This window comes from Asaia bogorensis NBRC 16594, assembly GCF_001547995.1.
Lineage (GTDB): Bacteria > Pseudomonadota > Alphaproteobacteria > Acetobacterales > Acetobacteraceae > Asaia > Asaia bogorensis.
The window spans coordinates 2,959,626-3,017,296 of sequence record NZ_AP014690.1 but is presented as its reverse complement, the minus strand read 5'-3'; the positions used below and the strand labels follow the sequence as shown (position 1 = coordinate 3,017,296).

General features: G+C 60.1%; 50 protein-coding genes (2 of these 50 cut by a window edge). 24 read left to right on the top strand and 26 right to left on the bottom strand.

Going from position 1 to position 57,671, the window contains the following annotated elements:
* Together Asbog_RS13260 and Asbog_RS13255 are read right to left on the bottom strand one after the other, a co-directional pair.
* Positions 1-1,349 carry the 5' portion of an ATP-binding protein gene (locus tag Asbog_RS13260; protein WP_062165485.1) on the bottom strand. It extends 2,095 nt beyond the left edge of the window, so 1,349 of the gene's 3,444 nt are visible here — the first part of the coding sequence; it begins with the start codon at positions 1,347-1,349; the stop codon falls past the left edge of the window.
* Entirely contained in the window at positions 1,346-2,692 is a 1,347-nt protein-coding gene (locus Asbog_RS13255) for a metallophosphoesterase family protein (RefSeq protein WP_171840708.1), read from the bottom strand. The genes Asbog_RS13260 and Asbog_RS13255 overlap by 4 nt, the downstream gene beginning before the upstream one ends.
* Positions 2,693-2,787: 95 nt before the next feature.
* On the opposite strand from Asbog_RS13255, the gene Asbog_RS13250 reads away from it, so the two are divergent.
* The gene (locus Asbog_RS13250; RefSeq protein WP_062166033.1) at positions 2,788-4,470 is read left to right on the top strand and encodes a Na+/H+ antiporter; all 1,683 of its coding nucleotides are present in this window, start codon (positions 2,788-2,790) and stop codon (positions 4,468-4,470) included.
* A gap of 45 nt (positions 4,471-4,515) precedes the next feature.
* Here Asbog_RS13250 and Asbog_RS13245 read toward each other — a convergent pair whose 3' ends face one another.
* From Asbog_RS13245 to Asbog_RS13235, 3 genes are all read right to left on the bottom strand, one after another.
* Positions 4,516-5,415, bottom strand: a complete 900-nt coding sequence (locus Asbog_RS13245; protein ID WP_062165483.1) for a sugar phosphate isomerase/epimerase family protein — start codon at positions 5,413-5,415, stop codon at positions 4,516-4,518.
* A 362-nt stretch (positions 5,416-5,777) separates the two neighbouring features.
* Complete coding sequence (locus tag Asbog_RS13240) at positions 5,778-6,968, bottom strand: mechanosensitive ion channel family protein (protein ID WP_083510887.1); 1,191 nt, start codon at positions 6,966-6,968, stop codon at positions 5,778-5,780.
* Between the two features lie 220 nt (positions 6,969-7,188).
* The gene (locus Asbog_RS13235; protein ID WP_062165482.1) at positions 7,189-8,139 is read right to left on the bottom strand and encodes a bile acid:sodium symporter family protein; all 951 of its coding nucleotides are present in this window, start codon (positions 8,137-8,139) and stop codon (positions 7,189-7,191) included.
* A gap of 417 nt (positions 8,140-8,556) precedes the next feature.
* Between Asbog_RS13235 and Asbog_RS13225 the strand changes: the two genes are divergently transcribed.
* From Asbog_RS13225 to Asbog_RS13190, 8 genes are all read left to right on the top strand, one after another.
* Complete coding sequence (locus tag Asbog_RS13225) at positions 8,557-9,096, top strand: phosphate-starvation-inducible PsiE family protein (RefSeq protein WP_062165480.1); 540 nt, start codon at positions 8,557-8,559, stop codon at positions 9,094-9,096.
* A 211-nt stretch (positions 9,097-9,307) separates the two neighbouring features.
* On the top strand, positions 9,308-9,967 hold the full coding sequence (locus tag Asbog_RS13220; RefSeq protein WP_083510886.1) for an NUDIX domain-containing protein: 660 nt from the start codon (positions 9,308-9,310) through the stop codon (positions 9,965-9,967).
* 152 nt (positions 9,968-10,119) lie between these two features.
* Positions 10,120-10,890, top strand: a complete 771-nt coding sequence (locus Asbog_RS13215; RefSeq protein ID WP_062165479.1) for a DeoR/GlpR family DNA-binding transcription regulator — start codon at positions 10,120-10,122, stop codon at positions 10,888-10,890.
* A gap of 58 nt (positions 10,891-10,948) precedes the next feature.
* On the top strand, positions 10,949-11,941 hold the full coding sequence (locus tag Asbog_RS13210; protein WP_083510885.1) for a tagatose kinase: 993 nt from the start codon (positions 10,949-10,951) through the stop codon (positions 11,939-11,941).
* On the top strand, positions 11,938-13,188 hold the full coding sequence (locus Asbog_RS13205) for a D-tagatose-bisphosphate aldolase, class II, non-catalytic subunit (protein ID WP_062165477.1): 1,251 nt from the start codon (positions 11,938-11,940) through the stop codon (positions 13,186-13,188). The genes Asbog_RS13210 and Asbog_RS13205 overlap by 4 nt, the downstream gene beginning before the upstream one ends.
* Positions 13,189-13,310: 122 nt before the next feature.
* Positions 13,311-14,108, top strand: coding sequence for an L-iditol 2-dehydrogenase (locus Asbog_RS13200; RefSeq protein WP_062165476.1), 798 nt, complete (start codon positions 13,311-13,313; stop codon positions 14,106-14,108).
* A 238-nt stretch (positions 14,109-14,346) separates the two neighbouring features.
* Complete coding sequence (locus Asbog_RS13195; protein WP_231944589.1) at positions 14,347-15,858, top strand: sugar porter family MFS transporter; 1,512 nt, start codon at positions 14,347-14,349, stop codon at positions 15,856-15,858.
* A 136-nt stretch (positions 15,859-15,994) separates the two neighbouring features.
* Positions 15,995-16,777 (top strand): DUF1460 domain-containing protein, encoded by a 783-nt coding sequence (locus Asbog_RS13190; RefSeq protein WP_062165475.1) that lies wholly within the window; start codon positions 15,995-15,997, stop codon positions 16,775-16,777.
* A 63-nt stretch (positions 16,778-16,840) separates the two neighbouring features.
* Here Asbog_RS13190 and Asbog_RS13185 read toward each other — a convergent pair whose 3' ends face one another.
* Entirely contained in the window at positions 16,841-17,797 is a 957-nt protein-coding gene (locus tag Asbog_RS13185) for a bifunctional helix-turn-helix transcriptional regulator/GNAT family N-acetyltransferase (protein ID WP_062165474.1), read from the bottom strand.
* Positions 17,798-18,174: 377 nt separating this feature from the next.
* On the opposite strand from Asbog_RS13185, the gene Asbog_RS13180 reads away from it, so the two are divergent.
* From Asbog_RS13180 to Asbog_RS13165, 4 genes are read left to right on the top strand one after another with little or no spacing between them, the layout of a single operon-like run.
* Entirely contained in the window at positions 18,175-20,427 is a 2,253-nt protein-coding gene (locus Asbog_RS13180) for a TonB-dependent siderophore receptor (protein ID WP_062166027.1), read from the top strand.
* Complete coding sequence (locus Asbog_RS13175; protein ID WP_023979896.1) at positions 20,424-20,738, top strand: hypothetical protein; 315 nt, start codon at positions 20,424-20,426, stop codon at positions 20,736-20,738. The genes Asbog_RS13180 and Asbog_RS13175 overlap by 4 nt, the downstream gene beginning before the upstream one ends.
* On the top strand, positions 20,735-21,043 hold the full coding sequence (locus Asbog_RS13170) for a hypothetical protein (RefSeq protein WP_023979895.1): 309 nt from the start codon (positions 20,735-20,737) through the stop codon (positions 21,041-21,043). The genes Asbog_RS13175 and Asbog_RS13170 overlap by 4 nt, the downstream gene beginning before the upstream one ends.
* The gene (locus Asbog_RS13165; RefSeq protein WP_062165473.1) at positions 21,040-22,617 is read left to right on the top strand and encodes a PepSY-associated TM helix domain-containing protein; all 1,578 of its coding nucleotides are present in this window, start codon (positions 21,040-21,042) and stop codon (positions 22,615-22,617) included. The genes Asbog_RS13170 and Asbog_RS13165 overlap by 4 nt, the downstream gene beginning before the upstream one ends.
* 43 nt (positions 22,618-22,660) lie before the next feature.
* Here the strand turns inward: Asbog_RS13165 and Asbog_RS13160 are convergent, their stop codons facing one another.
* The 7 genes from Asbog_RS13160 to Asbog_RS13130 form a co-directional block, all read right to left on the bottom strand.
* On the bottom strand, positions 22,661-22,984 hold the full coding sequence (locus Asbog_RS13160) for a hypothetical protein (RefSeq protein WP_062166025.1): 324 nt from the start codon (positions 22,982-22,984) through the stop codon (positions 22,661-22,663).
* A gap of 287 nt (positions 22,985-23,271) precedes the next feature.
* Complete coding sequence (gene htpG, locus Asbog_RS13155) at positions 23,272-25,140, bottom strand: molecular chaperone HtpG (protein ID WP_062165472.1); 1,869 nt, start codon at positions 25,138-25,140, stop codon at positions 23,272-23,274.
* A gap of 76 nt (positions 25,141-25,216) precedes the next feature.
* The gene (locus tag Asbog_RS13150) at positions 25,217-25,615 is read right to left on the bottom strand and encodes an NUDIX hydrolase (RefSeq protein WP_062165471.1); all 399 of its coding nucleotides are present in this window, start codon (positions 25,613-25,615) and stop codon (positions 25,217-25,219) included.
* A gap of 18 nt (positions 25,616-25,633) precedes the next feature.
* The gene (locus tag Asbog_RS13145; RefSeq protein ID WP_197669048.1) at positions 25,634-26,311 is read right to left on the bottom strand and encodes an HAD family hydrolase; all 678 of its coding nucleotides are present in this window, start codon (positions 26,309-26,311) and stop codon (positions 25,634-25,636) included.
* Positions 26,312-26,405: 94 nt separating this feature from the next.
* A complete protein-coding gene (locus Asbog_RS13140) occupies positions 26,406-27,518 on the bottom strand; it encodes a glycerophosphodiester phosphodiesterase family protein (protein ID WP_062165470.1) in 1,113 nt (370 codons plus the stop codon).
* 113 nt (positions 27,519-27,631) lie between these two features.
* Positions 27,632-30,049 carry a TonB-dependent receptor gene (locus Asbog_RS13135; protein WP_062165469.1) on the bottom strand — a complete coding sequence of 806 codons (2,418 nt, stop codon included), beginning with the start codon at positions 30,047-30,049 and terminating at the stop codon, positions 27,632-27,634.
* Between the two features lie 143 nt (positions 30,050-30,192).
* Positions 30,193-31,122 carry a LysR family transcriptional regulator gene (locus tag Asbog_RS13130; protein WP_023979886.1) on the bottom strand — a complete coding sequence of 310 codons (930 nt, stop codon included), beginning with the start codon at positions 31,120-31,122 and terminating at the stop codon, positions 30,193-30,195.
* Between the two features lie 95 nt (positions 31,123-31,217).
* On the opposite strand from Asbog_RS13130, the gene Asbog_RS13125 reads away from it, so the two are divergent.
* A complete protein-coding gene (locus Asbog_RS13125; RefSeq protein ID WP_062166020.1) occupies positions 31,218-32,270 on the top strand; it encodes an alkene reductase in 1,053 nt (350 codons plus the stop codon).
* Positions 32,271-32,341: 71 nt separating this feature from the next.
* Entirely contained in the window at positions 32,342-33,544 is a 1,203-nt protein-coding gene (locus Asbog_RS13120) for an MFS transporter (protein WP_062165468.1), read from the top strand.
* Between the two features lie 64 nt (positions 33,545-33,608).
* Here the strand turns inward: Asbog_RS13120 and Asbog_RS13115 are convergent, their stop codons facing one another.
* Positions 33,609-34,412 (bottom strand): OmpW/AlkL family protein, encoded by an 804-nt coding sequence (locus Asbog_RS13115; protein ID WP_062166018.1) that lies wholly within the window; start codon positions 34,410-34,412, stop codon positions 33,609-33,611.
* 293 nt (positions 34,413-34,705) lie between these two features.
* On the opposite strand from Asbog_RS13115, the gene Asbog_RS13110 reads away from it, so the two are divergent.
* Positions 34,706-35,317, top strand: coding sequence for a Crp/Fnr family transcriptional regulator (locus Asbog_RS13110; RefSeq protein ID WP_231944588.1), 612 nt, complete (start codon positions 34,706-34,708; stop codon positions 35,315-35,317).
* Between the two features lie 116 nt (positions 35,318-35,433).
* On the top strand, positions 35,434-36,696 hold the full coding sequence (gene murA, locus Asbog_RS13105; RefSeq protein ID WP_062165466.1) for a UDP-N-acetylglucosamine 1-carboxyvinyltransferase: 1,263 nt from the start codon (positions 35,434-35,436) through the stop codon (positions 36,694-36,696).
* A 116-nt stretch (positions 36,697-36,812) separates the two neighbouring features.
* Here murA and Asbog_RS13100 read toward each other — a convergent pair whose 3' ends face one another.
* From Asbog_RS13100 to Asbog_RS13055, 9 genes are all read right to left on the bottom strand, one after another.
* Positions 36,813-38,336, bottom strand: coding sequence for a GMC family oxidoreductase (locus Asbog_RS13100; protein ID WP_062165465.1), 1,524 nt, complete (start codon positions 38,334-38,336; stop codon positions 36,813-36,815).
* On the bottom strand, positions 38,333-38,974 hold the full coding sequence (locus Asbog_RS13095) for a gluconate 2-dehydrogenase subunit 3 family protein (RefSeq protein ID WP_062165464.1): 642 nt from the start codon (positions 38,972-38,974) through the stop codon (positions 38,333-38,335). Before Asbog_RS13095 ends, Asbog_RS13100 begins: the two co-directional genes overlap by 4 nt.
* Positions 38,975-39,264: 290 nt before the next feature.
* Complete coding sequence (gene dcd / locus Asbog_RS13090) at positions 39,265-39,816, bottom strand: dCTP deaminase (protein ID WP_023979878.1); 552 nt, start codon at positions 39,814-39,816, stop codon at positions 39,265-39,267.
* Between the two features lie 104 nt (positions 39,817-39,920).
* The gene (locus Asbog_RS13085) at positions 39,921-40,214 is read right to left on the bottom strand and encodes a putative quinol monooxygenase (RefSeq protein ID WP_062165463.1); all 294 of its coding nucleotides are present in this window, start codon (positions 40,212-40,214) and stop codon (positions 39,921-39,923) included.
* A 12-nt stretch (positions 40,215-40,226) separates the two neighbouring features.
* The gene (locus Asbog_RS13080) at positions 40,227-40,415 is read right to left on the bottom strand and encodes a hypothetical protein (RefSeq protein ID WP_062165462.1); all 189 of its coding nucleotides are present in this window, start codon (positions 40,413-40,415) and stop codon (positions 40,227-40,229) included.
* Positions 40,412-41,593, bottom strand: coding sequence for a glycosyltransferase family 4 protein (locus Asbog_RS13075; RefSeq protein WP_062165461.1), 1,182 nt, complete (start codon positions 41,591-41,593; stop codon positions 40,412-40,414). Before Asbog_RS13075 ends, Asbog_RS13080 begins: the two co-directional genes overlap by 4 nt.
* A gap of 234 nt (positions 41,594-41,827) precedes the next feature.
* Entirely contained in the window at positions 41,828-44,029 is a 2,202-nt protein-coding gene (locus Asbog_RS13065; RefSeq protein WP_062165459.1) for a pyrroloquinoline quinone-dependent dehydrogenase, read from the bottom strand.
* Positions 44,029-44,412: a hypothetical protein gene (locus Asbog_RS13060; RefSeq protein ID WP_062165458.1), complete on the bottom strand. Its 384-nt coding sequence runs from the start codon at positions 44,410-44,412 to the stop codon at positions 44,029-44,031. The genes Asbog_RS13065 and Asbog_RS13060 overlap by 1 nt, the downstream gene beginning before the upstream one ends.
* Positions 44,413-44,572: 160 nt before the next feature.
* The gene (locus Asbog_RS13055) at positions 44,573-45,556 is read right to left on the bottom strand and encodes a LysR family transcriptional regulator (RefSeq protein WP_062165457.1); all 984 of its coding nucleotides are present in this window, start codon (positions 45,554-45,556) and stop codon (positions 44,573-44,575) included.
* 142 nt (positions 45,557-45,698) lie between these two features.
* On the opposite strand from Asbog_RS13055, the gene Asbog_RS13050 reads away from it, so the two are divergent.
* Genes Asbog_RS13050 through Asbog_RS13040 form a run of 3 tightly spaced genes read left to right on the top strand, consistent with a single transcriptional unit; the run spans position 45,699 to position 49,898 of the window.
* Positions 45,699-47,303: an MFS transporter gene (locus Asbog_RS13050; RefSeq protein WP_171840707.1), complete on the top strand. Its 1,605-nt coding sequence runs from the start codon at positions 45,699-45,701 to the stop codon at positions 47,301-47,303.
* Positions 47,304-47,316: 13 nt separating this feature from the next.
* Complete coding sequence (locus Asbog_RS13045) at positions 47,317-48,393, top strand: HlyD family secretion protein (RefSeq protein ID WP_062165456.1); 1,077 nt, start codon at positions 47,317-47,319, stop codon at positions 48,391-48,393.
* A 5-nt stretch (positions 48,394-48,398) separates the two neighbouring features.
* Positions 48,399-49,898 carry an efflux transporter outer membrane subunit gene (locus Asbog_RS13040; protein WP_062166014.1) on the top strand — a complete coding sequence of 500 codons (1,500 nt, stop codon included), beginning with the start codon at positions 48,399-48,401 and terminating at the stop codon, positions 49,896-49,898.
* Positions 49,899-49,941: 43 nt separating this feature from the next.
* Here Asbog_RS13040 and Asbog_RS13035 read toward each other — a convergent pair whose 3' ends face one another.
* A complete protein-coding gene (locus Asbog_RS13035; RefSeq protein WP_231944587.1) occupies positions 49,942-51,072 on the bottom strand; it encodes a hypothetical protein in 1,131 nt (376 codons plus the stop codon).
* A gap of 176 nt (positions 51,073-51,248) precedes the next feature.
* Entirely contained in the window at positions 51,249-52,097 is an 849-nt protein-coding gene (locus Asbog_RS13030) for an SDR family oxidoreductase (protein ID WP_062165455.1), read from the bottom strand.
* 55 nt (positions 52,098-52,152) lie between these two features.
* Here Asbog_RS13030 and Asbog_RS13025 point away from each other — a divergent pair, with 55 nt between their 5' ends.
* A complete protein-coding gene (locus Asbog_RS13025) occupies positions 52,153-53,061 on the top strand; it encodes a tetratricopeptide repeat protein (protein WP_062165454.1) in 909 nt (302 codons plus the stop codon).
* An 85-nt stretch (positions 53,062-53,146) separates the two neighbouring features.
* Here the strand turns inward: Asbog_RS13025 and rbsK are convergent, their stop codons facing one another.
* Positions 53,147-54,103: a ribokinase gene (gene rbsK / locus Asbog_RS13020; protein ID WP_062165453.1), complete on the bottom strand. Its 957-nt coding sequence runs from the start codon at positions 54,101-54,103 to the stop codon at positions 53,147-53,149.
* A 123-nt stretch (positions 54,104-54,226) separates the two neighbouring features.
* Here rbsK and Asbog_RS13015 point away from each other — a divergent pair, with 123 nt between their 5' ends.
* The 3 genes from Asbog_RS13015 to infC all read left to right on the top strand — a co-directional run.
* Positions 54,227-55,138, top strand: a complete 912-nt coding sequence (locus Asbog_RS13015; RefSeq protein ID WP_062165452.1) for a glycosyltransferase family 9 protein — start codon at positions 54,227-54,229, stop codon at positions 55,136-55,138.
* Between the two features lie 39 nt (positions 55,139-55,177).
* On the top strand, positions 55,178-57,112 hold the full coding sequence (thrS, locus tag Asbog_RS13010; protein ID WP_062165451.1) for a threonine--tRNA ligase: 1,935 nt from the start codon (positions 55,178-55,180) through the stop codon (positions 57,110-57,112).
* Between the two features lie 196 nt (positions 57,113-57,308).
* Positions 57,309-57,671 carry the 5' portion of a translation initiation factor IF-3 gene (gene infC / locus Asbog_RS13005; RefSeq protein WP_023979861.1) on the top strand. 159 nt of this gene lie beyond the right edge of the window, so only the first 363 of its 522 coding nucleotides appear in the window; the start codon lies at positions 57,309-57,311; the stop codon falls past the right edge of the window.

Genomic DNA, 57,671 nt, shown 5'->3' with positions numbered 1-57,671 from the left:
AGGGAGGTCTCTGCAGCCTGTTTCTCACGATCAAGGCTGGCCAGTTCGGCATCAATGCCATCGCGTCTTTCAGCCTGCTGCAAAGCGGTTAGCAGCGAGGAAAGCGGGCGTGTTTCCTCATCGCCGGCGCGCGATTTTGCCAAAGCGAGGCGCGCCTCGGCGGCGAGACGCGCCGTACGGGATTCGGCCTCGCGCTGGATCAGCATATCGTGACGCAGGGCGAGGGGGCGCAGCCTTGCGAGGGATTCAGGTGTGGGAAGGGCCGAAAGAATTTCCTCGTATTCTCCGCGCAGCCCTTCGCGGCGCAGTGAGAAATCGAGATCGGCCAGTTTCTGCTCCTGCTCGGGCCAGCGACGTCTTGCCGGGGCAAGGTCGCGCTCCTGCCTTTCCAGCGCGTCGATTGTCGCTTCATGGGACAGGAGGGCGAGATCGGGGGTGCAGGCCGCCCGCATGGAAACGAGGCTTTCGCGCAGCTCCGCCAGCCGGTCGGCTTTCTGCTGCGCAGCGACAAGACGCCCCAGTTGTTCGTCAAACAGGGTGTGATCATCTGGCGAGAAAACCGGGGGTGGTTCAGCTTCCAGCGAGGCTGTCAGAGCAGCATGTCGCTCAAGGTCGCCCCGCAGCCGGGTCAGGCGCTCGAGCCCACTGCGCTCGGCCAGAGTCTCGCGCAGCCGGGCCTGGATCTGGCCAAGTGACGCCGTCACCTCATCAGATTCGCGGTTGAGCGCAGTCCAGCGCTGGCTGTCCTTTTCTGCGGCAGTCAGGCGTGTGCGGGCATCGGTCAGGCGCGTACGCAGGGCATTGAGTCGTGTGCCGCGTCCGTTCTTCTTCCACAGAGCACCGGATTCAGCGTCAAGCTGGTCGAGCACAGACTGAACATTCTCAAGCCCGAACCCTGCAGCCAGAAGCTGCTGGCCCAGATCATCCTCAAAACGTGCCATGGCATCGCCACCAAGGCGCAGGCGCTGATGATCGAGGCTCCACTGACGCTCGAACGCTGCACGGTCCACGCCGCCCAGACAACGGATAAGCCCGTTTTCATCAAGCGGTGTCGTGCCATCGGGGGCCAGAAGGGTCTGCTTGGTGCCGCGCTTGCGGATCGCGCCGAAAGAGTGCCCGTCATGCTCCATCACACCGCCAATGCGTAGCTGGGCGGCATCAAAACGCCAGTCCTGCGCCTTGTTGTGCGGAAAGCCGAAAAGCAGATCGCCTATCGCCTGAAGCGTCGTGGATTTTCCTGCCTCATTCGCCCCGTACAGCACGTGCAGATCGGTTTGAGACGCCGTGAAATCGTAGTGGCGGTCGGCAAAGCGGCCATAGCGGATCAGATCGAGCTGCGCGATTCTCATGGCGTCTCTCCCTGCGTGGCGTCACGCAAGCTGGAGAGGCCCTTGTGATCGTATCCCGCCTCATGGGAGGCCTCGTTCCCCGAATGGCCGGAGAGCTTCTCACAAAGCGCATTTTCCAGCCCCGGCAGAATCGCGGCCCAGTCGCGCCGCTCGATATGATCGAGCAGGGAGTTGGGCGCGATTTCACCGAGGTTCAGCGTCTTGAGGCACAGATCGAGATCGCGGCCGATATCGTCCAGAAGCGCAGCATCCTGCGTGGCACGATGGATCAGGGCAGAAAGGGCGCTGTCATCCGCTAGGTCGCTAGCGGAGGCACCTGAACCCGGTGCCATGAGCGGGGCTGTGTCGAGAACGAGTTTTTCCAGCTCGATTTCGCCGCCACTCATGGCCGCGAGATGCTGGATTGTTTCGCGCAGCGACGCCCCCTGACGCCTGAGCGTGTCATGCAGGGCGGTCTGGCCACACAGGACGAGACGCAGCACGCAAAGATGATCGGGATGAGCGCGGGCAATATCCTGAAACAGGGTCCCGAGATGCTGATGCAGATCGGGCTCGTGGGTGAGATTGGCGCAGTCGAAACGCGTTTCGACCCAGCGCACCACATCGCAGGGGACTGGATCGATCGAGGTCACACGGTGATTCTCGACCGTGACGACCACCACGCCTTTCTCGCCTGTTTCGCGTATGTGACGCCCCTGAAGCACGCCGGGATAGACGATCGGCGTGCCGTTATCGAGAATCATGCGCTCGTGGACGTGACCCAGCGCCCAGTAATCATAGGCTTTGGCACGCAGCCCGTCTGGCGTGCAGGGGGCATAGGTCTCGTGCTCGCCATGACCTGAAAGTGACGTGTGCAGAACCCCGATATTGAAATATCCCTCAACCGGTGCGGGATAGGCAGGGGTCATATCATGCGGAACATGGCGATCGGCAAAGCTCTGGCCATGCAGGGCAACGCCAAGGGAATCGATGAGAAAACTGCCCGGTTTGCGCGAGGGAAAACGGTCGATCCCCTGTTGCAGTGGCAGGTCGCGCGTCAGGATCGAGGCGGCATCATGATTGCCCTGAAGCAGAAAGACGCGGATGCCGTGCCGGATGAGCCGACCCAGCGCCTGGGCCATGTAGCGTCCTGTGCTGAACGTTTTCCAGTTGCCGTCATACAGGTCCCCCGCGATGACGACGAACGCCACATCATGAGAGATGGCGATCTCCACCATGTTGTCGAGTGCTCGTCGCGAGGCATCGCGTATGCGCTCCATGGACAAACCGTCATGACGTTCAAGCCCGCGAAGTGGGCTATCGAGATGAAGATCGGCGGCGTGCAGAAAGCGGAACGAGCTCATGACCGCATTGTAGCGCATTCATGGGCGTTGCGCGCCGTCGGAAAGAAGGAAGCGCTGCATGCCGTGCGGCGGGACACCCGGACATCGCCTCAGTCATGATTCCTGCCGATAATATCCTGCTTCTTCTCCTGTTCGCTGCGGCAAGCAGCCTGCTGGCCAAAGCGCTGAGAAACCGTATTCCCCTACCGCTCATCCAGATCGTTCTGGGTGTGGCGGCAGCCCTTCTGGGCGTCAGGATAGGCCTGCGCCCTGACCTTTTCATGCTGGTCTTTCTGCCGCCACTGCTTTTTGCCGATGCGTTTCGTATGCCACTGCGTGAATTCCATGAATTGCGCGGCACCATCTTCTTTCTGGCCTTCGGGCTGGTCGTGTTCAGCACCATCTGCTGTGGCTACGCCATTCACTGGCTGATCCCGACGCTCGATCTGCCCTGCTGCTTTGCGCTTGCTGCCGCACTCTCACCTACCGACACGGTGGCGGTGTCGAGTCTGCTGGCGGGAAAGCATGTGCCTGAGCGCATGATCCATGTGCTTTCCGGTGAAGCGCTGTTCAATGATGCTTCCGGGCTGGTCTGTTTCCGCTTCGCCACGGCGGCCGCCATGACGGGGGAGTTCTCCTATCGTCAGGCCTTCGATTCATTTCTGCTCGTGGCGTTTGGCGGCCTCGCGATCGGGGCGGTCATTGCCTATGTCTCGGCGCGTCTCAACCGGATTCTGCTACGACGCGGCTTTGATGACCCGCCCTTGCAGATCACGCTCATGATCCTGCTGCCTTTCGTGACCTATATCGTGGCCGAGCGGGTGCATTGCTCGGGTATTCTGGCTTCTGTTGCGGCCTGCATGGTCATCAAGATGATGGGCATGATCGAGGAGACCAATACCGCCACGCGGCTTCAGGCCACCACGGTCTGGGGTATGGTCAATTACATTTTCAATGCGCTCATCTTCCTGCTGCTCGGGCTGCAATTGCCGGCGCTCATGCGGGGTGGGGTGCAGATGGCGCATGAGCGGCAGGTTTCCATCCTACAATTGCTGGCCCTGATCGGCGCGATCTATCTGATCATGACCCTGCTGCGCTTCATCGGTATCTGGTGCTCCATCCTGCGCCGCTGGCTCGTGGCCCGATGGAGCCATACGCCGTTTGTCTGGCCCGATTTTCTGGGATCCGTACTGCTCACCTTTGCTGGGGTACGCGGGGCCGTGACACTGGCGGCCGTATTGTCATTGCCTGCGTTCGGGAGTGACATGGGGGCGTTTCCCTCACGCGACCTGCTGATCACCATTGCGGCAGGGGTCATTGTAATCTCGCTGGTCGGTGCCGGGCTACTCATGCCGCTTTGCATCCTGTTTTTGCCCAAGCGCGGCATGGAGCGCCATGCGACAGAGGAGAACGCGGCCCGTCAGGCCCTGCTCCATACGGCCGTCACCCTTCTGCATGATGAAAAGACACGTTGCACACAGGACAGCCAGGCGGAGCCAGCCGATAATGCGCTCAGAATTGATGTGCTGGACCGGCTGGAGCAGAATTATCAGAACCGCCTGAGCCAGATCGATGAGGCGCCACAGGCTTCACTCATGAGCCGCAGCCTGTCATTGCGCCGGGAGAGGCTGGAGCTCGCGTCCCGCCTTTTGCTGCTGCGGGCCCAGCGCCAGACCCTGCACCGGCTGTTTGTGGAGCGGGGAATCAACGATCAGACAGAATGGGAACTGCAGCAGGAGCTCGATTTCGAGGAACAGCTTCTGCGCTCGCGCGTACAGCGCCTGCCGAAAGACATCTGACATCCGGCGCGGTACTGGGGTAAGCCGCGCCGGGGGTGTGCATCGTCACATCATACCGCGTTGAGTCAGTTCCTTGCGCATGGTGCTGAGCATGAAGCGCGTGGAGTCCTCTGCCCTGTCTTCCCAGGCAAACACACAGGAGGAGAGAACCCCGTCAAAACGGATCTCGGCCAGCGTGTCGAAGAACGTGGCCCAGTCAATTTCGCCCTGCCCGATATCGAGATGCTGGTGCACCCGCACCTTTGCGCCCGGCGGGTTGACGATGTAGCGCAGCTCTGACGACTTGCGGTGGTCGAATGTATCGGCCACCCGGATATGCACCAGAATATCGGCCGCCTCACGCAGCATGGCCGCCATATCCTCACCGTAAAAAAAGGTGTGCGGCACGATGTAGGACATCCTGACTGCGTCCGAGCCGATATTGCGGATGATATCGATGGCCGGATGGAAGGTTTCGACCCAGTCTTCCGGATGCGGTTCGAGAGAGAGCGTAATGCCCGAGCGCTCCAGCAGGGGCACCAGATCATCCATCGAGCGCCAGAAAGCGGCCTCGCAGGTTTCGGGCGTGGCGACACCGGGCGGCAGGCCGGCTGCGCGTTCGGGCGAGGTGCCGCGACCGAACTCGGACACCATGATCCTGCATTCCATTTCCGAGGCAATCTCGATGGCGCGGCGCCAGTAGCGCATGGCGGCCTGACGTTCTTCCTCAATCGGGCTGGACCAGCGATACATGGGCTGAAGCGTGGTGAGCTCGGTTCCGTTATCGCGCAGCGCTTTCCTGAAGTCGCGTATGCGTTGGGAGGTGGCGCGCGGCATCACCCACCAGTCCAGAAAATCGGCACGGGGCGAGAGCTCGATGCCATCAAATCCGTATCCCGCCGTCGCACGGGCGATATCGGGCAAAGAGAGATGGCGCTGCATATAGGGGTCAAGAACCAGTTTCACCTTTGGGCTCCTCCTTCAGGACAAACCCGCTCCGGCTGTTTGCTCCCTTGCATACGCAGGCGAGAGGCTTGTGTCAGCGTCGGGTTCGACTGCGATACCCTAGGCAGAACGCCTGTCGTGGTATGGTGAAAAACTGATTGAAAACCATCATTTTTCACGCCGAGCCCCGTAAAGGGGGCGTGTTATGCTGGGAAACCGCCGGTGAGGCATACTGGCCTCACGAAGGATTTATCCCAAGAGCGCCTCGGTGAGCCTTCATCGGGGCCTGTGGCGTGATGATCAGCGCCGCTGGTGAAGCGCTGATCCTTATGGAACGCGTGTCTGATCCTGTTCGACGTCAACCGGTGTCGCAGCGGTCAGGGTCAGCGGCGTGTCTGGATATCGGGTCCGTTATACTGGCCACTGCCCATGACGCCGCCCGGACCGGGCCGGTTGACCGGGGGTGATACCAGCGAGTCAGGCCACGCAGGTTCAGCAGGTGCGCCGGGCACGATAGCCGTCCGGCCACGTGGCAGGGCTTGCGGGAGTTCCTCACGCAGGCGCTTGAGAAGGCGCTCGCGCAGGTCACAGCAGAGATTCCACATGCCATTGGCGTCAACAGCACCCGCAATGAGGCGGATGGAGATCACCTGCGCATTGCTGTCAGCCACCTGACAGCCAACCGAACTCATGTCGCGGTCCCAGTCGGGAGATTTCTCAAGCTCTTCGTGAAAGAGGCGACGGACCTCATCGACCGGGGTTTGATAATCGAGCCATAGAAACAGCGAGCCGATGAGCGAGGGAGAGCTGTGCGTCCAGTTCTGGAACGGGTTCTCAAGAAAATAGGCAATGGGGACAATATAGCGTCGGCGATCCCATGTACGCAGCACCACATAGGTCGCGTTGATCTCTTCCACATAGGCCCAGTCACCATTGAGGATCAGCATATCCTCCATGCGTATGGGCTGGGTGATGGCAATCTGGATGCCTGCAATGAGGTTCGACAGGGCAGGACGGGCCGAGAGACCGACGACCAGTGAGGCGGCACCCGCGGAGGCGAACAGCGACACGCCATACTGACGCACGGATTCAAACACCATGAGCGCGGCACCCACGGTGATCACCCCGCAGGTGATCTCGATCAGGCGGCGCAGGATGCGGATCTGGGTTTGATGCGAGCGGACCGTGATATCATCCACATGCTCACGGTTGGCGATGCGATCGAGATATTTGTCAGTGCCGAAGCGGAACGCCTTGATCAGCCCGAAACCGATGGTGATGATCACGGCGAAAGCGAAGAAATGCGCCAGAAACTGGATGGTGGTGGGGGCAAATCCCGTCGTGGCCGGCAGGGCTGCAGAGGCCGCCACGATCATCAGCAGCAGGCGCACATGGTTTTGCAGCCTGGCGATTGTCTCGTGAATGAAGGCGATGCGACGCAAACCCGGCAGACGCGGCAGCGCCTCGGTAATCAGGCGACTGAAAAGCAGGGCAATGAGCGCGGCGGCAACCAGCAGAAGTGTTGACGCCACTGATGGCGGGAGCCAGTCGAACCATGCGAGAAGTCTCGACATGGAGTGCACATAGTCTTGCTTGATCACAGGCTTTCCTTCTTCACTCGGAACGATGGGGCGTTTTGCTATCACGTTGCCGTGATGTCGCAAAACCGGCGCATGAGAGGGTTAACCCCTGATGTCGCCAGCGTTTCCCATGAAAGAGCGGTAAGGAAAGGCGTGCGGTTGACGGCGCCCGGATAGGAAGCGCCGCTACAGCCTTGCGCCTGGTATCTGTGCGTTACGCCTTTGGACGAGAAGCCAGGCGTCGAGCCAGCAACGTGCACACGAAAAGCTGGATCTGGTGATACATCATGAGTGGCAGCACGACCGTGCCGACCACGGACATCGGAAACAGGATATTGGCCATCGGCACACCGGTGGCGAGCGACTTCTTAGAGCCGCAAAGCATGAGCGAGATGCTGCTTTCTTCCGAAAAGCCAAGTGCGCGGCCCATCAGGCGCGACAGGAGCAGAACCAGCCCCAGAAGCACGATATCGAGCCCTGCGGTCAGGGCAAGGTCAGGAAGCGATACGCGATGCCAGATTCCTTCCACCACGGCATGGCTGAACGCCGTATAGACCACCAGCACGATGGAGCCGCGATCGCTGAGCGAGAGGAGTTTCTTGTTGCGGTGCGCCCAGGCCCCAAGGCGCTTGTGCAGCAACTGCCCGATGCCGAAGGGCAGGAGAAGCTGGGTTGCGATATCCACAATGGCATGGGCCGACCAGATATTGCCTTTCTGCACGATCAGCCCAACCAGAACAGGCGTGGCTACGATACCGAGCAGGTTCGACAGCGTGGCTGCACAGATCGAGGCAGGCACATTGCCTCTGGCGATAGATGTCAGCGCAATCGAGCTCTGCACGGTTGAGGGCAGGCAGCACAGAAAAAGCACCCCATGCCACATATCGGGCTTGAGCAGACCCGGCATGAGGGCATGAAGCACAAGACCCAGCACGGGAAAGAGCAGAAACGTGCAGGACAGCACGCTGCCCTGAAGCCGCCAGTCACGTACGCTTTCCAGCACGGCCTCGGGTTTGAGCCTTGCGCCCTGCAGAAAGAACATCAGGGCGATAAGCAATGTGGTCAGTTTCGACAGGATGACCGCCACAGGCCCCGAGCAGGGGAGGAAGGTGGCCAGCACGATGGCGGCGATCAGACTGAGCAGAAAGGGGTCGAGTTTGCGCATGGTGAGCGATTTCCACCGCAACACCCGTCTTTGGCAAGAGGGAGAAAACGCCCCGGATATCTGGAGGGAAATGCAGGTCGTGCCTGTTATGCTTCAGAGTGGCACCGGGCGCCCGCCTTCGAAGCGATTGTCCCAGGCCGGAACCGTGCAACGCGTAAGGCTGGAGGCCTTGAGAATGACGGCTCTGTAAGGTTCGGTCAAAGACAGGAAAGGGCCATTATTATAATCTTGATGTATAAATATATATTACCTATATTATAATAGTAAAATATAAATTTTATCATGTTTATATTTCGGATATTATTTTCGTATCGCGTGGGTGATATTACGAAAAGACAACCATTCTGCGGGTGATGCGTCTTTGCGGCTCTGGTAAGAGTGAGGGCTTACTCCTCACCAAGATATTATCGACAGCCCATGATCAAAAGTATCCCCGGTTTCTTCAAGGTCTCAACGCTCTTCGATCTGTTCGAGGAATGCGCCATGCTGATTCTCACGCTCTGCGTCATGGCCGTGGCGACGCTTGGGCTTGTGCATGTCGTCTATGCTGTTTTCGAGATGGTGCGCTCGGCAACTCTGGTTCCATCCAACCCGGCTGTCCTGCAATCGCTGTTCGGCCTTTGCTTTACAGTGCTGATTGCGCTGGAGTTCAAACATTCCATTCTCGTTGCACCGGATACACCCTCTCACAGCCTGGTCAGGATGCGTTCCGTACTGCTGATCGGCATGATGGCGACCGTGCGCAAATTCATCGTGCTCGACCTGAGCGCAGTGGATGTCATGGGGGTTCTGGCGCTGTCGGCCTCGGTCCTGTCTCTCGGTATCTGCTACTGGCTGGTACGCAGCCGCAAACCTGTTGCCGATAGTGCGGCACCCGGCGTCATGCTTCCCGGTGCAGCCGCGACCGTTATGCCACCGGGGGCCGGTCATCCCGGCTCGACGCACGAGACAGTTTGAGCCTTTCCATCGCCGCGATGCGGCCAACCGGCCCTCGATATGCCGCGTCAGACCTGTTTCCTATCCATGCCATGCAGCCCCGAGTTCCCTATGCGAGGCAGGGTGTGCGAAGGTTGTTCTCACCCGGATGTCCGATCCCGGGCAGGGTAGGGGATGTGAGCTTGCTGGCGCAGGCCGTGACACGCAGAGTCGGGCAGAGGGATTGACCGCCATGACAGGAACGCCTCCTGACAAGCCTGATCGCTTTGGTGACGAGGTTGTGCCCGGCAAATGTCCAGATGACCGTATCACGATCCTCTCGACCCGGCTTCTGGCCAATGACTGGGGCGTTTTGACACGTTACACGCTGAGCTATAGGCGCAGGAGCGGCACGACTCAGGTCTTTACGCGAGAGACGTATGATCGTGGCGATGGGGCCGCGATCCTGCTTTACGATGACGAGAGGCAGGTGGTCCTGCTTACCCGACAGTTCCGATTTCCAGCGTATGTCACAGGGCATCGTGAGGATCTGATTGAGGTTTGCGGCGGCCTGCTCGATCACGATGACCCGGCCACCGCCATGCGCCGTGAGGTTGGTGAGGAAATGGGGGTCGAGATTGGCGAGATAACCCCCATAGGGTGCTATTATATGAGCCCCGGATCGGTGACCGAGCGCATCCATTTCTTCACCGGGGCTTACAGGCCCGGGATGCGGATCGGGCCGGGCGGCGGCCTGGAGGGGGAGGGCGAGGAAATCGACGTGATGGAAGTCGCGTTCCCTGAAGCCCTGCGCATGATCGGTGACGGACGTATTCTGGATGCCAAGACGATCCTGCTTTTACAGCATGCGGCAATCAAGGGGCTTCTGAGCGTTCGAGGCGCAGGGCGATAGGGTGGTTTCCGGCTCGGCGGTTGACCCGATGATAACGGACCAATGTGCATATCCTGACACAACCCTGTGATGGCCTGTCTTAACTGCTGACAAGCAAAAGACGATGACTTACAAAACGAAAGATAGGTTTTCGTTTTGAAAGATTCTTGATCATGTCGATGGGCGTGAACAGCGCGACTCTCAAACGCCGTCTGGGAATTGTCGATGCCGTAAGACGCGCCGGATTCATACGGACCGAGGCGCTGGCAAGCCAGTTCGACGTCTCCATGGTGACGATAAGGTCAGACCTTGCCTATCTGCAAAGTCAGAATCTCGTCATCAGAACAAATGGCGGTGCCCAGCCAGCTCACGATTATGCTGTCGACGCGCCTCTGGATGAGGGGCCCACCCTGTATGAGGCTCGGGCCCTGGCGCGTGCTGTCGCCTTCAGGCTCAAGCCAGGCCAGTGCGTTTTTCTGGACAACACGCAGGCCGCTTCTTTCGTGCCGGTCTATGCGACAGCCGAAAACCTGCGTTTCGTCGTCAACAGCTTCGAAACCTACCATATGGCGAGCCGGACCAGCGATGCGGCGGTCTCGTTGCTGGGTGGCGAGTATGACCGGCTGGGATACCCGCTGATCAGCCCCGCTGCCGATCATGCCTTGTCTTTCTATGATCTGGATCTTGCGGTCATTTCGGCAGCCCAGATCAGCAAGCGGGGTTTCACCTGTCTCGATCAGACAGGCAGCTGTCTGGAGAGTGCCATCATCCGGGCGCGGCAGGTCTTTTTGCTGACTGACCGCCTCGATCGGGCTGATGAGGACGGTCATGTTCTGGCCTGGCGCAAAACCATGTCGGTTCTGCATGGGGGCACACCGCCCGATGGCGCGGTGCTGTGCGAGGACTGGTCTGTTTTTGCAGATGACACCGCACCCTCCGGCTGAGCGCCCTGCCGGAGCCTTTTTCTTACCTTCTGTTTTCCCCTTCGATGGATAACCGATCATGGCATCCAGTTTTCTGATGGACCAGTCCCCGGACGCGCCGCGTTGCATCATCACAATCGGTGAGATTGTGGTCGAGATCATGGCCGAGACCCAGGGGACGGGTTTTCTTGAACCGATGGCCCTCAAGGGGCCTTACCCTTCGGGCGCACCGGCGATCTTCATTGATCAGGTCGCTCGTCTGGGCGTGGAGTGCGGTATCGTCTCGGCGGTCGGGCGTGATGATTTCGGCACGCTCAATATCGAGCGGCTGAGGCGTGATGGTGTCGATGTTTCTGCCATTCTGAGCGTGGACAGTTTTGCAACAGGCAGTGCGTTCGTGCGCTACCGGCCCGATGGCAGCCGCGATTTCGTCTATAACATCCGCCAGTCTGCCTGCTCGCAAACGGGCCTTCACGAGGCGGCGCGTGGACTGCTCAAGCGCGCGACCCATGTCCATGTGATGGGGTCCTCACTGTTTTCCTTTCCGATCATCGATGCCGTGACGACCGCTGTACATCAGGTCAAAGCGCAGGGTGGAACCGTCTCATTCGACCCGAATATCCGCAAGGAGATGCTCGACATCCCCGATATGCGGGCAGCCCTGCAATTGATGCTTCAGGAATGCGACATCTTCCTGCCAAGCGGTCCCGAACTGCTCCTGTTCAGCAGTGGCACGACGCAAGAGGCCGCCATTGCCGAGATCCTCGACATGGGCGTTTCTGAAATCGTGCTAAAACAGGGCAGTGAGGGCGCGACCTGCTTTTGTGCCGACAAGACCGTCCATGGTGCGCCGTTCCCGGCGCAGGAAATCGACCCGACAGGCGCGGGCGACTGCTTTGGCGCGACCTATGTCACATGCCGCCTGCTCGGCAAGACGCGCGAAGACTCGCTGCGCTATGCCTGTGCCTCCGGGTCAAGGGCTGTTTCGTTTTTCGGCCCGATGGAAGGTACGTCCGATTTCGCGGCGCTCGATCAGCTTATTGCAGGCCAGAACACGGGAGAAAAAGCATGACCGGATCGCTCATCTCGACATTGCGGGCGCGTTTCGACCAGGGCGACAAGACAGCTGTCACCTCGGTATGCTCGGCCCATCCCCTTGTCATTGAGGCCGCCCTTCTTCATGCGGCATCGCACGGCAAGGCCGTGCTGATTGAGGCGACCTGCAATCAGGTCAATCAGGATGGCGGCTATACCGGCATGACGCCTGCCGATTTTCGCGATTACGTATACGGTATCGCCGATCGGCTGGGCTTTGCGCGTGAGCAGATCATTCTGGGCGGCGATCATCTCGGTCCCAATCCGTGGAAATCGCTTCCGGCAGAGCAGGCCCTGCAAAAAGCCTCCGACATGATTGCGGCTTTTGCCGAGGCAGGATTTACCAAGCTGCATCTCGACGCCAGCATGGGTTGCAAGGGTGAGGCCGAGCATCTGCCTGATGCCATTGTGGCAGAGCGGGCCGTGATGCTGGCCAAGCGAGCCGAATCCGTCGCACCGGGGCGGCCTGTCTATGTGATCGGTACAGAAATTCCCACACCGGGCGGGGCGACCGAAGCCCTCGATCACGTTACGCCCACCACACCGGAAGCGGTTCGTGCGACTTATCAGGTGCATGAAAACGCCTTCCGCGAGGCGGTGCCCGAGGCATGGTCGCGCGTGATTGGCATCGTGGTGCAGCCCGGTGTGGAGTTTGGCCATGAGGATGTGGTCATTTACGAGCCCGAGCAGGCCAGCGCGCTTGTTGCCACATTGGCGCGTCTGCCGGGACTGGTTTTCGAGGCACACTCGACCGACTATCAGCCGGGCACGGCGCTGGCACAACTGAAGCAGGACGGGTTCTGTATCCTGAAGGTCGGGCCGGAGCTGAGCTTTGCCCTGCGTGAAACGCTTTACGGGCTGGACGCCATACGTGGCTTCATCGACCCACAGGCGGTCTCGCTGGTCGGAACAATGGAAAAGACCATGCTCGATGCGCCTGCCAACTGGCAGAGCCATTATCATGGCGATGCGATGGAGCAGCGCATCCTGCGCCATTTCAGCTATAGCGACCGAATCCGCTATTACTGGCCCGAACCGGCCGCCGAACAGGCCGTGACAGCGCTGATCCAGTCGCTGGAGCAGGTATCCATTCCTGAAACCATGATCAGCCAGTATCTGCCCCGGCTTTTCGAGCGCGTGAAATCGGGTGCGCTTGCCGCCGAGCCTCGGGCTCTTCTGATCCAGTCGGTTCGAGACGTGCTCGAACGTTACGAGACTCTTTGAACCATGTTCCCAGTGCGGGGGCCTGGAGAAACAAGGCCCCCGCAAGACCCGTTCGGCCTGTCTGACTTTACCTGACCCAACTGACCCATCCGTCATTATCTGTTGACCATAGGAATCATGACATGAATGCCACCACAGCCCCTCAGGGCAAACCATTGCAGGATCGTATTGCGCTCATTACGGGTGCCGCACGCGGTATCGGCCGTGCTCTTGCCGAGCGCTATGCGCGCGAAGGTGCGCACGTTGTTATCGGTGACTTGAATGAGGCGGGTGCGATCAGCGCCGCTGCCGAACTCGGTACCGATCATCTTGGCGTTGCACTCGATGTAACCCGACAGGAGTCCATCGATGCCGCGCTGGCGGCCATTATCGCGCGTTATGGCCGTATCGATATTCTGGTCAATAATGCCGGTCTGTTCGATCTCGCTCCGACGGTCGAGATCACGCGCGAAAGCTACCATCGCGTGTTTGCCGTCAATGTCGAAGGGCTGCTTTTCACGCTTCAGGCGGTCGCACGCCAGATGATCGCGCAGGGTCATGGTGGCAAGATCATCAATTTCGCCTCCCAGGCCGGTCGCCGCGGTGAGCCTCTGGTGGCTATCTACTGCGCCTCGAAGGCAGCCGTGATTTCTCTTACCCAGAGCACCGGGCTCGATCTCATCAAATACGGCATCAACGTCAATGCCATTGCACCGGGCGTGGTCGATAACGAGCACTGGGATGACGTGGACCGCCGCTTCGCCCAGTACGAGAACCTGCCTCTTGGTGAAAAGAAGCGGATCGTCGGCGCATCGGTACCGTTCGGGCGTATGGCGCGTCCCGACGAGATCGGGGGGCTTGCGGTGTTTCTAGCCTCGAAGGATGCCGATTATATCGTCTCGCAGACCTATAATATCGATGGCGGCAACTGGATGAGCTGAGGCGCGATTGTTCATCGCGCCTTCCTGAGCGCATGGGGGGGCTTGTGTGCCCCCCTGTCAGCGTTCAGCCCGGTCTGATTTTTCCGGAACACTGAAACGACATGCTTCGTGTGTGCGGGCCGACAAGGCCCGCGCCATGCGGCGGGCTGCGCCCATGCTGTCGAGCCGGTAACGACCCCGATCGTTGTCAGGCTTGGGCATGAAGGATGGCGCGCGCCCTCAAGAAGGGGAAACAAGAATGAAAAAGCAGAGGCAACCCGGCATGGGTGATACCGATCGTGCTGGCATCGAGGCGATTGTCGAGCACACCTCACCGGGGCGGTCCGCATGGCTCATTCTCGCGGTGGCCTCTTTTGCCGCCGCAGTATGCGGTGGGCTTTACGGCTATGATACCGGTGTAATTTCCGGGGCGCTTTTGCTCATGACGCGTGAATTCGGGCTGTCGCACACGCAGCAGGAAATCGTGACGGCCTCCATACTTGCTGGCGCAGTCGTGGGGGCGCTGGTCACGAGCTGGTCATCGGAGCATCTGGGCCGCAAGAAAACCGTCCTTGTCGTGTTGTTCCTGTTCGCCCTGGGGGCGATTTTGTGCTCGATGGCCCCGAGCATCGGCAGCCTTGTCGCTGCACGTTTCCTGCTGGGCATCGCGGTGGGCGGTTCCACGCAGGTTGTGCCCATGTATATTTCCGAATTATCGCCAAGCCGGTATCGCGGCACGCTGGTCACCACCTTCAATGTGGCGATCGGGGTCGGGATCGTTCTGGCGAATATCGTTGGATATTATTACCACGGTGTCTGGTCATGGCGCCGTATGGTGTCGGTCGCTTCCATCCCGGCAGGTCTAGTCTTCATAGTCATGCTGTTCATGCCGGCCAGCCCGCGCTGGATTGCCGAAAAGCGGGGCCTGACGGCGGCAGCGCGTATTCTTGAACGGGTGCGACATACAAAGCTCGATATTCATCAGGAGCTTACCCAGATCGAGCGTATCCGTCAGTCGATCAACCCTGAGAATTCCGGCTGGGCCGGGCTGGCACAGCCTTGGGCACGCCCCGCGCTGATCGCTGCTCTGGGGGTGGCTTTCTTCACGCAATGTGGCGGGCTGGAGATGATGATCTATTACTCTCCTACCTTCCTGTCCGATGCCGGATTTGGAAAAAATGCGGCCCTTCTGGCCAGCGTCGGGGTGGCTTTCGTTTATGCCATTGTCACCCTGGCTGGGTGTTTTCTGGTCGATCGCGTCGGGCGTCGTCGTCTGATGCTGATTATGATTCCGGGCTCGGTCATCAGTCTGATCGGGCTTGGCATTTCGTTCATGTCGGGCAGTCATCAGGGTTTTGGCGCGCTTGCCACTGTGGCTTTCCTCCTGCTTTTCATGATGTTCAATTCGGGCGGTATCCAGATCTGTGGCTGGCTGCTGGGGGCAGAGCTGTTTCCGCTTGGTATGCGCGGCCCGGCGACGGCGCTTCATGCGGCGATGCTCTGGGGCAGTAATCTGCTCGTGACCGGAACGGCACTCACGCTGGTGCAAGAAGTTGGCATTGGCGCAACGATGTGGATCTATGCCGGAATCAATTTCCTGTCCCTTGTTTTCGTCTATCGCCTTGTGCCGGAAACGGCCGGTTTGTCGCTGGAGGATATCGAGGGCAATCTGCGGGCGGGCAGTTTCAGCCCGGGCAGGATCCGCAGGATCGACAAGGCTATTGTTGCCTCTGGCCCGCAGGGATCAACGATTGCAAGCGGCAGGGCTTGAGCACCAGTCCGATTTCATAGGGTCCGGATTATTCTGGTAGCTTGTCGTACTGGATTATCGTGCAGAGAGTTGGGGGGCTGTAATGAGTTTATCGGCGCAAAAAAGACGGGTTGTCGGGATATGTGCGGGATTCTGCATGGCGGCCTTTCTGCCCTTGACTGCACAGGCGGCCGACACAGCTTTCGCGCCTGCCGATCAGGCCAAGCTGGGCCAGATTGAAGCGCAGATAGGAGCCGAGGCATCAAAGCGGCCTGTCGACCCGGCAGGTTTCACGCATCGTATCTCGACGGTTTCGGCGCTGTTTCTCGGGACGCCCTATATTGCCAATACGCTGATCGGTGGTGCCGACATACCGGAGCGTTTGGTCATTCGTTTTGATGGGGTCGATTGCTACACGTTCATTGATCTTGTGCGCGCACTTTCGCTTTCCAGCAACGAGGCCGGGTTTGTCGCAGCACTTGAAAAGACCCGTTATCGCGATGGCAAGGTTGCCTATCTGAACCGGCGGCATTTCCTGACGGACTGGGTGGCGCTTGCACCGCATAATGCCCGTGACATGACGCGCGATTTGTCATCGCAGGCGCAAGTCACGCGTAAAAACCTGAATCAGCGTGCTGATGGCGGGGTCTATATCAAGGGGCTCGCCATTCACCCGCGCGATATCGCATGGCTACCGCCTGAGGCCCTGACCCCGCAAATAGCCAGAAAGATCCACACAGGCGACGTGATCGGTATTTATACGGCCTTGCCTGGTCTGGACGTGACCCATACCGGCCTTGCTATCTGGAAAGACGGGACGCTCTGGTTCCGTAATGCCTCATCGCTCAAGGCCAATATGAAAGTCGTGGATACGCCGCTGCAAACCTATCTGAAGGGCAAGCCGGGTTTTCTCGTTCTGCGTATGCCCGAAGCGGAATAACGGGCGTCATATCGCGTGTGAGGGCAGGGTGCGGGAGGCCTGATCTCTTGTCCTGCAAGACCGTCAGGGCTTCTGGTTTGTCTGCGCGTCTGGCGTGATCAGTTCGCAAATCCAGTCCTCGCCCTGCAGGGGGACGCCAAACAGATCATGCGGTGCGGTCGCAACGCAGGAAAAACCGTTTCTTGCGTAAAGACGACGGGCATCTTCAAGCGCAGTATGGGTCCACAGGATAACGCGCCGGTAGTGCTTTTCACGGGCGAAAGCGAGACATTGCTGCACAAGTGCATCGCCAATGCCTCGCCTGCGGGCAAACGGCTCGACATGCAGCAATCGCAACCGGGCAACACCATCACCTTCATCGGTCAGGAAAACGGCACCGGCCATGACCTGATCGAGATCGGCAACCCAGCAGGCTTCACGTGTCGGGTCGAACCCGCTCAGAAAGCGTGACGCTGTCTCGGCAATCAGACATTCAAGCTTGTGTCCCCAGCCATGGCTTTGTGCATACAGCGCTGATTGACGAGAAGCGATGAGGCTTACTTCCCCGGGCCGGGGGGCACGCAGGGTTAAAGACGCGTCGGCTGATGGTGCCAGCAGAAAACGTGCATGGGTGAGCGATGTTACGAGGCCGTAGCGCGAAAGGGGGTCGAGGGCCGCCAGCGTGGTCCGAATAGCTCCCTGAACGCGCTCCTCAAGGCCCGAGAGCATCTCACGCCCGCCTGGGGTAAGCGTAATCGGGCGTAGACGCCTGTCATGTTCAGGGCAATCGCGATGGATCAGGTTACGGCGGGTCAGGCGGCCGATCATGCGACTGAGTTGCCCCCGGTCGATCTGCAGGGAGTTTTGCAATGCGGCGGCGGTTACGGGCGTGCCCTGTATGTGTTCCAGACGCGCAATCTCGAAAATCAGACGCGCTTCGGCGAGGGTGATGTCCGACCCTGCAAATTGCGCATCCAGCGCACCGACATGCTGGACAAAAAAGCGGTTGAAACGCCGGACGGCCTCGATTGCGTGATCCATGATGTCTGCCTGAAACGAAATAACCTGAACCTTGCCTGCGCCCGTTCCGATTTCTCGGTCCGCACGGCCTTGCCGATGATCCTATCCGTACAGGCCACCATCCGGGAGGCCAATATCAGCAAGGGCTATGCCGGATGGCGTCAGCATCGCGTGAGTCGCGCTTCGCCCATGAGGTAAAGCCTCCACGGCTTTCCGGGTGTCACCTGATGAGCCTGCGCCACGCGTGTCGTTTGGCTGACACAGAGCAGTGTGGCTTGTCGGTGTCACCTGACCCGCGAAACCTGACTCACAAGACATTAATGAATTGACAATGATTCGCAATTGCACAAATTCAGCGCCAGTTATTGGCCCACCATTATGATGTTGAATTTGAAACGATGCGCAGGATCACCGGTCTTGTCGCCCTGGCTCTGGCAGGCGCGACCTCTCTCACCACCGCACAGGCAGCAGACACACAGCCGCAATCGATCCTGCGGAAAAAACCGACGGCTGCTCAAAAGAAAAAACCTGACGAGATCATTGTCGTCTCGGCCACGGGCCTGTCTCAGGCAGGGGCAACCACCAAGACACGCACCCCCATTATCGAGTCACCGCAGACCATCTCGATCGTCACGCGTGAGGAAATCGAGCTGCGCGCTTCCCCCACCATTGCCGATGCGCTGTCCTATATGGCGGGTGTGCAGGCTGAGCCCTCGGGCGTGGATAATCGCGTGGATGAGGTTTCAGTGCGTGGCTTCGGGGCAGGCGGCTTTTCGTCCAACAACAATTTTGTCGATGGGCTTCGTCTGCCTTCCGGCGGGCAATGGACACGTACATCGTTCGATCCGTTCGCCCTTCAGCAGATCGAGGTGTTGAAAGGGCCGTCTGGGGCGCTTTATGGCCAGACCGCGCCGGGTGGTATCGTCAATCTCACTACCAAGCGTCCGACCGAGAAATCGCATGGCGAATTCTTCCTTCAGACCATCGGCTATACCAAGCTCGGCAACTGGCAGGGTCAGGCCTCGGGTGACGTCTCCGGCAAACTCAACAAATCCGGTACGGTGCGAGGACGGATCGTTGCGGTGGCCCGTTATGGCGGCACGCAGGTCAATGATGTGAATAGCGGGCGGTATTATGTCTCGCCCAGCCTGACATGGGCCTATGGGCCGGGGTCGAGCTGGACGCTGCTGGCGCAGTATCAGCGTGACACTGGCGGCTCGACCTTCCAGTTCCTGCCCATGACCGGCACGCTTGTGCCGTCCAAGGGACGCTATATTCGCAATGACGAAAACATAGGCGAGCCCGACTGGAATACCTTTGATCGCACACAGGTGTTGACGGGGTCATTTCTTGAGCATCGCTTCAACAATATCGTCACGCTGCGCAACAACACGCGCTACACCTATCTGGATAACCTTTACCGCTCGACGGTACTTTCGGGCGATACGCTGACGAAATGCACCGCCAGCATCAAGGGATGCGTGCCCTATCAGACCGTCAATCGACGGGCTGTCGAAGGACGCGGGCGCTCGCAGGGCGTGGCGACAGATACCCAGCTTGAGGTCAGGGCCAGAACAGGCATGGTGCGTCATACGCTGCTGTTCGGCACGGATTATTTCTACACAAACTGGGAAAGCTCGCGCGATCTGGTCAATTCGGCGCTTGTGCTGCCCCTGCTGAATATCTTCGACCCGGTGGCGCGTGGCACGACCGGTTATTCAGCCGGTCTGGCGCCGCAGGTCTATGGCGCCACGGAATCGCAGCAGAACGGTCTGTATTTCCAGGACCAGATGAAGATCGAAAATCTCTACATTACGGTCGGCGGTCGTCAGGACTGGGCGCGTGACAATACCCTCAATATTCTGACCAAAAAGCGCTATCTGAACGATAATGACCGCTTCACCTGGCGTGCTGGCGCGGTCTATCGCACCAAAATCGGTCTGGCGCCCTATTTCAGCTATGCCACGTCCTTCCAGCCGCAGGTGTCAGATCCTTCGACAGCGCTTGATAACAAGCCTTTCAAGCCGACGACAGGCGACCAGTATGAGGCCGGGCTGCGTTACCAGTATGGAAAAAGCATTTACGTTACTTTCGGCGGGTATCAGATCACGCAGCAGAATGTGACGACCCCTGCGCCGAACGGTCAGCTTTGCGGCACGGCGACATGCCTTGTGCAGACGGGTGAGATGCGTGTGCGTGGTCTTGAACTTGAAGGCCGTGCGACCTTGCCCTGGGATATGGCGGTTATTTTCACCGGCACGCGCAGCGCTGCCAAAATTACGGAATCGAACACGGCTTCGCAGATTGGCAATTATATGCCTCAAGCCCCGAAATGGATGGCCTCCCTTTTTGTCGATCAGCGCCTGCTGCATGGACCGATGCGCGGTGCCGGTTTTGGCGGCGGCGTGCGCTATACGGGCCATTCCTATGGCGATACGGCCAATACGCTCTCCATACCCGGCTATACGCTCTATGACATGTTCCTGCGCTATGATTTCGGCGCGGCGCGACCCCGCTATAATGGCCTCTCTTTCTCGCTCAACATGCGCAATATCGCCAATAAGCGCTTCGTGGCGACCTGCACGGCGGTCTCTGCCTGCTATTATGGTCAGGGCAGAAGCCTGACCATGCGTCTGGAATATCGCTGGTGAGCGGGGCAAGCCTGTCGGGCCTTGCAGGATTTTACCCGCCCTGCCTGGTCCTGGCCGGGTTTTGTCTGGCCGTAGCCGCTGGCGCTGCTTTCTACCTCGCCAGTGGGCAACAGCAATGGTGTCGGGTGCGCCCCCCATCGCGCCCCTGCCTTGGGGCGGGCGCATTGTTCTCGGTGCTCTCGCTGGTCGGGTTTGTGGCAGCGACTGACTGGCTTGTCGGGGTTTTCATGACGGTGGCGATGCTGATGCTTGTGCTCAGCCTGCTCCCCCTTGGGGTTGCGCTTCATGCGCGAAAGGGCGCGCGCCCATGAAGGGAGCGAAACTCGATAACCGCCGCTGGCTCGCCAAGACGCTGGCCGGTTTGATTCCCGGTGCTGCACTGGCACTGGGGGCGATGGTTCTGGCCGGGCATCTCTGTGGTGCCACAGGCAATCCGATGATGCTCTCATCGCAATTTCTCATGTGGGGGGCGGCGCTGCTCTGGGTGATCTGCCTCAGCCTGTGCTTCCTGTTTCGCTCAGGCCTGGGGGCATGGTTTGGCCTTGGCTGGATTGCCTGTCTGCTATGGTTGGCCAACACGCTGCTTGCCGGGTTTTTCGGGGGTGAGCAGCCATGAAACTGCGCGCTGATATCGTGGCGGTCTATCGTGAGGTTCATAGCTGGGTCGGCGTGGTGGCAGGGCTATTCCTGTTCATCGCCTTTTACGCGGGTGCCATCAGCATGTTCGAGCCAGCGCTCGAATCCTGGCTGACACCCCGGCCCGACCTGCCGGCCGCCGTTTCCATCGAGCACGTGCCGGATCTGCTCGACAAGGCTTTTGCCGTCTATCCCGAGGCACAGCGCCAATACAGCATTGTCGTCAGCCCCGATGCCACCCATCCGGCGCGTCTGGTATGGCCACTGGGCCAAGGGCGTCATGGCCACGGGTCATCGGCCATGATGCTGGCGGCGCTCGATGCGCAGGGCGGTCTTGTAACCACAACGCATAAACCCTCGCCCGTTGCCCAGCTGATTGACACGGTGCATCAGCGCATGGGGCTACCCTTGCCGCATGAGCCCGCCATGATTGTGATGGGATTTATTGCGCTGGCCTATGCGCTGGCGCTGGTGTCAGGCACCATCGTTTTCATCCCGGCACTGGCACGGGCGCTTTTTGCCGTGCGGCTGGTGGGGAGCGTCAGACGCAAATGGCTGGACTTGCATAATCTGCTCGGGTTCTGCTCCTTGCCGTTTCACATCGTCATGGCCCTGACGTCGGTTGTCTTTGCTTTCCACGACGTGATTTTTACGGTGCAGGGTGAGTTTCTCTCCCATGCCCAGAGTTCAAGCCCGCATGGTCGTCATGGAGCGGGGCATGGTGGTGGTCGGGATATGGGGGGTATGGTTGCACCGCCTTATGCGCGAGAGGGGGCCGCGTTGCTGGCTCCGGCGGAGATATTGGCGCGTCTGGCCCAGACTGCACCGGGTTTTGTGCCTGACACGCTCGATTATTCCATGCGTCCTGGTGGGCCGCCCGGTTCAGGCCCGGTCTTGCGCGTCTCGGGGCATGATCCCGCCCATGTCATGCGGGGCCCCACCAGCGGATTTGCAACACTCGACCCCTATACGGGCCAAATTCTGTGGAGCGCTTATCTGCCGGGGTACCAGTCGGCAGGGTTTGCAGCGCTGACCAGTTTCTTTGCCCTGCATTTTGGCAGCTACGGGGGTGCCCCGATACGCTGGACCTATCTCGTTCTCGGTTTTGCCGGGGCGTTTCTGTTCTATACGGGCAGCAAGCTCTGGATTGCGGTTCGCCGACGCAAGGAGAAGGCGACGGGGTGCCTGACAGACACGCGCGGAACCCGCTTTCTGTCCCGTCTGACGACCGGTTGCTGCACGGGCTGCATGACAGCTATTGCCCTTCTGCTTTGTGTCTCGCTGGTGCTTCCCCACCCCTTGAGTGAGGGCGGCGCGTTCCGGCTTTATCACGGTGTTTTCTGGGTGATGATGCTGGGTGCGTTGCCCTTCGCATGGGGTGAGGCCCTCATGCTCTGGCTGGCAACGCTCGCCCATGCTGCTCTGGCAGTCATCGTTGTGCTCAGGGGCGGACAGACCGATGCCGTCAACTGGGGCGTTGCTCTTGTAGCGCTCGGCCTGACAACCGTGCTGATGCGGCTGGCCCGCCAGGGGAGCGCGGTGCGCCCTGCCTGACAGGGATAGCGCCCCCTGGGCTCGCGGCGCCCTGTTACAGGGTTTATTTGTCGAGTGAATTGATCTTGCGTTCGACCCAGTCGCGCGCAGGATCCCCGCCCCAGAGGAGCCACGCGATATAGCCGGCAGAGGGGTCGCTATCCGATCCCCATTCATGCGTCTTGGTTTTCTGGTCCGATTTATGGCGGGCGAAGAAGCTGTGCATGGATTTGAGGTCGCTCTCATCCAGATCCTTCTGTTCAGCCAGTTGCTCGGCACGTTTGACACCGGCTTCTGTCCCGCCGCGATTGAATTTCTCGCGCAATTTGAGACCGTGGCGCGCCGCCGAGGCCATTTCCTTGGTCGGGTGAAAACTGCTTTGCGTCATGATCAAGATCCCTCCTGCCGGACGGGCGAAACGTCTGCCCGCTGGCAAGAGAGAACTCGTCCGGCAGGGAGGAAGTTGCGCCTTTGCGTGGTCCAGCCCGATACGGAACGTGCAGGGCTCAGCCTCGGCGCTTTTGCCGTTGCGAAAGGTTTTTTGTGCAAGCGACCACGAAAAAAGGCCCGGATTTTGGGTCCGGGCCTTTTTCAGCGTGATGTCATGCCTGCACTGATGACTGGCGCCGACCGCCGGTATCAAGGGTTCGGCGCTTCGTGATCGGCGGTGACGATTCAGGCTGTGGCAGCGCTCGTCAGCATGGCGGTCAGGCGCTGTGCGAAGCCGGCGGCGTCTGGCAGGGTTTCGCCATCCTGAATACGGGCGACATCCAGCAGAACGCGGGCGAAATCAGCCACGCTCTCACCTTTCTCCACCCGTGCTGCGAGATCACGGATGAGCGGGTGATGCGGGTTGATCTCCATGATGGGCGCTGCGGGGGGCATGCCCTGACCCGAGCGACGCATCAGACGCTGCATCATCAGATCGGGACCGCCTTCGCTCGTGATCACCACGGCGCTGCCTACCAGACGCACCGTGCCGCGCACGTCCTTCACGTCCTCGCCGAGGGCTTCCTTGAGCGCCGGGATCAGCTTCTCGAGATCCGCAGCCTCGCCTTCCGGCGTCGGGGCTTCGAACTTCTCAAGATCGCCGTGAGCCTGATTGATGGATTTCAGGGTCTTGTCTTCATAGGAAGACAGACGATCGGGCCAGAAACCATCCACCTGATCGGAGAGCAGCAGCACTTCGATGCCACGGGCACGGAAGCCTTCAAGCTGCGGCGAGGCCGCCAGCGCCTCGGCGTTTTCACCCGTCAGGTAGTAGATCGATTCCTGACCCGGCTTCATGCGCGTCAGATAGGCATCGAGCGTGGTCGGATCGTCAGACGCCGTGGAACGGAAGCGCGACAGGGCAGCGAGCTCCTGACGATGCTCGGAATCCTCCCAGATGCCTTCCTTGATGATCGGGCCGAAATTTTCCCAGAACGTGCCGAAGGACTCGGCATTTTCCGTGTCCTTGGCGCGGTTCTTGATTTCGGTCATCACGCGCTTGGTCACGGCCTTGCGGATGCGCTGCAACACGGGGGTCGATTGCAGCATTTCACGAGAGACGTTCAGCGGCAGGTCTTCGGTATCGACAACGCCCTTCACGAAACGCAGCCATGCCGGCAGGAGCTCGGCCTCGTCGGTGATGAACATGCGGCGCACATGGAGATGCACCTTGCTCTCACGCGACTGCTCCATGAAGTCGAACGGGCGCGCACCGGGAATGAACAGCAGCGCCGTAAATTCGGTCGTGCCTTCCGCGCTCCAGTGCAGGGTTGCGTAGGGCTCGTCGAACTGGTGGGCAACGTGGCGGTAGAACTCAGTGTACTGCTCGGGTGTGATGTCGGATTTCGACTTGCGCCACAGGGCCGTGCCCTCATTGGCCGATTTGTCTTCCTCACCCTCACGCAGCGTGATCGGCCATGAAATATGGTCGGCCCATTTGCGGATGATCGAGCGCAGGCGCCAGGCGTCGAGGAATTCATCAGCATCGGTTTTGACGTGCAGGATGATGTCTGTGCCGGGCTGTTCACGCGTGGCTGGTGCAATGGTGTAGGCACCCTTGCCATCAGACGACCACTGCCACGCCTGATCGGAGCCTGGCTGGCGCGAAATCACGTCCACCTTGTCGGCCACCATGAAGGCGGCATAGAAGCCGACGCCGAACTGGCCGATCAGGCTGGGACGGTCTTCCGGCTTTGCGCTGTTCAGCTTCTCGCCGAAAGCGCGTGTGCCGGAGCGTGCGATCGTGCCGAGATTGCTCGCCAGATCCTCGCGGCTCATGCCTGCGCCATTATCGCTGATGGTCAGCAGGCGGGCATCCTTGTCGGGATGGATGCGAATGGCAGCGTCGGCCGGAAGGGCCTTGGCCGCATCGGTCAGCGCCTCGAAACGACGCTTGTCGGAAGCATCGGCGGCGTTGGCCACCAGCTCACGCAAAAAGATCTCGCGCTCGGAGTAAAGGGCATGAACCACGAGATCGAGCAGACGCCCGACTTCTGCGCTGAATTCATGCTTTTCGGCGCCCTGGACCTGATCTTTTTCGGTGTTTTCGGTCATGGAGATCCCTCAAGACTGTGATGGTGCCGCAAAGGCACCGATTTGCAGGGAGAAGTAGAAATGCCGCCGTCTTTTTTCAAGAGAGGCTGGCATGGAGAGGCAGGACGTATTCACGCGTAAGGGGTGCCAGAATCAGGCCTTGTGCGTCCTCGGGGGTGACCCAGCACGCCTCCTCGATCTCGGCGGCGATGATGATGGGGCCGGACCAGGGCAGGGCGAACAGATCGGCGCGTACGACATGGCCTGGCTCGTTGGCCGCCGGGGCTTCGATCTGCCTGATGAAGTGGCACGAACGCGCCTCTGGCTGGATGCCCAGCTCCTCGTCGATTTCGCGTAAAAGCGCCGCCAACGGGGTTTCGCCTGGCTCGATCTTGCCGCCAGGCTGCATGAAGGCCTGCGTACCCCGTTTACGTACCAGCAGAAGACGGCCTGCTCCGTCATGCAACAGGGCGGCGGCGATGGTGATGACAGACATGGTTGTTTCCCGACTGCCTCAGCCGACGTTATCGCCCAAAATGGACAGGCGGCCATCGGGCAGACGATGGGCCTTGAGCGCCTCGTAGCCCGGCACAGTGGGATGGGGTACATCCACCTCATGGGTATGGGTGGCTGTGATCACCACCAGGCTGGCGCCTGCGGCCTCGCCTGCCTTGATCCCGGCAGGGGCATCCTCGAATACAGCGCAGTCTGTGGCATCGAAGCCCAGACGTTGCGCGCCGAGCAGGAAGCAGTCAGGGGCCGGTTTGCCATTGGGGGCGTCTTCCGCCGTGATCAGGATTTTCGGCAAGGGCAGTCCGGCAATCTCAATGCGTTTGAGCGCAAGCTCACGCGAGGCTGAGGTGACGATGGCCCAGCGATCGGCAGGCAGGCTGTTCAGAAATGCCGTGGCACCCGGAATGGGGTCGATGCCATGCGTATCTTCCAGTTCACGGCTGGTAATCCAGTGCGCTTCGGCGACCGGATCAACGCCCGGCAGTTTCTGACGGCGTATAGTTTCGACTGTCTGAACGCCATGAATGGTCGGAAGGAATTTCTCGACATCCAGGCCGTGCTTCTGGGCCCAGAGGGTCCATACGCGCTCTGCCGCGATGATGGAGGTCAGGATTGTGCCATCCATGTCGAACAGGAAGGCGTCGAAGGCTTTACCGGGAAACAGATCGTGCGCGGCCAAGGGAGTTCTCCATCATGAGGGCAGGATATACAGGGCGCAAACCCTGCATGACCTGTCCAACGCAGGCAAGTTTGCGCCGGATCAACTTATCGGCTCACCCCGCCGTATCGACGGCCAGTCGGCCAAGGGCCGGGTCATCCGTGAAGAAGCCGTCCAGCCCCATATCAAGATAGCGTTTCACCTCTGCAATCATGCCTTGCGGGTTGCGGGCATTCAGCGCGCCCCCATCGCGCAGTTCCTTCGGCAGGAAATAGTTCTCAGGGCGCGCCGTGTAGGAATGAACCAGCAGCCCGGCTTCATGAGCGTCGGTGATCAACGAGGTGGGCGTACCCCATGAGCCGTCCGGTTTGCGCGGGATCAGATCGGTATTGGACGGGCCGATCACATCGGCAAAGCGGCGTACCTCGCGCAGGCCTTCCGGCTTCATGAAATCGCCGAAGCGCCTTGCATCGCTTTTACCCAGCAGATCGGGTGGTGTCTGGTCAGGGCCACCCATCAGGAACATGACCCGTGCCTGGGGGTTGATGGCGCGCGTCTTGTCACCGATCGCTCGCAGATTGGTGGTCTCGAAAGACTGGAGTTCCAGAGGGGCCTGGCGGGTATATTCATGCGCTGCGATGGTGCGCAGGAACGTGGTTTCCGGGTCCAGACCGAGGCTATGGAAATGGGTGGAGTTCTTGATTTCGGGGATGAGTCCGAGCACCTTGCCACGCGCGGCGGATTCACCGGCCACGAAATCGATCACTTCTTCAAAAGTCGGCACATCGAAATGCCCGTCATAGCGCGTGTTATGCGGGCGAAGCTGCGGCAGGCGCTCTTTCGCCCGCAGGGTCTTGAGTTCGGCGAGGGTGAAATCGGTGGTGAACCAACCGGTCTCTTTCTGTCCGTCAATGGTCAGGCTGCGCTTGCGGGCAGCAAATTCGGGGCGCGAGCCAACATCGGTGGTATCGGCAATATTGCTCTCATGGCGCACGATCAGCACGCCGTCTTTCGTCATGACCAGATCGGGTTCGATATAGTCGGCACCGTCTTCCATTGCCTTCGCGTAAGAGGCCAGCGTGTGCTCGGGCCGCAAGGCAGAAGCCCCGCGATGGGAAAAGACGAGTGGTTTTGGCGCCAGAGACGGGGCGGCGAAAGAGCGCGGGGCGAGGGCCGGCGCACAGAATCCGGCAGCGCCAAGAGTGAGAGCGTGACGACGTGACAGCAAATCGAACCTCCTTAGGCCCGCTCCCGCAAAAGACAGGCGCGGGAGGAGGCATTGTGAAAGAAGGACGACGCGGCCCTCTTGATCGGGCAGCGTCGTTCCCGTGTCGGGCTATGTTACCAGTTGGCGCTCAGCGTCAGGAAATACATGCGCGGTGCGATGGGATAGGCCGTGAACTGACCTGAAGTCTGCGTTGTGCTGACCGTGGACCAGCCACGCGTATTGGTCAGGTTGGTGATGTTTCCCTGAACGCGCAAGGCAGGAATATGGGGGATACCGTGAATTGTGTAGCCCGCATTCATGCTGAACTGTGCGGTCGGCGAGGCCCAGAGGTCATTGGTGTAAGTGGTGTAGCGCTTACCCATGACGTCACCGATGAACTGGCCATAGAAATTCCCCCAGTTCGTGGTGGCGACGAATTTCTCGGTCCAGTCCGGCTGACCCGCCACATTGCGCCCGGCAATGCGGATGGTGGACGTGCCGGAGTTGTAATTGTCGTTATAGACCGACTTGTTATAGCTCAGCCCGTTATAGATCGAGAAATGCGGGCCGAACTGCGCGGTGAAGGAGAAATCCATACCGTCTGTCGTGACCGAACCCACATTGGCGAGCGTGGTGGCCGAACCGATGATGGAAGACAGAGATTGCGTGGTGGCAATGGCGACCAGACGGTTCGAGAAATGTACATGATAATATTCAGCCTGTGCCGAGATATCCGTCAGGGGTCCGAGATTCACATGGTGATGGGTGCGCAGGCCGGTCTCATAGGTCCATGAGGTCTCGACCTTGCCATTCTTCTTGAAATCCTCGAATGCGGCCTGGCTTGTGGCACCCCAAGGGGTGGCATTGCCGTAACCGGCGCTCTGATAGGAACGCATGTTTTCTTGAATATTGGCGAACCACTGCTCGTTGGGCGTGATGTTCCACAGCGCACCGAAAGACGGCAGGAACGGCTTGACCGCGGCAATCGTGCCGCCTGGTACGGTCACGGCCGTTGCCGGTGAGAGCGATCCTGGCTTGCCAGCTACGGGCAGGGTGCCGTTGGTGTAGACCAGCTCGGATTTGAAGCCTGCCGAGAGGGTAAAGTTTTTCGTCACCTTCCAGCTGTCCTGCAGGTGGGTGGTGAAGGTGTTGGTATAGAAGTAGTTGGTATACTGCTTGATCAGGGCATCCTGCTGGCGGTCATAAGGTGTGGTCGGGTTGTTTGCGTCCAGCGGATACCAGCGACGGGCCTGCGTGTTGTTGTTGCGCTCGTACCATCCCCCGACTTCAAGGTCGTGATGGCCCAGCTTGTAGCGCAGCGTGGTGATCAGGCCACCGCGATTATCCCAGTATTCGGTCGTGCGTGTGGCGTAGCCCGAGCCGCCGAACACGTTGCTGAGCTGGCTGGAACTCTGGTTCGGGAAATAGGCGCTGAACAGCGTGGGCAGACCTGCCGCCGTGATCGGCCCAGCTACCACGCCTTCACCCAGATTGTGATGGTAATAGAGCTTATTGTCCCAATGCAGGTTGGCATTGAAGTCGTGTTGCCAACCCAGATAGGTCAGGAAATCCTCGCGCTGGGCGGCGGAATAATAGTTGCGGTAGTTCAGCCCGGCATTCTTGTAGGCGGCCGAATTCAGGTACGATTTGGCGTAGTTGAAATCCGGATAGGTGAAGGGGCGCACATAGGTGCCATAGCCGTTGGGCAGCACGATGCCGTCTTCATTGGGTTCGACCTTGTCAGACCAGTCGAAGAAATAGGTGATCTTGTCCTTGCTGCCCTTGTGCACGAACTTCGCATTGACCTGATTGCCGCCCTGATGACCGGCAAAATCCCAGGCGCGGGCATCCTGCCGCGCCCATGAGATATAGGCCGAATTGCCATTACCGAGATTGCCGGTATCGAACCGGGCAAAGGTGCGGAAGGTCGAGAAGCTGCCGAAGGTCTGATCGAGCTGACCACCCATTTTTTGCTTGGGGTCGAGCGAGGAGAACAGCAGCGTGCCGCCCAGATTGGAGGTCGAGGCCGTGCCAAGGGCGCCAGAACCGGTTGCGACCGTGGCGTTGCCCACGTTCTCGCTGATCACGGCGCGCTGTGGCGACAGGCCGTTATAGTTGCCATAGGCCTGATCACCCAGCGGAATGCCATCGAGCGTATAGCCAAGCTGGTTCTGGTTGAAGCCGTGAATGAACAGCGAAGAATTCTGTTCGTTATTTCCCCAGGGGTCGGCATTGTTGAACACCACGCCCGGCAGGATCTGCAACGCCTTGAGCGGGCTCAGACCGGGCAGGATGCGCTGCAGCTGCGTATGGCCCACACTCTGCTCAGAACGCGTGCGACGCGCGGTTGCAATGACTTCTTCCGCCGGCGCGGTGGAGGTCAGGGCCTTTGCCTTGCGCGAAGCGTTCTGGGCATGCAACTGCGAAACGGGTGCCGTATTGTGATGAACGGGAAGCTTCGCATCTGCGGCGTGAGCGGTGGCGCTCAGCAGGGCGAGGGGAGAGCAGAAGAGAGACAGCGTAAGGGCATGGCGCTGCTTGCGAAGCTTCATCAGTAAACTTTCCTTTAAGGCGGGCTTGAACGCGGCGCACCCTATTCGGAGAGTTCGTTACGGTGTGTGAAGCTTCGGTGATTTGGCCATTACAGAATTATGAAGGCAGCACTGGCTGCTTCTGATCATGGTTCGAAGATGAATTAGCTGCATATCTGTGATGTCTTGCGCTCTGGCAGCGTTGCTTTCAGAACGTCGATGACATGACGCACACGTGAGGGCAGACGGCAGGTTGCGGGCCAGATCAGGTTGACCGGAATGGTCAGGCTCAGGGCGGGAAGAAGAGGAACCAGGGTCCCGGCGGCGATCGCCTGATTTACCATGAATTCAGGAAGCTGGCACAGGCCACATCCCGCCAGTGCTGCCTGAAGGATTGCGTCGCCGTCGCCGATCTGATGATTGGCAAGGGGACTGTAATAGCCCCTCGTTCCGTTTTCCGTCCTGACGGCCCAGCGTGGCGAAGCGTGGTCCGAAAATCCTACAAGGCAACGATGCCTGTCCAGATCGGCAATTGTGGCAGGCATACCGTAATTTGCGAGATAGGACGGGCTTGCGCACAAGATCAGTGCCTGTGTGGTCATGCGTCTCGCTACCAGGTCATGCGTATCCCGGATAAGACCGAACCGCAGGGTCAGATGACTGCTCCCCTGCAGGGGATCAATGATCCTGTCATTGAAAGTCGCGATAATTCGTAGACCGGGATGCGTGTTCATCTGGTCGATCAGTATCGGCATGACCACATTCCGCCCATAGGAAGCCGGCATGTCGATGCGTACCGTGCCTGTCGGGCCACAGGTCTTGATCAGGAGTTCCATCTCGCCCTGTTCGAGTTCGTCATGAGCGACCTTGCAGCGATTATAGAAAATCTCGCCATCCCCGGTGAGTGAAACGCCTCTTGAGGAGCGGTAAAACAGCTCGGTGTTGAGACGCGTCTCAAGTCTCTGAAGGCTTTTGCCTATGGCAGATTTGGTCAGGCCAAGGCGTGTCGCTGCTTTGGCAAAACTTCCCTCCTGAACGGTCGCAATGAAAATGCGTATGCCCGAGAAGGGATCACCTGAAGGTTTCGGGGACAAATTCTCTACACCCTGTCGAATAATACGAGACTTACCGTCTGGAGCCGGACACTTAAGTTCCACCAATACATGTCTTGACCATGTTGGAGGAACTCATGACCAGTCTTTTCTCGCCATTACAGCTCGGCACGCTCTCATTGCCAAACCGTATTATCATGGCCCCCCTGACGCGGTGTCGCGCTGATGAGCAGCGCGTACCCACGGCGTTGATGGCTGAATATTATGCACAACGCGCCACAGCTGGCCTGATCATAAGTGAGGCGACAAGTATCTCTTCCCAAGGTGTCGGTTATCCGCGGACGCCAGGTTTGTGGGATGAGGATCAGATTGCCGGATGGAGAACAGTAACGGACGCGGTTCATGATGCTGGTGGGCGTATTATGGCTCAGCTTTGGCATGTTGGCCGTATCTCGGACCCCGAATATCTGGATGGTGCCTTGCCGGTCGCACCGAGTGCTCTGGCGGCTCAGGGGCATGTGCGCCTGCTCCGGCCCAAGAGACCCTATCCGACGCCGCGCGCGTTGCATCAGGATGAGATCGCCTCGATCGTCCATGATTATCGCCGGGCGGCTGACAATGCGAGAAAGGCCGGATTCGATGGTGTGCATATCCACGCAGCGAATGGTTATCTGATTGACCAGTTCCTGCAGGACAGTACGAATCACCGGAGCGATCAATATGGTGGTTCCATTGAGAACCGGGCCAGATTCCTTCTGCAAGTCGTTGATGCGGTGACGTCTGTCTGGGGGCCAAACAGCGTTGGCATCCATCTTCGCCCGCGCGGCGAGGAGCATGATATGGGCGATAGCGACCCCGTGACGCTTTTCGAATATGTCGTGTCTCAGCTCAGGGCGCGCGAGGCAGGCTATCTGTTCATTCGTGAAAGCCAGGGCGCAGACAGTCAGCTCTCGCGGCTCAGAACTCTGTTTGATGGCCCTGTCATCGCAAATGACTCGTTCACACCGGTAGATGCCGCACAATACGTTGCGCAGGGAAAAGCTGATGCGGCGGGGTTTGGGCGTCTTTTTATTGCCAATCCCGATCTTGTGCGTCGTCTGCGCAAAGATTTGCCGCTCAACACGCCTGACCCTCAGACATTCTATGTGGGCGGCGCTGAAGGCTACACAGACTATCCGGTCTGGTCCTGAACTTTTTCCATCAAAGAGGAACAGCCAGGTATGGGGCAGTCTGCCTGGTGTGACATCCACGAGAGTCAATCATGACAGGACAGGGAATGGGGGGAAACGCCTCCCTTTCAACGGTCAGCACGATATTTTTCGTGTTGGCACTGGGTACCTTTACCCTTGGAACGGCCGAGTTTGCCGCGATGAGTCTGGTCCCTATGATAGCGCGAGGTTTCGGCATCTCCGAGCCTCAGGCGGGTCATATCATTGTGGCTTATGCCGCAGGTGTAAGTGTAGGGGCACCGCTTTTCGCTCTGTTCGGTGCCCGATTCAGCCGTAAACATCTGCTTGTTGGCATGATGCTTTTCTATGCGCTGGGCAATGCGCTGAGTGCACTGTGTTCTGGGGCGGATTGGCTGTTGGTCTGCCGCTTCGTCACAGGCTTGCCTCACGGCGCCTACTTTGGTGTTGCAGGTCTGGTCGCCTCCTGCCTCGTTCCACCAAAAAGAAGATCACGTGCTGTCAGTCGGGTGATTCTCGGCCTGACGATTGCAACGATTGCAGGCGTACCTGCAGCGGACATCATCGGCCAGACTCTTGGATGGCGATGGACATTCGCAGTGATTGCCTTGCTCTCACTGATCACGGCGGGCCTTGTCGGTTGGTTTGCGCCCCGAGACAGGCCACGCGTGGGGGCATCGATAGGCAACGAACTGCGCGCCCTGCGGATGGTACAGGTCTGGTTGACACTGGGTGTGGGGGTAATCGGCTTCGGTGGTATTTTCTGCGTCTACACCTATCTTGCCTCGATCATGGATCATGTTACGCATGTTCCAGCGGGTTATGTCCCGCCGATGTTTGCGCTTTTTGGTCTGGGAATGACAGCCGGAACACTGGTTTGTGGCTGGCTGGCCGATCGCTGGATGATGCCTACCATGGGAGGCGTTCTCATTGTCGGTGCTGTAGCCATGGCCTTTTTCCCGATGGCTGCCCATGCCTTTTTACCTCTGGCCATTGTTGTATTCATGATCGGGGCAAGCGGTGGATTGTCTACCGTTGTTCAGTCACGTCTCCTGGAAGTGGCCGATGGTGCCGAAGGGCTTGTGGCAGCGTTCAACCAGAGCGCGTTCAATACCGCCAATGCGATTGGCCCCTATCTTGGGGGACTCGCGATTTCAGCGGGTGCGGGCTGGACATCTGTCGGGTGGGTCGGGCTGGTCTTGACGCTGGGCGGAGGGGTATTCTTCCTCATCAGCCTTCTTGTGCAGACGAGACAGGCGGGATCTTCACAGAGCTGAAAAGACGAAAGGCTGCCCGATCACGGGCAGCCTTTCTGTTCCGATGTTCCCGGGGAGGGGAATATCAGAAGCGGTATTCGATACCGGCGCCGACAACTGTCGGGTCAAGCGAGTCATGAGCCTTGATGAAGGCGCCCGACCCACGGTCATTGGCCCAGGCATGCATACGCATGAACATCTGCTTGGCATCGACGTTGAAGAACCAGTTGCCGACCAGCTGATAGTCAAAGCCGACATTGACCGATGGGCCACCCGTCACGCCGACATTGAGCTTCTGCACGAGGCCGCCAGCAGGCGACACGTTGTGGAACCATGCCAGCGTTGCACCGACGCCCACATAGGGGTTGAAGCGCTTGTGGGGGCGGAAATGCCAGGCCAGCGTGATGGTGGGCGGAAGAGCCCAGGCGCTACCGACATCGATGTTGCCCAGGGGGGTGTCCTTGGCGGCCACTTCATGACGGGTGCTGGCAGCGATCAGATCGATCGAGATGTTGTCCGTGAAGAAGTATTCGAATGTCAGCTCCGGCATGACCTGGCTGGTGGTCTTGACGCGGCCTGGAATGGCAGCACCATTGAGCCAGAGCTTGCTGTCACGATCCTGCGGAATGACACCGAGGGCGGACAGGCGGATGATGAAGTCACCCTTGCCAAGGCCGATCTTGGTGCTGGAGCAGGTCTTGAACAGGCCGCATTCATCGCTGGAGGACGAGCGGGGTGCGGCAACGGCCTGAGCCTGAGGCGCGAGCACCATGTTCGTGGAAACCGGCGTGTTGACGACGGGGGTCGTCTGGGCCTGTGCGACGGGTGCTGCAACAGCAGCAACGAAACCGGTCAGAAGAGCGGTGGAAATCTTGAAAGAGGTCTTCATCAACGTCATCCGTGATTAAACAGTGACGTTCTCTCACCATGCGCTATGATGCGGTGCCTTGATCCAGATCAAAGCAATAACAACGTTGCCGATGACCGTGGGGAATTGGCAACAGTATATGACGTATTGTTAACAGAACAAGAACAAAAATAAAAAAGATGAGGGTCGTTGACGCCATGGATGCGCAGACGAGGGACAGTATCAGTGCGCTCGGACCTTGCGGCAGTTGCGGGCAATGCCTTCACTGTGAGGCTCGCACGCGGAGTATTTGTTCCGTTATCGATCCGGATAACATGGCGCGACTTGCGCAGTATTCCCATCGCCTGTCCGTCGCACCCGGCAAGACGTTCATTCAGGAGGGTGAGGCAGCGACCGATTTCTACATCGTGACCGCGGGCCACACCAAGATCTTCACCCTCATGCCCGATGGCAGGCGTCAGATCACCGGATTTGGGCAATCGGGTGATTTCCTTGGGCTTGCCAGCGGTGCCACCTATGCCTTCAGTGCGGAGGCCCTTGGTCCGTTGTCGCTCTGCCGCTTCTCCCGCACCGGGCTTGGCCTGTTGCGCCGTGAATTTCCGGAGCTTGAGTTGCGCCTGATGGAAGAGGCCTCGCGCGAGCTGGTTCAGGCGCAGCGCCGTATGCTGCTGTTGGGACGCAAGACGGCGCGCGAGCGTCTGGCCAGCTTTCTTCTGGAGCAGCATCATCTCTCTCCTACGAAAGAGATCGTCATTCACCTGCCCATGAGCCGTACCGGGATTGCCGATTATCTTGGTCTTACCATCGAGACAGTCAGCCGCACCCTCAATGCCCTGCAACGTGAAATGATGATCACCATCACCCAGGTCACGCAGATCACTTTGCTCAATCTTCCTGCGCTGGAACACCTCGCCAGAGGGGGATAAGCGCCTCTTTGCGGGCCGGGGGCAGGATTGCCCAATTGATGCCTTGACGAAGCCATGATGACGGGGGAGAGAGAACCCTTTCCCGCGTGAGCCTCATCCTTCAGGAGCGACAGATCATGGACCGTTTCATCATACGTGGCGGCAGACGTCTTGAAGGCGAGATCGTGATTGGCGGCGCCAAGAATGCCGGTCTCAAGCTCATGGTCGCGGGACTTCTGACGTCTGAGCGACTCATCCTCTCCAACGTACCGAAGATCGCCGATATCGAGACCATGCAGGTGTTGCTGCGCCAGCATGGCATTGCCGTCGAGCCGGTCGATGCTGAGGGGCGTACACTGTCGATTGGTGGCCCGATCACATCCGTCGAGGCACCGTACGATATCGTCTCCAAAATGCGCGCCTCCATTCTGGTGCTGGGGCCATTGCTGGCCCGTGCTCATGAGGCCCGCGTCTCGTTGCCGGGTGGTTGCGCCATTGGTACGCGCCCTGTCGATCTGCATCTCAAGGGCCTGGAAACGCTCGGCGCGACCATCCGCCTCGAAAACGGCTATATCAACGCCAGTGCACCCGGCGGTCTGGTGGGCGATCGCATCCTGCTGCCTTTCGCTTCTGTGGGTGCGACCGAAAACCTGCTGATGGCCGCGACCCTTGCCAAGGGACGCACCGAAATCGTCAATGCGGCGCGCGAGCCGGAAATCAGTGATCTGGTCGAATGCCTCAACCGCATGGGCGCGCGAATCAGCGGGGCCGGCACCGGTACCCTCGTCATCGATGGTGTCGAGGCACTGACCGGGGCTGAGCACGCGATCATGGCCGATCGTATCGAATGTGGCACTTATGCCTGCGCAGCTGGCATCACCGGGGGTGATCTGCGTCTGATCGGGGGTCGCGTTCGCGATCTCGGGGCGGTCGTGCGTACGCTGGAAGAAGCGGGCGTTGAGGTGCTGGAAGAGGAAAGCGCCATCCGTGTGCGTCGTACCGGGGCACTCAAGGGCGTCGACATCATGACCGAGCCCTATCCGGGTTTCCCGACCGACATGCAGGCCCAGTTCATGGCCATGCTGGCGGTTGCTGAAGGCGCGTCAATGGTGACGGAAACGATCTTCGAAAACCGTTTCATGCATGTGCCCGAGCTTAACCGTATGGGCGCTCGTATCAACGTTCACGGCTCTTCTGCGATTATCCGCGGGGTGGATCATCTCTCGGGCGCGCCTGTTATGGCGACCGATCTGCGTGCTTCGTTCTCCCTGATCCTCGCAGGTCTGGGTGCACGTGGCGAAACCTCACTCAGCCGCATCTATCATCTGGATCGCGGGTACGAAGCAGTCGATCGCAAGCTCTCTGCGGTTGGTGCCGATATTGAGCGTATCCGTGAATAACTGAAGCTACACCCCCCTGTCTTTCAGGGGGCGAACGCGCGACAGGGGGCGCTGCCCCGTGTCCCGCCAGATGGGTCACCCTTCTGGCGGGGGTATTCTCTCCTTCAGAGCGCTTCTCAGCGCCCTTCCTTGATTGCTGCCGCAGTGCGCAGGCTCAGGGCCATGATGGCAAGAGCCGGATTGGCTGCCGTGGCGCTCGGGAAAATCGAGTGATCGCTGATCCAGAGATTGTCGATGTCGTGACTGCGACCGAACGGATCCACGACGGAATCATCCGGATCGGTCCCCATACGACACGTGCCGATCATGTGCGCCGCGCGGTCCATCGACCAGATATCCCTGGCCCCTGCGGCTTCCCAGATCGACGTCATGGTGCGCGCCATGTGCTCATGCATGGCCTGCTCGTTCGGGCCGTAGCTGAAGGTGATCTTCGGTTTGGGCACACCGGCCCGCCCGGTCTCATCGGACAAGGTCACGCGGTTATCGTCGCTGGGCAGGCAGTCGCCATGCGCGCCCAGCCCGGCCATGTGGTTATAGCCGCGGAGATAACGCGTAAGGTCATCGCCCCACAGGCCGCGCCCACGGGCCACGCCTGTCGCCCAGGTAAGGGGCATCATGCCGAGCGACTGGATCAAGTACCCCCCGGCGAAATCGGCGTCCTTGGGGCGCATCATGTCTTCAGTGATGGTGAGAGACGGATAGCCCTTATTGGGACGTATGATCTCGTCGAACGTGCCCCAGACCTGCGTGGATATGTGAGCCATATAGTTGCGCCCGACCTGACCACTGCGATTGGCGAGTCCGGTATGAAGCAGCAATCTGGCGGTCTCCACGGCCCCTGCCGCGAGGACGAGATTGGCGCATTTCTGTATCCGGTCGTTCCCCTCCTCGCGATACACGACGCCAGTGACGCGCCCCGCCGTATCGCGTTCGATGCCGTGCACGAAGCAGTTCGGCCTGATTTCGGCTCCCGCCGAGACGGCAAGAGGAAGGTATGTGACATCGGTGCCTGATTTGGCGCCGTTACGGCATCCCTGATGGCAGGCGCCACAGCCGGTACAGGCTTTTCTGTCACCCCAGTCACGCGTAATCAGCGCCGTAGGGCCATCGGCGTTGCGTATGCCCAGAGCATCGCATCCACGCGCCATGGCCTGTGCGGCCCCATTGCGCTGCGGCGGTGGGTAGGCATAACGCCGACCTGGTTCCCAGGGATAATTCTCTGGCCCTGAAACGCCGATCTCGCGTTCGACCCGCTCGATATAGGGCAGCATGGTCCCGAAATCGAACGGCCAGTCGACGCCCTTGCCGGTTTCACTGTGCAGTTTCATGTCGCGCGGATCAATGCGCGGCATGAAGGCGCCGAAATGCAGCATGGAGCCGCCTACGCCCGTGCCGCTGTTGTTACCGCCAAACGCCATCGGGTTGGCCCCACCCGAAAGACGCTCTTCAAGCCAGTAGATCTCGGAAGCCGTTGCTTCGTCTGGCGTATGTTGCTTGGGGTCGAAGCGCGGTCCGGCTTCGAGCGCCACCACCTTCATGCCTGCGCGCGCCAGCTCGGCCAGCAGCGGGGCGCCACCGGCCCCCGTGCCGACGACGACCACATCGACGATGTCGTTATCTGCGAAACGGCGTGACTTCATGATCCTGCGCCTTTCTGAGCTGGCTCCCACGCTTCTTCCACACCTTCTCCCATTTCTGAGAAACCTTGGAAAAAACCGTCGCCGCCGTTGAAGATCGCGTCGATGCCAAGCTGAGCCTGGACCGCCGGGTGGGAGATGAAAATCTGCACGCAATCGGCGCGCAGATCTGCAAACCAGGCGCGCATCTGTGTGGCATCCAGCTGCGCTGTATCGAGCGCGCCCTCGGCCATGGCGTGAATGACCTGATCCTGCTCGGCTGCACTGAGTGCTGCAAAGGCCTTGCCCTTGCCTGAGCATGCATGGACGTCCAGCCCGCTCAGGGCCTGTTCATAGGCCTCCTGATCGGGCGGCAAGGTCGCAAAGCGCCAGCCATCGCCCGGTGCTCCAAGGCGTGCGTCGATCCGGGCCGCCAGATTGATGCTGGCATCACTCAGGACGGATTGCTGGGGAAGCACGCGGGCCGTTACTGCAACGAGCGTCTCATACGCACCGGCCGATAAATGACGCGGTACGTAATTGGCATCGCTGGTCTGGGCCCGCTCCTCCATGATCTGACGCGTACGACCCGAGATGCGATCGGAATCAAGCAGAGCCAGATAATCCGGGTCGATAGCGGGGGGGAGAGATGTCTGGCTCATGGTGCGTTCCCAAAACCGTGATGACGCCTCTAACATGCCCGCAGTGTCGAAAGTTGCCAAGCAATGGCTATGCCAAGTTATTGAGAACGCTTCGCAAAAAGGGTTTGGCGGTACTGGCCCGAGTCGCAGTTGAGCGGAATCACGGGTGATCGGCAGGCATATCGGGGGGCGATGTCTGGCGCCCGGCAGAAGGGACGCGTTCTCTCTTCATGCCTTGACCGGACAGGACACGCAGGAACGGTCCGGTGCGGGCAAGGCCTGAGGCAGGGCCCCTTATGAGGGTCAGGCTATCAGAGGCGTGGGGTCGTGACGCCAAGCTGTTTCATGTACTTGCCAGCGCGATCGGCATAGCTCGTTTCGCAGGGCGAGGCGCCCTGAAAGAACAGGAACTGGCAGATACCCTCATTGGCATAGATACGTGCGGGCAGCTTGGTTGTGTTGCTGATCTCAATAGTGACCTGACCTTCCCATTCGGGTTCGAGCGGGGTCACGTTCACGATGATGCCGCAGCGGGCATAGGTGGATTTGCCAAGGCAGACCACAAGCACATCGCGCGGGATGCGGAAATATTCGACCGTGTGGGCGAGGGCGAAGCTGTTCGGCGGGATGGTGATATCGCCCGTGCGCGTGACGAAGCTGTTTGCCGCAAATTTCTTGGGGTCCACCACAGCGTTATCGACATCGGTGAAGATCTTGAAATCCTCGCCAACGCGGGCGTCATATCCATAGGAGGAGAGGCCATATGAAATGACGCCCTCACGCTTCTGGGCTTCGACGAAGGGCTCGATCATGCCCTTTTCCTGGGCCATCTGGCGGATCCAGCTATCTGGCATGATGGGCATCGTGAATCTCTCGATCTGTGGGGAATGAACGGGTTTGCAGGTCTAGCCGCGCAGCGGTGGTCCTGCAAACCGGAGAGGACGGGCGAGGAACCCGGAGCCCGAAATCAGGCGATATGGGTCAGGAATACGACCTGCGACGCACCACCCTCGACGAGGGTCTTGATGGCGTTGTTGAACACCTTGCCATGTTCCATGCCCATATGGGCCTTGAAGGCATCGTCGTCACGATAGGTCTCTTCGACATGGAAGAAATCGGGGTCGGATTCGAGGGTGTAGACCACGAAGCGTTCATTGCCGGGTTCGCCGCGCACGTCATCGGCCAGGGCCGTGAGCAGACGGGCGACTTCCTCGCGCTTGCCGGGCAGGGCGCGCATGGTGGCGTAGAGAGCCTTGGACATGAATGGTTCCTTTCAGGAAGAAGAAGTCTCGGTAGAGGGTGCCGGCATGTCCTGGTCCTCAGGCGCCTTGACCGCGCGGTTGCGCACCTGGGCCTTGCGGCGCAGCAGGTTGGCGCGCAGGGCTGCGGCCTCACGCGCCAGACGCTTGTCGAGATCAGCCTGCGCTTTTTCGGACAGGTTCGTGCGGGATGGTGTGGTCATGGGCAGAATTCCCGAAAATTGTCCGACAGGCAGCTACCGAGCAGTTCATCATAGACGGCGAGCGTGGCCGATTGCATCTGCCGCGTCGTGTAGTTTTCCGCAATGTGATGACGTGCCGTTTCCGATAGCAGAGAGCGGGCGCCCTCGGACAGGGTGAGGATCTGAAACAGCGCGTCGGCCAGCGCCTGGGCATCGTCGGGCGGGATGAGCAGTCCGGTCTGATAGGGCAGGACGGTTTCCATGGCACCACCCTGCGCTGTCACGACCACGGGCCGTCCCATAGCCTGTGCCTCGATAACTACGCGGCCAAAAGGCTCGGGGCGAAGAGAGGGAACGGTCACGACATCGGCCAGCGCATAGGCTGCGGGCATGTCCTGACAGAGCCCCGCGAAACGCAGGCGCTCGCGCAGACCGAGCTGCGCGGCGGTTGCCTCGATCTCCCGGACATAACTGTCTTTCGGATCGGCAGGGCCGACAAGCACGGCAAGCCAGGGACCGGGTAGCAGATGTTGTAGTCGTGCCATCGCCCGTAAGAGAAACAACTGTCCCTTCCAGCGTGTGAGACGGCCCGGCAACATGATGACGGGCGTACCGGGAGGGACCTGCCATCTTTCGGCAAGGGCCTGGATACGGGCGCCGTTGACAAGGTCGGGATCAAAGCGGGCCATGTCGGCCCCGCGTGGGATCAGGCGCAGCCGGTCCTCGCCTACCTGATAATCATCACGCAGGCGGGTGGCGATATAGGTGCTGATGGCAATGACGCGCGCTCCACGCGCCAGCACCGCATTATAGCGTTTCTTGCCCGGGAAACTGGCCTTGTGCACACCATGCCACGTCGTGACGAAGGGCGTACGGGTGCGACGCGTGGCGCGCCACGCCGCCCAGGCGGGTGCTCTGGAACGCGCATGGACCAGATCGATCCCCTCATCACGGATCAGCTGCGACAGGGTGCGGGCATTACGCAAAATGGCGAGAGGGGATTTCTGACCAAGCGGTAGCTCGACATGGCGGGCGCCGATCGAGAGAAGGCGTGGCACGAGGGCTCCGCGCGCACTCGCCACAATGGCACGACCACCAGCGGCAATAATGGCCTCTGCCATTTCCACAGTCCCCTGCTCGATCCCCCCCGTGCCGAGGGCCGGGAGAACCTGAAGGATGTGGGGACGAAGGCGTGACATGGGTTGCCGGTAGCATGAAGCGTGCGTCGCAGGGAGGGGAAAGACACGGCACCAGCCAAAAAACCCAAATGCTGCAGGCGATGTGCCACAGATCAGGCAATCAGGCGCTGCGGGTTATCGTGCGCTGCGCGAGGCGTGGGCAAAAGAAAAAGGCCGGAGAATACCTCCGGCCTTTCCCTCAGTCTGTCAGGGCTCAGGCGATGGCGCGCCTGAGCCCTGTTTGAAGAGCAGAACTCAGTGCTTCGCCTCGGCCTCATCAGGCAGGGCATAGACAACGAGTTGGTCAGTGACAGGTGTCATCATGAAGTGATGACCACCGGCCATGATGGCGACATACTGCTTGCCGTTGACTTCATAGGTCATCGGGTTGGCCTGACCGCCGCCGGGGAGCACGTCGGACCACACATCCTTGCCGGTCTTGATGTCGATGGCGCGGATCTGGTTGTCGGTTGCTGCCGCCACAAAGACGAGACCGCCCTTGGTGATGACCGAGCCACCGTTATTCGGCGTGCCGATATTCAGCGGCAGGCCGGTCGGCATGTTCCACGGGCCATTGGCGCGAGCCGTGCCGAGGGGGCGCGACCACAGGACCTTCTTGGTCTTGATGTCGATGGCCTCGATCATGCCGTAAGGCGGCTTGTTGCACATCATGCCCGTGTAGTGGTTCCAGAACGGGGTCACGACAATGCCGTAAGGCGTGTCGGCCTGGGCGCCATTACCTTCGGCACCACCGCCAGCCGGGTTGTAGGTGGGGTTGTCGATCGGCTTCAGGCCCAGCGCATCAGCCTTCTTGCGGGTGATGAGCTGATCGTACATCGGGGTGGAGTTCCAGTTGGCAATGACGATGCCCGATTGCGGGTCATAGGCCATGCTGCCCCAGTCGCTGCCACCGTTATAGCCGGGATATTCGATATTCGGCTTGTCGAGTGCCGGCGGGGTGAACTCACCAACATAACGTGCCTTGCGGAACATGATGCGGCAATAAAGCTGGTCGATGGGCGACATGCCCCACATGTCGCTTTCCTTCAGGTCAGGGAAAGCAAGGCGTGGGAAGGCGGTCGACCAGGGCTGCGTCGGGCTGCGCGGATCATCCGACATCGTGCTGGCGGGTGCAGGCTTTTCAACCACCGGGAATTCCGGCAGCGGCTTGCCTGTCGCACGGTCCAGCACGAAGGTCTGGCCACGCTTGGTGGGTACCAGCAGGGCGGGCGTGACCGAGCCATCGGCATGATGATAGTCGAACTTGGTCGCCTGTGAGCCGATGTCGTAGTCCCAGACATCCTTGTGCGCCGTCTGAAAGACCCAGCGTGGTTTGCCTGTCTTGACGTCGAGTGCGACGATGGAGGACGAGACAGCGTTCTCCTTGTCGGTACGCATCGCGCTGTAATAATCGGCGGCCGAGTTGCCGGTCGGGACATAGACCAGGCCAAGCTCGTTATCACCGGTCATGGCGGCCCATGAATTGGGCGTGCCGCGGCTGTAGAACTTGCCGGGCTCGGGCTGGTGATGGTTGTCGGGGTTGTTGACGTCCCAGGCCCAGACGAACTTGCCGCTTTCAGCGTCGTAGCCACGGATCACGCCCGAAGGGGCCCAGCGGCGCTGACCATCGAGAACCTCGTGGTTCACGACAGCGATCCCGTTGATGACCGGGGGCGGGGTGGTCATGGACACAAAACCGGGCACCGATTCACCCATGCCTTGCATCAGGTTGACCTGACCGCCAAAGCCGAAGCCCTCGCACAGCTTGCCCGTCTCGGCATCGACCTGAATCAGGCGCATGTCGAGCGTGGCTTCCATGATGCGGTTGTGGCAGGGCTGGCCTTCAGGGATGGTTGATGAGGTGTAATAGGTCACGCCCTTGCACGCAGCGGTGTAGGGAATGGACTGGTACTTCACCCCGGCATCATGACGCCAGATTTCCTTGCCGGTGGCGGCATCGATACGCATCATGTCGTTCATGGCTGAACACATGTAGAGCGAGTTGCCAACCTTGATGGGGGTGGTTTCGGCGGCCCATTTATTGGCCTGCCCCGGACCGGGCTTGCTGCCGGTGTGATAGACGAAGGCACGTTTGAGCTTGCCGACATTTTCCGGCGTCAGCTGATCCAGCGGCGAAAAGCGCGACTGATTGGAGTCACGGCCATAAGCGGGCCAGTCCTCACGGGCGGGGGTGCTGTCGATCTGCGGCACGGCAGCCGGAACATCGGCAATGCCGATCTCGGAAATATCGGGCAGATTGGCGGCGTTTACGCCAGGAGCCTGCGGCGCGGAGGGAGCGGGACCACCAAAGCGGCCGGGACCCTGCTTGTGGGCTTCTTCAGGCGCCGTGTGATCTTCACCGGGTGTCGAGTTCGACGGCGGGATCTGTGCGAAAGCCACGGTTGCGGAAATGAGGCCACCAAGGATGGTGGCGGTCATAAGGGCTGGTTTACGCATCAGACGGCTCCGCGGGAAACTGGACGAACCGTATCCTGACGACGCAGGACAGGCAGGCTGAGCACGACGAGAATGGCAATCAGCGTCGGGCCGAACAGGCGCGGCAGCCAGCCCCACCAGTCAAAGCCACATTCGGCAATGGTCCAGACCAGCGTACCAGCCCAGGCGAGAAGGAACAGATAGCCACCCAGAAGGCGGCCCATGGCCATGAAAAGGCCCGAGGCCAGCAGCACGATACCGCAGATCAGATAATAGGCTGAGCCACCGAGGCTGAGCAGATAGCCGCCACCACCGACAAAGATCAGTCCGAACAGGACAATGAGTATGGCGAGCGCCAATGTCCCCCAGTCGCTGATGCGTCTGGGTCTGGTACGAGACGTCATGAAACCTCCTTGAGACGAGCTGCGGAGACTATCCTGAAGGCAAACAGAACAGGGCAACACATATCAGTGAAAATCATGATACGTTCGATGGGATGGCAAGTTTTCTGACCCGAGAACATCTCTGGCCGGATCTTAGCTAGGTGTGTCTGAACCGCACCTGTCAGCAGAGCGTATTCGGATTGTCCTGTATGGACTCCGTCTTGTTCCGCAGGGCTTTGACCACGGATTGTACTGTTGTGAGAATGGTCTCGCGAAGCCACCGGTGAACCGGGTCGTTGTCCAGCCGCGGATGCCACGCCTGAAAACTGACAAGATCGGGAAGTGGAAACGGAAAAGCGAAAGCTCGGGCCCCGATAGCTTCAAGCGGCAGGCGCCGGATGATGATTTCCGGCAAAGGCAGGATCATGTTTGTCTCACGCATGGTCTCGATCATGGCGTAATCGCTGGGAACCACCAGAGCGATGCGTCTTTCCAGACCGTATTTCTCCGCAAGAACCGCATCAATCGGACCGTGAGCCCGCCCCTTGCGAGAGGTGCTGATGTGATCATAAGCGACCAGCGTCTGTGGTGTAATTTCCTGATCGAGGATCGGGTGTCCCGCACGGACGACGGCCTCGAACCGGGTCTGGAACAAGGTCTGCTTCTTGATTTCTGGCAGCAGGTCTTCGGTGGCACCGATATAAAGGTCGATCGTGCCACGCCTGAGCGCGTCTCCGATTGAATCCTCCGTCTCGGGTGAGAAAACGAGCTGGCAGCGCGGGCAGGACTCCCTGAGCTTCTCGGCGATGGCGCTACCAAAGGCCCCAATGAAAAGGTCACGTGCACGGATCGTGAAATGCGGCGCGATCTGCGACAGATCCAATTGGGCGCGTGCGCTGACAAGCGCCTCTGCCTCGGCGAGAACTGTCTGCACTCTGCCCAGAAGATCGGCGGCGAAGGGTGTCGGAACCAGTTGCCTGCCAGAGAGTACCAGCAGGGGATCTCCGAACAGGGTGCGCAGTGAGGCGAGATGGCGGCTTGCGGCGGCTTCGCTCACCCTGAGCCTTCTGGCGGCGCGCGTAACGCTCTCCTCTTCAAGCAAAACCTGGAGCCAACGGAGATGATCGAGCGAATAACCGCGCTTGGCTGGCAGGTTTCTGGTCATGAGATCTAGCCCTCCAGGGGTTGCATAGACTGAAAGGGATCTGCCTGACCCTTACGCTAACTGGAAGGATTTTTTACTCGGTTTAAGGGTTATTGAGGCCAGAGGGCGAGGCTAGAGAGCGGGCGGAAAAGGATGTCGCCCCATGATCGCACCCATGAGACAGACCGCAATGGTTCTGCCATCTCCTGCTGTCACGCCCCCCTTCGGGTTCAGAACGATCATTGGATGTCTGGGGATGTTGCTTGCCGTGCATGTCGCAGGGTTCAATGAACATGTGACAGAGATTGGCCTGTCCGATCTTCGCGGCGCCATGCATCTGGGTCACGACGAAGGCGCATGGTTCATCTCGATCTACGAGGCCTTCAATATTGCGGCAATGGCCTTTACGCCGTGGTTCTACATAACATTCTCGATCTACCGCTTTGCGCTATTCATGACGGCAGCGCTGGCCCTGTTGTCCCTGCCGTTGCCGTTCATGACCGATATGGTCCCGATCAATATTCTTCGTGCCATGCAGGGGCTGAGCGCCGGGTGTCTTCCGCCTATCCTCATGACCGTCATGCTCAAATATCTCCCACCGCCGCTCAAGGTCTTTGGCATCGGGGGATACGCCATGAGTGCGACCTTTGGCCCTAATCTGGGTATGCCTTTCGAAGCTCTGCTTTTTGAGCGGTTTGGCTGGCACTGGCTCTATTGGGAGGTGCTGCCACTTGGTGCGGTCGCGCTTGCCATGATCGCCTGGGGGTTGCCACAGGACCCCGTCCAGCTTTCGCGTTTCCGCAGCTTCAACTGGCGCGGTTTCCTGATCGGCGCGCCCTCCATCCTGTGCGTCGTAACGGTTCTCTATCAGGGGGACCGGCTCGACTGGTTCCGCTCACCTCTCATCACCCATCTGACATTCTGGGGGGGGGCGTTCTTCGTCGGATTCCTGATCCATGAATGGCATCACCATAGCCCGTTCTTCAGGCTGCAATACTGGAAGAGCCGCAATATCACGATGTCCCTGCTGTCACTTGTGGCGGTACTGATCGTCTGTGCCCTGATGAATGAAGTCACAACGACATTTCTTGAGGAGATCAAAGGATATCGCCCCATTCAGGCCGCTCCAGTCTCGCTGACCGTGGCTCTGCCCCAGCTTGTTGTGCTGCCGCTGGTTGCTGCGCTGTGCAACATGCGTCGGGTCGATTGCCGGTGGGTGCTTGGGATCGGCATGGCGCTTCTCGGATTTTCTTCCTGGCTCGGTCTGGGCCTGACATCCGAATGGGTGCGCGACAATTTCTATCTTATTCAGGCCCTTCAGATTTTCGGACAGCCGATGGTGGTCATTCCGGTTCTGATGCTGGCCACTCTGGCGCTCGGACCGAGCGACGGACCCTTTATTTCGGGCATGGTCAACATGCTCAAGGGTATGGCCAATGCCCTTGCATTTGCCCTGTTCTCGACCCTGCTGCGTCGCCGCGAGCAGTATCACTCGACCATGCTGCTGGATCATCCCCATATGGCGCAAGGCTTCGACGGGGCCGATGCGCTGCACAGCTTGCATGAAATGCTGTCAGCGCAAGCGCTGGTGCTCTCCCTGGTCGATATCCTGCTCGTGGTGGTCGTGATCTGTGCCGTTTTCGTGGTGCTGACAGCCGTGCTTCCCGGTCGCGTCTATCCCCCCGGGAAAGCACCCTCCAGTCCTACGTCCGCGCAGCCCGCCGCATCTGCACGGCAGGCCGAAAACGCCCCTCTCGCAATACAGTAACGGAAATCTCCTCATGGCTTACAAGAAACCGCTCCTGTTTGCGGGATGCACTGCGCTTGTCCTGACCGGTCTCGCCTGGAGCGCAGATCGCTTCTTCGTCGGCGACGGGCGTCATCAATCGACCAATGATGCGTATATCACCGCCGATTTCACGCGGGTGGCGCCCAAGGTCGCCGGGCGGATAGACAGCGTGCCTGTTGCGGACAATCAGAAGGTGCGGGCAGGCGATGTTCTGGCGCATATTGAAGACGATGATTATCGTACGGCCCTCGATACCGCTCGGGGCAAGCACCGTGCCGCGCAGGCCGATATCGCCAATCTCGCAGCAGCACAGCAGCGCCAGACGGCCCTGATCGACGCGGCGCTTTCCACGATCGAGGCCGATGAGGCCGCCCTGCTTTTCGCACGGCAGAATGCGGTCCGCTACCGCGCGCTTTCAGCAGGGGGAGCGAGTACGATCGAGCAGCAGCAGGGGGCCGAGGACCGTCAGCGCGAGGCTGTTGCGCGGCTGGCCCGTGACAAGGCGGCTGTGAATGCTGATCGCGCCGGGCTCGCCGTACTCGTCGCAGAAAGTGAGCGTGCGCAGGGTGTTCTGATCCAGACGCAAAGCCTTGTGCGGCAGGCTGAGCTTGATTTGTCCTATTGCACCATCACGGCCCCGGTCGATGGGGTTGTCGGGTCGCGCGACGTGCGTGTCGGGATGTATGTCCACCCCGGTACCGGGCTTCTGGCTGTCGTACCGGTTCGTCAGGCCTACGTAATTGCCAATTTTCAGGAAACGCAGATGGCCCGCGTGCAGACCGGGCAGAAAGCCGAGATTCGGGTCGATAGCTTTCCCGACGCAGTGCTTCATGCCCATGTCGATAGCGTGGCACCGGCGACAAATGTCGCCTTCGCCGTGATCCAGCCGGACAACGCGACCGGGAACTTTACAAAGGTGGTGCAGCGTGTCCCGGTAAAGCTGGTTTTTGATGATGGGCAGCCTCTGGCACGGCGTGTTCGTGTCGGCATGTCCGTGGAAGCAATGATCGACACGGCCTCGCCGCGAGACGGCGCTCATGGCACCGACGCGCGCTTCGTCTGGGAGTGATGAAAATGAGACATTTGTCCCGCACGGTGGCGCCAAGTCTTTTTCTGATCCTCGGGGGCTGTTCGGTCGGTCCGGATTTCAAGAAACGTGACCCGGTGGCGGCGTCCCACTGGCATGAAAGCGTGACACCGCGCAGGAGCCATCCGGATGAGACCCTGCCGGTCGAGACGCAATGGTGGAAACTGTATCAGGACCCCGTTCTCTCAGCGCTCGTGCAGGATGTGCTGACGGCTAATCTCGATCTCAGGGAGGCAGCGCTTCACTACGAACAGAGCCGTGCCGAACGCAGGATCGCAGCCGCTGCGCGCCTGCCCCACCTGCAGGGTGCCGCTTCTTATGCCCGCGAACGCGCCAGCACGAATGGTATCCTGAGTCTGCTTGGAACAGAGGCGGACAGTGACCCGGCACGAATCGCAGATGGAACGCAAGGATTTGGCCCTGCTGCGGCAGCCGGACCGAAAGGTAATCCTTCTTTCAATCTGCCCCAATATGGCCTTGGTGCGTCATGGGAGGTTGATCTGTGGGGGCATGTGCGCCGTCAGGTCGAGGCTGCGACAGCTTCGATGCAGGCCGTCCAGGAGATGCAGCGCGATACACAAGTTTCGCTTATGGCGGAAACTGCGCAGGACTATATCGCCCTGCGCAATGTACAGGCTCAAACCGAGATCACCCGACAGAGCCTTGATATTGCCCGGCACAGTGTCGAGCTGACTGTCTTGCGTGTGACCCAAGGCACGGCGACGAAACTTGACCTCGCCTACGCGCGTGGCCAGTTGCACGGTTTTGAGGCCCGTTTGCCGCACCTGCGCCGTGAGGAAGTCCATCTTCTCAACGCCCTTGCCTTTTTGATGGCACGCGAACCGGGGACCCTGTCACAGCGTCTTGCAGGTACGGGCAATATTCCACCGCTCCCTAAAACCATTCCGGTTGGATTGCCCTCGCAGCTTGCCGAGAGACGCCCGGATATACGGGCAGCCCAGGCGCGTCTGCATGCAGCGACGGCCACGATCGGGGTTGCTGTGGCCGATTTCTTTCCTCGTATCACGTTGTCCGGCAGTCTGGATGTGCAGGCGCTTCAGTTCAGCGGTCTCGGATCCTGGGCGTCGCGGCAATACGGGTTTGGGCCGACCATGACCATTCCGCTGTTCGAGGGCGGGAAGCTTGCGGGGCAACTTGCCTTGCGCAGGCTTCAGCAGAAAGAAGCGGCCATCGTGCTCCAAAGAACGGTTCTCCACGCCTGGGAGGAGGTTGATGATGCCATGACCGATCTGGGCACAGCTCAGGAGCGCCACGATCGACTGGCTGAGGCGGTCACTGAAAGTGAGACCGCCGTGCGGGTGGCGCAGTTGCAGTATGCTCAGGGGGCCGGTGATTTTCTCAATGTTCTGACGACGCAGAACGGGCTGCTTGAGAGCCGGAGTGCCCTTTCGGATGCGCGGGCCGATGTCTCGGCCTCAATGGCGCGGCTCTACCGGGCCTTGGGCGGTGGCTGGGCCCGATCATAGCCGGGCGCCGTGACGATGCTTCAGGCCCCCCCATACACCCGGCCTAACCCGCAGGAATGGTGATGACCGCACCGGGCGAATGACTGGTGGCGGCAAGCGCGGCAAGGATCTGCATCATGGTGAAGCTCAGCTTGCTGCGGAAATCGTCATCGCTGATCCAATACCAGCGGTCCCGATAGTGCACCTCGTCGTAATTATGCTCAGGCGCGGATTTGCCGGAATGGATCACCACATCGGGGCGTGTCTCGATACCGACCGGGCTGATGGTGGGCAGGGTGCGTCTGGCTCTCACATCTTCCTCCGGCACGTCCATCTCATAGGCGATCTGCGACAGCATGGCGAACATGGAGCGTGTGAGGATGGCGATCTGTCCTGGCACCTTGGGATAGGGGCCGTAAACGATTTCGGCCTCTTCGGCGTGGGGGTCGAGATGCAGCAGACGGCGTACCTCGGCCTGAATGGTGGTCAGAGCCGGGTCCGAGGTGGCGGTCAGAACCAGATAGGCATGTTCGGGCTGTGCCCCTGCCGGTTTGTTGGCGGAGCCCGAGGGGGGCTGATCGCCTGAAGGTTTGGGGGCATCGGTCGAGATGCGTATGGTCATGGCACCCTGGATCTGCAACTGGCGCAGATCATGCAGCAGCAGGTAGAACCGCACGGAACCACCGCCCGTCGGGCCTGCGCCAAGGGCGCGGACATTGGACAATCCATCGATCGACTGCGCCGTCAGGCGCAGAAGCGTGTCGATGGGCAGGCCACCGAGACTGAGCGGCATGATGACCACCGGCGAGATGGGCCGGATGACGTTTTCTGCATATTGCTGCCCGGTTTCGGGCTGGTAGGTAAAGGTCGGGCTTTCCTGCAGCGTGGCAGTGCCGCTGCCGAAGAGATAGCTTCCCACGCCAGAGGGGAAGGCGTTGAACCCGCCATTGACCGAGCGATTGAACTGATAGCCCGCGATGACCTGTGTGGTATCGAGAAAGGTCGGCGGGTCGGCATAGCGTATGCGTATGATGTTAAGAAGCATCGCATGCTTCTCGGCCTCGCCCAGCGCGCGCGAATAATCAAGCTGGTCGTGCGACAGACGTGTCGGCCCGATGGTGATGCAGCCCGTCAGCAGGCAAGGCAGCATGATGGCGCAAAGCGCAGGCAGAAGCGGGCGGAGAAAACGGGACATAATCATGGGCGCTTCCGGCTTAGCGTATCCGTGAACAGGGTTGCCAGTCCGGAATGTTTTTTTTGCCGAAAACATGTGTCTCAAAGCGCCACTCTCATCAATGCTCTTAGCCTCTCATCTCCGGTGTGTGTGTCAGAAGGCCTGCAGGGCGTATCACGCGCAGAGCCTTTTGCCATTCAGGGTGTTTCAGAGGCGTAAATGGCAGCCAGTCCTTCGCGATAGCTCGGGTAGAGCCAGGACCGCCCAAGATGTTGCTGTGTCAGCCTGCTTTTCACCACGCGCCTCTCTGACCAGAAGCTGCGGGCCATCGGGCTCAGTTCTGCCCAGGCGGCCTCAAGGCTTACTCTGGGGGGGAGGGGATGATGGCTGAGACGTGCGGCTTCCTCGAACACATCGGCCTGAGGGCTGGGACAGTCATCGACGAAATTCAGGATGCGGGATGAGGCAGGAGAGGCCGTGGCCATTGCTGCAAGCGTGGCACCGGCGATATCGTCGCGGTGGATGCGGCTGAACAGGTGACCGGGTGCATCGACCAGCCTGGCCTTGCCTGAGCGCAGCGTGTCGAACGCCGAGCGCCCGGGGCCATATATGCCGCCAAGCCGCATGATATCGCAGGCGATCTGGCGGTCGCGTGCAAGCGCCTGCCAGTCCTGCTCGGCCTGCACGCGGGCACGGCTGCGCGACTGACCGGGAGCGACGGGCGTGGTTTCATCAACGCTGCCACCCTGACGGTCGCCATAAACGCCGGTGGTTGAGTAATAGCCGATCCAGCGCAGATGGGGCGCCTCGCGCAGCACGTCTTCATAGCGAAGCAGTGCCGGGTCGCCCGCCTCGGAGGGTGGCGCGCTGATCAGCACATGGGTGGCCTCATGCAAAGCCTCTCCGGCGGCATCGAAAGCGAGCAGAGTCGAGTCCGGCTCGGGCGCGCGTTTCGTACCGGTCACCTGCCAGCCTTTGGCCTTGGCAGGCGCGACAACGGCACTGGCAGAATAGCCCTGACCCAGAATAACGAGGTGAGGTGGCATGAAAGCTCCCATTCGCGCTTGACCGCTGGCGCGATGCCGCGCCAATTCACAAGGTATGAAACATGCTTTTGGTGCCTTGGCGATAGGGAGTGGCCTTTGGGCAGGGGGGGCACTGGCCTATTCCCCGCCGCAAACCCTTGCGCATTGCCTGGCACCGTTACCCGATACCCCCGATCTGGTGCAGGAAACGGCGCAGGACTGGCTGCATCATGGCGGGGGGCGCAGCGCGCATGAGTGTCTGGCGCAGGCAGATCTGGCACTTGGCGCCTATCGGGATGCCGCGACGGAGTTCGAGGGTCTGGCAGCGCCGGAGGCCCCCGCCGCCATTCAGGGTGGAAAAGGCCAGCAAGGGCATGGTGCATCGGTGCCGGCAGGGCCTGCCTTGCCTTCGCATGCCGCTACCGCGCAGGACGGGCATGGTGGGGACACCGGTGAGCGTGCCGTTTTTGCCGAGCAGGCGGCCGCAGCCTGGTTGCTGGCAGGGGACGGAAAAGCAGCGGAACGTGCGGCGCGGCAGGCATTGTCGCATTATTCCGGGCCGCTTGGGCGCAGGGTGCTTCTGGCTCGCAGCCTGTCGATGCAGGGGCATTTTGCAGAAACGATCACCGCTCTTGGCGCCCTGCCGGGTGACGGTCCGGCTGTGCCACCCGCGGCACCGGCGGTGGTAAAACCTGATGCTGTGCCAGACCCCTATCTGGTCGGTGCTTTCGTGGTCCGCGCTACCGCCTATCGTTATCTAGGGCAGAGCGCGAAAGCGATGGCAGATGCCAATCGGGCGCTGGCCCTATCGCCCGATGATGTCGAGGCCCTGCTGGAGCGCGGGATCCTGAATGTGCGCCTGCGGCAATACGGGCAGGCGCGCCAGGACTGGGACCGTGTGATTACCCTCGCCCCGGACGGCCACGAAGCCTATCTGGCAAGACAGGACGAGGCCGTTCTCGACGCTGACCCCGATCAGGACTGACCTGGCGTCAGCCCGGGTTCAAGGCCCATAAACCAGGAGACGGACCGCGTGGTCCGTCGCCCCGGAGCTTCGACCTGTCTTTTGGTCAGGTAGCCGGTCTGTTCTCAACCATCGCTGTAACATCGTGCCAGTGCGGCGCTGATTCGGCAGCGCCAAGCCGCGTGGTCGCGAGCGCACCGCAGGCTGCAGCAAAATGCACCGCTTCGTCGAACGGCTTGCCCAGGGTAAGGGCCGCGGCGAGACCGGCGTTGAAACAATCGCCTGCTGCGACAGTGTCGATGGCCTTGACCGGATAAGGGGGGACAAAGCCTTCCCGATCACCGCTGAGATAATACACCCCTCTTGCCCCCATCTTGACCAGTGCATGGGTGGCACCAAGGGCCTGCAATTTGCGCGCAGCCCGCGCAGCGTCTTCCTGCGTTTCAGGGTAGATGCCAGTCAGAAGGCGCGTTTCGGTTTCGTTGGGGGTGACGATATCGAGAGCGCGCCACAGGGCCTCAGGCAGGCCATCGGCCGGGGTGGGGGCCGGGTCGACAATCACAAGCGTTCCTGCGCGCCTCGCAGTCTCGGCGATTTCGATTGTGAGGGCGAGAGGAATTTCGAGCTGAAGAAGCAGCACCGATGCCTGTTCGATCAGGGATTGATGGGCGGCGACATCACTGCTGTCGAGCGCCATATTGGCACCGCCTGCGACGGTAATGATGTTCTCGGCCTTTTCATCAACCGTGATCAGCGCAACGCCTGTCGGGTGAGCGGTGTCCTCTCGCAGGGCTTTGAGATCGACGCCAAAAGGGGTGAGAAGCTTGCGCGCCATGGCACCGAAATTATCGGTGCCGGTGCGGCCTGCCATGAAAACGTTCAGCCCGCAGCCCTGTCCGAGACGCGCTGCGGCAGCGGCCTGATTGGCCCCCTTGCCACCAAGCCCAATGGCGTAGCTTGCGGCATGGACCGTTTCGCCCGGATGGGGGATGCGCTCGGCGCGGGCGGTGATGTCGATATTGACGCTGCCGAAGGAAAGGATGTGGGAAGGATTGTCGGACATGGGGGGTTCCTGCACCGGATTCTGGTCCTGCTTGCGGGGCGACACGGGTCCGGGCATGGCCTGACGCCGGGAGAGCAGACAGATGGCGTATCATCGCAGCGCGCCCTCGGCTAGGATGGAGGGATGTTTCGTATACTCGTGATCAAGCTCGGCGCGCTGGGTGATTTCGTGCAGGCCTTCGCCCCCTTTGCCGCCATCAGGACGCACTGGTCCGAGGCAGAGATCACCCTGATGACCACCACGCCGTTTGCGCCGCTGGCCAAGGCCAGTCCGTGGTTCGATCATGTGACCGTCGATGCGCGACCGCGCTGGTCGGACTTGCGCGGCGTGATGGCCCTGCGTCGCACCCTGCGCGGGCATGATCTGGTGATTGATCTGCAGACATCAGGGCGCAGTACCCGGTATCAGCGTCTGGCCGGGCAGAAACGCTGGTGCGGGATTGCGCCGGATGGGACATTCTTTCACGACAACCCCTATCGTGATGCCATGCACAGCGTGGCGCGACAGCGTGATCAGCTGGCGCGGCTGGGTGTGCCTGAATTGCCCTGCACGGATCTGGAGTGGCTGGGGCGTGGTGGGCCCGATCTGCTTGCCCCCTATGCGGTCATCGTGCCGGGGGCGGCCCCTCATCGACCCGCCAAACGCTGGCCGGCCAGCCATTACGCGGCTCTGGCGCATGAGCTGCTCGCATCGGGCCTGCATGTCGTCATGATCGGCGCAGCCAGCGAATCCGGTCTGGCCGAAACGATCAAGGCTCAGGTGCCCGCCATGCTCGACCTGACAGGACAGACGGATCTGCTTTCGCTAGGGGGGATCTTCGCGCGCGCCGCTCTGGCGGTTGGTAATGATACAGGCCCGATGCATCTGGCGGCTGCGATGGGTTGCCGGTCTCTTGTTCTGTTTTCGGGTGAAAGTAACCCGCGTCTGACGGCGCCGGTTGGGTGCGCGCCAGGTCAGGTGCGTATTCTGGCCGTCGATGATCTGCGCAGGCTTGACGTTTCCAGGGTTGCGGCCTGCCTTAACTGGGGCCATTAGAACAGCTCAACTTATCTCTTACGCCAGGAGCGCATCTCCATGCCTGCCATTACCCTGCCCGATGGTTCCGTTCGCACGTTCGACGGTGCCACGACTGGCACGGCAGTCGCGGCTTCGATCGGTCCCGGTCTGGCGCGTGCTGCCGTTGCGATGAGCCTGAATGGCAAGCTGGTCGATCTCTCGACGGCTATTGCCGAGGATTCAGAGCTGCGCTTCATCACGCGCAAGGACGATATCGTTCTGGAGATGATCCGCCATGATACCGCCCATGTGCTGGCCGAAGCCGTGCAGGCGCTCTGGCCCGGCACGCAGGTGACGATTGGCCCCTCCATCAAGGACGGGTTCTATTACGATTTCTTCCGCAATCAGCCTTTCACGCCCGAGGATTTCGAGGCGATCGAGGCCAAGATGCGTGAGATTATCGCGGCCAATGCGCCGTTCGAGCGTGAAGAATGGGATCGTGACGCGGCCATTGCCTTCTTCGAGGAGAAGGGTGAGCGCTTCAAGGCGGAACTGATCCGTGATCTGCCCGAGAGCGAGACCATCTCGATCTATCGTCAGGGGGCCTGGCTCGATCTGTGCCGTGGGCCGCATATGCGCGGCACCGGCGATATCGGCACGGCGTTCAAGCTCATGAAGGTGGCAGGCGCCTATTGGCGCGGCGACCATCGTAACCCCATGCTGACGCGTATCTATGGCACGGCCTGGCGCGATCAGAAGGAACTCGACGCCTATCTGCACCAGCTGGAAGAGGCAGAAAAGCGCGACCACCGCCGTATCGGCCGCGAGATGGATCTGTTCCATATCCAGGAAGAGGCGGTAGGGCAGATTTTCTGGCACGCGAAGGGCTGGCGTCTATACACTGTGCTTCAGGACTATATGCGTCGTATCCAGACGCGCTATGGTTATGAGGAAGTGCGTACGCCCCAGCTTGTGGACCGTGCCCTGTGGGAAGCCTCGGGCCATTGGGACAAATATCGCGAGCACATGTTCATCGCGACGGTTGAGGATGAGGAAAAGACCCTCGCCCTCAAGCCCATGAACTGCCCCTGCCATGTGCAGATCTTCCGCCATGGGCTGCGCTCCTATCGCGAGCTGCCGCTGCGTATGGCGGAGTTCGGCGCGTGTCATCGTTACGAGCCCTCAGGGGCGCTGCATGGCATCATGCGTGTCCGTGGCTTTACGCAGGACGATGCACATATCTTCTGCACCGAGGAACAGATTGCAGCCGAGACGGCGACGTTCGTTGCCATGCTCGATGAGGTCTATCGCGATCTGGGCTTCGAGAATTTCCGCGTGAAGTTCTCCGACCGTCCCGACGCGCGTGCGGGTGACGATGCGACCTGGGACAAGTCGGAAAAGGCGCTTAAGGAAGCCTGCGCGTTGGCGGGTGTGACATTCGAGACCAATCCGGGCGAGGGCGCCTTCTATGGCCCGAAGCTGGAATTCGTGCTGACGGATGCGATCGGTCGCGACTGGCAGTGCGGCACGTTGCAGGTCGATTTCATCCTGCCCGAGCGTCTGGATGCTTCCTATATCGGTGAGGACAGCGCGCGTCATCGCCCGGTGATGCTGCATCGTGCCATTCTCGGTAGCTTCGAGCGCTTCATCGGCATCCTGATCGAGCAGTTTGCGGGCAAGTTCCCGCTCTGGCTGGCCCCGACGCAGGTTGTGGTGGCAAGCATCGTGACAGATGCCGAGCCTTACGCGCAGGAAGTGGCTGCAAAGCTGCGCCGCGCCGGGCTTCAGGTTGAGGTGGACGGGCGCAACGAGAAGATCAACGCGAAGATCCGTGAGCATTCGCTTGCCCGTGTTCCTGTCATCCTCGTCGTGGGACGCCGCGAGGCGGAAGAAGGCAAGGTGGCCATGCGTCGTCTTGGTGGCGCAGCACAGGAGATTCTGGGCCTTGAGGAAGTGGTCACACTTCTGGGCGAGGAAGCCAAGGCACCCGATATGCAACGTCTGCAGGGCTGAAACGCAGCAGACAGGCGCGAAAACCTTGCAATCCCGGTGCTTCGTGACTATGTCGGGGCACCGGCCTTCCCGCAAACAAGCCGTTAATTTCGTCACGCTAAGGTGATGAAATTTTTGGCCGGGTTGCGCGTATTGAAGTGCCGACACGCACAAGATCTGAAAACGTCGACAGGAGACGACCATAGCTAGACCACCGATGCAGGCCGCACCCACCCGTGAAGGGCCCCGAGTTAACGAGGAAATCCGTGTTCCTCAGGTGCGCTTGATTGACGCCGACGGCGAAATGGCTGGCGTCATGACAACGCGCGATGCTCTTGCACGCGCCTATTCGGTCGGACTCGACCTTCTGGAAATCAGCCCGACGGCTGAGCCGCCGGTCGTCAAGATTCTCGACTACGGCAAGTTCAAATACGAACAGCAGAAGAAGAAGAACGAAGCGCGCAAAAAGCAGAAGGTCATCGAGATCAAGGAAGTCAAGGTGCGCCCTAGCACCAATGAAAATGACTACCAGGTGAAGCTGCGCGCCATGAATTCCTTCCTGGCTGAAGGCGACAAGGTC

Coding starts and splice junctions, on each gene's coding strand:
- dcd (WP_023979878.1), bottom strand. CDS start 39,816: ATGCCCATCATGCCAGATAGCTGGATCCGCCAGATGGCCCAGGAAAAG.
- Asbog_RS13025 (WP_062165454.1), top strand. CDS start 52,153: ATGAAACATGCTTTTGGTGCCTTGGCGATAGGGAGTGGCCTTTGGGCA.
- Asbog_RS13100 (WP_062165465.1), bottom strand. CDS start 38,336: ATGAAGTCACGCCGTTTCGCAGATAACGACATCGTCGATGTGGTCGTC.
- Asbog_RS13180 (WP_062166027.1), top strand. CDS start 18,175: ATGCGCAGGATCACCGGTCTTGTCGCCCTGGCTCTGGCAGGCGCGACC.
- htpG (WP_062165472.1), bottom strand. CDS start 25,140: ATGACCGAAAACACCGAAAAAGATCAGGTCCAGGGCGCCGAAAAGCAT.
- Asbog_RS13035 (WP_231944587.1), bottom strand. CDS start 51,072: ATGTCCCGTTTTCTCCGCCCGCTTCTGCCTGCGCTTTGCGCCATCATG.
- Asbog_RS13115 (WP_062166018.1), bottom strand. CDS start 34,412: ATGAAGACCTCTTTCAAGATTTCCACCGCTCTTCTGACCGGTTTCGTT.
- Asbog_RS13045 (WP_062165456.1), top strand. CDS start 47,317: ATGGCTTACAAGAAACCGCTCCTGTTTGCGGGATGCACTGCGCTTGTC.
- murA (WP_062165466.1), top strand. CDS start 35,434: ATGGACCGTTTCATCATACGTGGCGGCAGACGTCTTGAAGGCGAGATC.
- Asbog_RS13190 (WP_062165475.1), top strand. CDS start 15,995: ATGGCGGCCTTTCTGCCCTTGACTGCACAGGCGGCCGACACAGCTTTC.
- Asbog_RS13055 (WP_062165457.1), bottom strand. CDS start 45,556: ATGACCAGAAACCTGCCAGCCAAGCGCGGTTATTCGCTCGATCATCTC.
- Asbog_RS13210 (WP_083510885.1), top strand. CDS start 10,949: ATGGCATCCAGTTTTCTGATGGACCAGTCCCCGGACGCGCCGCGTTGC.
- Asbog_RS13125 (WP_062166020.1), top strand. CDS start 31,218: ATGACCAGTCTTTTCTCGCCATTACAGCTCGGCACGCTCTCATTGCCA.
- Asbog_RS13015 (WP_062165452.1), top strand. CDS start 54,227: ATGTTTCGTATACTCGTGATCAAGCTCGGCGCGCTGGGTGATTTCGTG.
- Asbog_RS13250 (WP_062166033.1), top strand. CDS start 2,788: ATGATTCCTGCCGATAATATCCTGCTTCTTCTCCTGTTCGCTGCGGCA.
- Asbog_RS13195 (WP_231944589.1), top strand. CDS start 14,347: ATGAAAAAGCAGAGGCAACCCGGCATGGGTGATACCGATCGTGCTGGC.
- Asbog_RS13200 (WP_062165476.1), top strand. CDS start 13,311: ATGAATGCCACCACAGCCCCTCAGGGCAAACCATTGCAGGATCGTATT.
- rbsK (WP_062165453.1), bottom strand. CDS start 54,103: ATGTCCGACAATCCTTCCCACATCCTTTCCTTCGGCAGCGTCAATATC.
- Asbog_RS13030 (WP_062165455.1), bottom strand. CDS start 52,097: ATGCCACCTCACCTCGTTATTCTGGGTCAGGGCTATTCTGCCAGTGCC.
- Asbog_RS13205 (WP_062165477.1), top strand. CDS start 11,938: ATGACCGGATCGCTCATCTCGACATTGCGGGCGCGTTTCGACCAGGGC.
- Asbog_RS13170 (WP_023979895.1), top strand. CDS start 20,735: ATGAAGGGAGCGAAACTCGATAACCGCCGCTGGCTCGCCAAGACGCTG.
- Asbog_RS13060 (WP_062165458.1), bottom strand. CDS start 44,412: ATGACGTCTCGTACCAGACCCAGACGCATCAGCGACTGGGGGACATTG.
- Asbog_RS13165 (WP_062165473.1), top strand. CDS start 21,040: ATGAAACTGCGCGCTGATATCGTGGCGGTCTATCGTGAGGTTCATAGC.
- Asbog_RS13135 (WP_062165469.1), bottom strand. CDS start 30,049: ATGAAGCTTCGCAAGCAGCGCCATGCCCTTACGCTGTCTCTCTTCTGC.
- Asbog_RS13085 (WP_062165463.1), bottom strand. CDS start 40,214: ATGTCCAAGGCTCTCTACGCCACCATGCGCGCCCTGCCCGGCAAGCGC.
- Asbog_RS13185 (WP_062165474.1), bottom strand. CDS start 17,797: ATGGATCACGCAATCGAGGCCGTCCGGCGTTTCAACCGCTTTTTTGTC.
- Asbog_RS13240 (WP_083510887.1), bottom strand. CDS start 6,968: ATGTCGAGACTTCTCGCATGGTTCGACTGGCTCCCGCCATCAGTGGCG.
- thrS (WP_062165451.1), top strand. CDS start 55,178: ATGCCTGCCATTACCCTGCCCGATGGTTCCGTTCGCACGTTCGACGGT.
- Asbog_RS13215 (WP_062165479.1), top strand. CDS start 10,120: ATGTCGATGGGCGTGAACAGCGCGACTCTCAAACGCCGTCTGGGAATT.
- Asbog_RS13040 (WP_062166014.1), top strand. CDS start 48,399: ATGAGACATTTGTCCCGCACGGTGGCGCCAAGTCTTTTTCTGATCCTC.
- Asbog_RS13065 (WP_062165459.1), bottom strand. CDS start 44,029: ATGCGTAAACCAGCCCTTATGACCGCCACCATCCTTGGTGGCCTCATT.
- Asbog_RS13095 (WP_062165464.1), bottom strand. CDS start 38,974: ATGAGCCAGACATCTCTCCCCCCCGCTATCGACCCGGATTATCTGGCT.
- Asbog_RS13120 (WP_062165468.1), top strand. CDS start 32,342: ATGACAGGACAGGGAATGGGGGGAAACGCCTCCCTTTCAACGGTCAGC.
- Asbog_RS13110 (WP_231944588.1), top strand. CDS start 34,706: ATGGCGCGACTTGCGCAGTATTCCCATCGCCTGTCCGTCGCACCCGGC.
- Asbog_RS13225 (WP_062165480.1), top strand. CDS start 8,557: ATGATCAAAAGTATCCCCGGTTTCTTCAAGGTCTCAACGCTCTTCGAT.
- Asbog_RS13050 (WP_171840707.1), top strand. CDS start 45,699: ATGATCGCACCCATGAGACAGACCGCAATGGTTCTGCCATCTCCTGCT.
- Asbog_RS13075 (WP_062165461.1), bottom strand. CDS start 41,593: ATGTCACGCCTTCGTCCCCACATCCTTCAGGTTCTCCCGGCCCTCGGC.
- Asbog_RS13150 (WP_062165471.1), bottom strand. CDS start 25,615: ATGTCTGTCATCACCATCGCCGCCGCCCTGTTGCATGACGGAGCAGGC.
- Asbog_RS13220 (WP_083510886.1), top strand. CDS start 9,308: ATGACAGGAACGCCTCCTGACAAGCCTGATCGCTTTGGTGACGAGGTT.
- Asbog_RS13255 (WP_171840708.1), bottom strand. CDS start 2,692: ATGAGCTCGTTCCGCTTTCTGCACGCCGCCGATCTTCATCTCGATAGC.
- Asbog_RS13235 (WP_062165482.1), bottom strand. CDS start 8,139: ATGCGCAAACTCGACCCCTTTCTGCTCAGTCTGATCGCCGCCATCGTG.
- Asbog_RS13080 (WP_062165462.1), bottom strand. CDS start 40,415: ATGACCACACCATCCCGCACGAACCTGTCCGAAAAAGCGCAGGCTGAT.
- Asbog_RS13160 (WP_062166025.1), bottom strand. CDS start 22,984: ATGACGCAAAGCAGTTTTCACCCGACCAAGGAAATGGCCTCGGCGGCG.